The organism is Fusicatenibacter faecihominis, from assembly GCF_020686945.1.
GTDB lineage: Bacteria > Bacillota > Clostridia > Lachnospirales > Lachnospiraceae > Limivivens > Limivivens faecihominis.
The window spans coordinates 57,672-110,304 of the sequence record NZ_JAJEPR010000009.1 but is presented as its reverse complement, the minus strand read 5'-3'; the positions used below and the strand labels follow the sequence as shown (position 1 = coordinate 110,304).

Below are 52,633 nucleotides of genomic sequence, written 5' to 3'. Positions count from 1 at the left end.
CTGAAAAGATATTTGATGACCCAGCCGCCGATAACGGAATTTCTCCGCCGCCCCCTCGAGCTCCCCCATCGGGCCCGCTTTAGAAAATATGGGGCTTACGTCATACAAGGACTGCGTGAAATGACGGGTGGTTTGTGCATCATGGTGAAGAATGATGTGTTATTTCGTGTAGTGGGACTATGATGTAAGTTTTGTAATTGTTCAGGAGCCATTGTTCTGCGAGGTGTTTTGTCATGAATATGCCCCAAAGTAGCGATTTACGCAGTAAATCAGCGGATTTCGAATATTTGGAGGATTGTGGAAGCTGCGTAGCAATCCGGGTATCAAATGAGTGTCAAAAGATCTTTTGACACTCATATCATTTTATATAAATCTATTATCTGCTCTCCCACATAGTTCCAATTTGGCGTAAGCCCTATAGTTCAATATGATTGCACACTCACCCGTATTTTATCCGATAGCAATCTGACATAGCCCATATGTTTCACTATGAGTCCACAACGAGCCGTCATTTCACTCACTAGCAGTTTGACGTAAGCCCCCTATTTTCTGCGTGCCCTGGAAAGGGGGTTGCAAGGGGGAAAACCAGGACTGGCGCAACTCTGATGGTTTTCCCCCTTGCGTATCTTTCCTACGCTTTCCAAAGCGAAAATTGTATTGTCAACCAATATCACAAAACAGGTTGACAAACCTTCCCCCAAAGCTTATACTAAACCTCGAAATCGGGGCTTTCCTCATCCTATTTTGCCCCAAGAAAAGAGAGGTTCATATCATGCAAAAGATTTCTACCAAAACCATCGTCATGACCGGTATGATGACAGCTGTCCTCGCCGTCTTATCCCAGATTCAGATTCCGATGCCCTCAGGTGTCCCCGTTACCATGCAGACTTTTGGCGTGGCCCTTTGCGCCTGTGTGCTGGGTTGGAAGATGGGAACGGCTTCTGTGGCGGTTTACCTTCTTTTGGGTAGCTTTGGCGTGCCTGTATTTGCGGGTCTTTCCGGCGGCTTGGGAACTATCACTGGTGCTACCGGCGGTTTCCTGATCGGTTTCCTTCCTATGGCTTTGCTGACCGGCCTTTTTACTCCTTCTAAAAATAAAGCCGGCACCATTCTCTGTTCCGCAGCCGGTCTTGCCATCTGTCACCTTCTGGGTGCCCTTCAGTTCATGCTTCTGATGAAGATGGGCTTTGTGGAGTCCCTGATGCTGGTATCCGTTCCCTACCTTCTGAAAGATGTGATCTCCGTTGTGGCAGCCTTCGTTGTAGGTGCGGCAGTCAGGAAAGCTCTGAACGCAGCCAATATCCTGACCTATGCATAAAGAACAGCAACGTCTCCGGGTTCATCATCTGCTCTGCATTCCACTGTTTCGCGGCGCGGGCTACAGCGACGGCTTTTCAAAAAATATGGCGGAGAAAATTGCCTGGCTGAAAGCTCATCCGGAGGAAGAAGTGGAACTGGTCTGCGGACCTGACATGATCTGCAGCCATTGTCCAAACTGCAATCCCGATGAGACCTGCGGAAGCGACGGAAACCATGTGGCCATCAAGGACCGCAACCTTCTCCCGGTGCTGGATTTAAAGGAAGGAACTCTTTATCCGGTTCGCAGCCTTTTCAAGAGAGCGGAAGAGAAGATGAGCGAAGAAAGCTTTGACGCCTCCTGCGGGAGATGCGAGTGGTACCGCCAGGGCTACTGCGATTTTCCGGAATATGACCGGAGCCTGAAAGAAATTAACCGGATTTTTTTCCTATAAAGAATCAGACCCTGCCAATCAAATGCGGCGGGGTCTTTTTTTGGCTTAAAAAGAGCTTTTTACCCCAAGAATCTGCCATGTACAATGAAAAAAACAAAAAATCGCCCAATTTTTGTATACAAGGAAATGGACTTTTTTAAAAAAATATGGTATAGTGAATCCATATGATGTGAATAATCTCGGCACAGTTCAGAACACAAAGTGCAAGGTGCGGAAAAAATGCACAGAACCGTCAGTGATTTCACTCAATATGTATCAAAGAGCCGTCTGGCTCTTAAAAAATAAGGAGGAATTGTACAAAATGGCAAGAAAGATGAAAACCATGGATGGTAACCATGCAGCAGCTCATGCTTCTTATGCATATTCTGATGTAGCGGCTATCTATCCGATCACCCCTTCTTCTGTTATGGCGGAAGCTACAGATGAATGGGCTACCCAGGGAAGAAAAAACATTTTCGGACAGGAAGTTCAGGTAACTGAGATGCAGTCCGAGGCTGGTGCAGCTGGTGCTGTACACGGATCTCTGGCAGCAGGCGCCCTGACCACTACCTACACCGCTTCTCAGGGTCTTCTTCTGATGATCCCGAACCTGTATAAGATCGCAGGTGAGCAGCTGCCGGGCGTGTTCAACGTATCTGCACGAGCTCTTGCAAGCCATGCACTTTCCATCTTCGGAGATCATTCCGATGTTTATGCCTGTCGTCAGACCGGATGCGCAATGCTTTGCGAATCCAGCGTACAGGAGGTTATGGACCTGACTCCGGTTGCTCACTGTGCAGCAATCAAAGGCCGTATCCCCTTCATCAACTTCTTCGATGGATTCCGTACATCTCACGAGATCCAGAAGATCGAGACCTGGGATTACGAGGATCTGAAGGACATGGTAGATATGGATGCTGTTGATGCATTCCGTAAACATGCTCTGAACCCGAACCATCCCTGCCAGAGAGGTTCCGCTCAGAACCCGGATATCTTCTTCCAGGCAAGGGAGGCCTGCAACTCCTACTACGATGCAATGCCCGCAATCGTACAGGAATACATGGACAAAGTAAATGCAAAGATCGGAACAGATTACAAACTGTTCAACTACTATGGTGCTGAGGATGCCGAGCATGTGATCATCGCTATGGGCTCCGTATGTGATACCATCGAGGAGACCATTGACTACCTGAGAGCTGCCGGTAAGAAAGTTGGCGTTGTCAAAGTTCGTCTGTACAGACCGTTCTGTGCAGAGGCTCTGGTAGCAGCTATCCCCGAGACTGTAAAACAGATTTCTGTTCTTGACAGAACCAAAGAGCCGGGTGCTATGGGCGAGCCGCTGTACCTGGATGTAGTTGCAGCTCTGAAGGGAACAAAATTCAACGACACTCCGATCTTCACCGGACGTTATGGCCTTGGTTCCAAGGATACCACTCCGGCTCAGATCGTAGCTGTATACGAGAACACAGAGAAAGCAAAATTCACCATCGGTATCGTAGATGATGTGACCGGACTTTCTCTGGAACTTGGCGCTCCGCTGGTAACCACTCCGGAAGGAACCATCAACTGTAAATTCTGGGGTCTTGGTGCTGACGGTACCGTTGGTGCAAACAAGAACTCCATCAAGATCATCGGTGATAACACAGACATGTACGCTCAGGCTTACTTCGATTACGATTCCAAGAAGTCCGGCGGTGTTACCATGTCTCACCTGCGTTTCGGTAAGAAACCGATCAAATCCACCTATCTGATCCACAAGGCAAACTTCGTAGCCTGCCACAATCCGTCCTATGTTCGTAAATACAACATGGTACAGGAGCTGGTAGACGGAGGTACTTTCCTTCTGAACTGCCCGTGGGATATGGAAGGACTTGAGAAACATCTTCCGGGCCAGGTAAAAGCATTCATCGCTAACCATGGCATCAAATTCTACATCATCGACGGCGTTAAGATCGGTATCGAGACCGGCATGGGTCCGACCCGTATCAACACCATTCTCCAGTCTGCATTCTTCAAACTGGCAGACATCATTCCGGAGGATCAGGCTATCGACCTTATGAAGGCTGCAGCAAAAGCAACCTACGGACGTAAGGGTGATGATGTCGTTCAGAAGAACTGGGCAGCTATCGAAGCCGGTGCAAAACAGGTTGTTGAGGTTCAGGTTCCGGAGAGCTGGAAGAACGCAGCTGACGAAGGCCTTGAGATGACTCACGCTGAGAACGGCAGAAAAGATGCTGTTGATTTCGTAAATACCATTCAGAGCAAAGTATCTGCTCAGGAGGGTAACAGCCTTCCGGTTTCTGCATTCAAGGATTATGTTGACGGTTCCACGCCGAGCGGTACTTCCGCATACGAGAAACGTGGTATCGCAGTAAACGTTCCTGTTTGGAATTCCGAGAACTGTATCCAGTGTAACCGTTGTTCCTATGTCTGCCCGCATGCTGCAATCCGTCCGGTAGCTCTTACCGCTGAGGAAGCAGAGAAGGCTCCGGAAGGCATGAAAGTAATGCCGATGACCGGTATGGCAGATTACAAATTTGCTATGGTAGTTTCCGCTTACGACTGTACCGGCTGTGGTTCCTGTGCAAATGTCTGCCCGGGCAAGAAGGGTGCGAAGGCACTGGCTATGGAAAACATGGAAGCAAGCGCAGGCGAGCAGAAATACTTCGACTATGCTGTAGAGCTTCCGGCAAAAGCAGATGTCGTAGCAAAATACAAAGAGAATACCGTAAAAGGATCTCAGTTCAAACAGCCGCTGCTTGAGTTCTCCGGAGCTTGTGCAGGTTGTGGTGAGACCCCGTACGCAAAACTGATCACTCAGCTGTTCGGTGACAGAATGTATATCGCAAACGCAACCGGATGTTCTTCTATCTGGGGCAACTCTTCACCGTCTACTCCGTACACCGTAAACGAAAAAGGACAGGGTCCTGCATGGAGCAACTCTCTGTTCGAGGATAACGCAGAGTTCGGTTATGGTATGCTGCTTGCTCAGAAAGCAATCAGAGATGGCCTGAAGACCAAAGTTGAGTCTGTAATGGCTAACGAGAAAGCTTCTGAGGACGTTAAGGCTGCCTGCCAGGAATGGCTGGATACCTTCAGCGTTGGCGCAACCAACGGTGCTGCTACCGATAAACTGGTAGAGGTTCTCTCTGGCGTTGACTGTGATGTTTGCAAAGACATCGTTAAGAATAAAGACTTCCTGGCTAAGAAATCCCAGTGGATCTTCGGTGGTGACGGATGGGCTTACGATATCGGATTTGGTGGTGTTGACCATGTTCTTGCTTCTGGCAAAGACATCAACGTCATGGTATTCGATACTGAGGTTTACTCCAACACCGGTGGACAGGCAAGTAAAGCTACCAGAACCGGAGCAATCGCTCAGTTCGCAGCTGGTGGTAAAGAGACCAAGAAGAAAGATATGGCTTCCATCGCTATGTCCTATGGTTATGTATATGTAGCACAGATCTCCATGGGTGCTGATATGGCTCAGACTGTAAAAGCAATCGCAGAGGCAGAGGCTTATCCGGGACCGTCCCTGATCATCGCTTACGCTCCGTGTATCAACCATGGTATCAAGAAGGGTATGGCAAAAGCTCAGACCGAGGAAGAGCTGGCAGTTAAGTGCGGTTACTGGCACAACTTCCGCTTCAACCCGGCAGCAGACAAGAAGTTCGCTCTGGATTCCAAGGCTCCGACAGAGAGCTACCAGGATTTCCTGGACGGCGAGGTTCGTTACAACTCTCTGAAACGTGCTAACCCGGAGAAAGCAGCAAGACTGTTCGCTAAATCTGAGGCAGAGGCAAACGAGAGATACGAGTATCTGCAGAGACTCGTTACCATGTACAGCAACGAGGAGAAATAATCTCTTAAAATTCCAATAACAGAAAGAGCGGTACCGGCTTCGCGGTCGTGTACCGCTCTTTTTTTTACCACCATAATGGAAGGGATATCGTAATGAAAAAAACAAAAAAATTAAAGCAGAACTGGCTCCGTTTGAAACCGGAGATCAAGGAGGTCTGGATCTTAAGCCTTCCGGCGATTCTGACCCAGATCACCACCATCGTGATGCAGTATATTGATTCCGCCATGGTGGGAGCTTTGGGAGCAAATGCTTCCGCAACGATCGGCCTGGTTGCCTCCAGCACCTGGCTTTTTAATGGAGTGACTTATGCAGTCTCATCAGGTTTTTCTGTCCAGGTGGCTCACCGGATCGGAGCAGGAGAGGAGGCGGAGGCCAGAAATGTAGTCCGCCACGGCCTAGTGACAGCCTTGATCGTCTCGGGACTTTTAAGTCTTTTGGGAGTATCCATCAGCGGTCAGCTTCCCGCGTGGCTTGGTGGAGAACCGGGCATACGAAAAGACGCCACGCTGTACTTTTTCGTGTTTGCCCTGATGCTTCCTTTTTCCCAGCTCAATTCCCTGTCGTCCTCCTTTTTGCAGTGCAGCGGCGATATGGTGACTCCCAGTATCTTGAATGCGGTGATGTGTCTTCTGGATGTGGTTTTCAACGCGATTCTGATTCCACGCTTTGGCGTTCTGGGAGCCGGTATGGGAACGGCCCTGGCCTGCGCGGTGATCAGTCTCACCATGACCTGGCGCTGCTGCATCCACAATCCCCAGCTTCGGCTGCTCCATGCGGAGAAAGGCCATTTTGACGGGGAAATTCTGAAAAAAGCCTTCCGGATCGGTACACCGGTGGCAGTTCAGGAAGTGGCGATGAACAGCGCTATGGTTATGGCTACCCGGATTATCGCGCCCTTGGGAGCCACAGCCATCGCGGCCAATTCCTTTGCTGTGACGGCGGAGAGCTTCTGCTATATGCCGGGCTATGGCATCGGCTCTGCGGCCACGACCCTGGTGGGAAAAAGCGTGGGTGCTGGGAAACCGAAAATGGCGAAACGGTACGGAAATATCTGTACGGCCATGGGAGCGCTTTTCATGGGCTTTACGGGCCTGGTGATGATGTTTATCTGTCCGGTGGTCTTCCGGATCCTGACTCCGGATGCGACAGTGCGAGAACTGGCCACCCGGGTTCTTCGGATCGAGCTTCTGGCGGAACCTCTTTTTGGCGTTTCCATCGTGGCGGCCGGAGCCTTACGGGGGGCGGGGGATACGTTTATCCCAAGCCTTATGAATCTCGGAAGCATCTGGATCGTGCGCCTGGGCCTTGCTGTGGTGCTGGTACGTTTCTTGGGGCTTCCGGGCATGTGGATCGCCATGGCCGTGGAACTCTGCGTCAGAGGTCTTCTGATGCTTTACCGTCAGCGCACCAGCAGTTACTACGCCCATTCCCCAAAGCGTACAAAAACAAAGTAAAGCAACAAAAAACAACTTGTAATACGCCTCCTTCCTGTAGTATAATGAAAGCTACAAGAGGGAGGCGATTTTAATGCTGGCCATTGAGCGGAAAAACGAAATTCTATCGATTCTGCAAAAGGAACAAAGAGTGCTGGTGGCAGAGCTGAGCACCCGCTACCAGGTGACGGAGGAAACCATCCGCAGGGACCTGGAGAAGCTGGAAAAAGAGGGCTTTGTGAAAAAGACCTACGGCGGCGCAGTCCTGAATAAAAACAGCACAATCGACATGCCTCTGAAAATCCGTGAAAAGACAAACCGGAAGGAAAAACAGAAGATTGCTCAGACCGTCGCTTCTCTGATTGAGGACGGGGAGAGCATTATGCTGGACAGTTCTTCCACATCTTTGATGATTGCCCAGGAGCTGAAAAAGAAGAAAAAGCTGACGGTGATAACCAATTCTGTGGAGGTTCTTATTGAGCTTTCCGGCTGTGAAGGTATCAAGGTCATATCCACCGGCGGAACCTTAAGGGATTCTTCCCTGTCGCTGGTGGGCAAGATGGCGCAGGATGTGCTGGAGAAATACTATGTGGATAAAGCCATTCTTTCCTGCAAGGGAATCGATCTCGCAAAAGGGGTTACGGATTCCCATGAGATGGAAGCAGATGTGAAGAACTGCATGCACAACTGTGCCCGGACCACAATCCTGGCGGCGGATACCAGTAAACTGGAGCACGTCTTTTTTGTGAAGGTGATGGATTTATCAGAGGGGGATATTCTGGTCCTGGATAAAACCCCGAAAAAGGAATGGGTGGACTGCCTGGAAAAAAGAGGCATCCGTCTGATCACAGGAGCCGAATAAATACAAAAAATGGAGAGGTAAACAAAATGGGAGAGACAATTTACAATCTGGCCTTTGACTTTGGAGCGTCAAGCGGTCGTATGATCCTGAGCAAATATGCAGATGGAAAAATTGAACTGGAGGAGCTGCACCGTTTTTCCAATGATCCGGTGCGTATCGGCAAGAACTTTTACTGGGATACCTTCCGCCTGTATCACGAACTGAAACAGGGACTGAAAAAAGCGGCAGCCAGAAAGCTTCCGATCAAGAGTCTGGCTATCGATACCTGGGGAGTGGATTACGCGCTGCTGGACAAAGACGGAAACATCATCGGAAACCCCATCAACTACCGTGACGACCGCACAATCGGCGTTATCGACGAGGTGGGCAAGATCGTTCCGTTAAAAGAGATCTATGCTTCCACCGGTATCCAGTTCATGAACTTCAACACAATTTTCCAGCTCTATGCGGATAAGAAAATGCGTCCGGACATCTATGAGAAAGCAGACCGTCTGCTCTTTATGCCAGAGCTCTTCGGATATCTTCTGACCGGAAAGAAATACAACGAGTACACGATGGCCAGCACTGGCGAGCTTCTGAATGCAAAGACCCGCGACTGGGATTTCGACCTCATCAAGAGAGCAGGTCTTCGCACCGATATCTTCGGTGAGCTGGTACAGCCCGCAACGATCATCGGCGACCTTCTTCCGGAGGTGACAGAGGAGACCGGTCTTTCCGGTGTGAAAGTCATCGCTGTTGGAAGCCATGATACCGCTTCCGCTGTGGCAGGCACACCGCTGTTCGACAAGGATGCCGTATTCTTAAGCTGCGGGACCTGGTCCCTTATGGGAATGGAGCTGGACGAGCCGATTCTGACCGACGAGTCCTTCAAATACAACTACACCAACGAGGGCGGCGTAGAGGGCAAGATCCGCTACCTGAAAAACATCAACGGTCTCTGGATCATGCAGAACCTCCGGAAAAACTGGTGTGAATTCGAGGGAGAGGTTTCCTTCCCGGATATCATCAGGGCTTCCAGAGAGGCAGCAAGAAAAGACTTTGTCATCGATCCGAATGACCCGAGATTTACCGCTCCCTACAATATGATGAAGGAAGTCATCGGTTACTGCGAGGAGCACGGTCAGGGCACACCGGAGGGCCTGGGAGAGATCGCCATGGCGATTTACAACGGCCTGACCCAGGAGTACGGCAAAGTCGTAAGAGAGCTGGAGCACCTCACCGGTAAGAACGTTCCCTGCATCAACATGGTAGGCGGCGGCATCCAGGATAAACTCCTCTGCGAGCTTACCGCGAAGAACACCGGAAAGAAAGTCGTAGCAGGTCCCATCGAGGGTTCTGTTCTCGGAAATATCACGATGCAGCTCAAAGCTCTGGGCGCGATCAAAGACAGAGAGGAAGGAAGAAAGATCATCAGCAATTCCTTCCCCCAGGAGATCCATATGCCGGAAGCATAACGGATTCTTCACAAAGGAGACGGATCTATGAATATCTATACCAAAAACGGAGACGGCGGCATGACCAGCCTGGTCCATGGCCCCAGTATTCCAAAATCGGACGACCGGATCGAACTTTTGGGGACCCTAGATGAGCTCATCAGCCATCTGGGCCTTGTGAAGGCAGACTTGAGTCCCGGCCGGGAAAAGACCCTGCTGGAGGCTATTCAGAAAGACCTCCTGGCTGTCGTTGCCCTGACCGAGGATCCTCACAACCGGAAAAACCGTCTGGAAGAGGGAGCTGTGGAGAAACTGGAGGCGGAGATCGATGCCATACGGGAAACGCTTCCGGCCGGAAAAGAAGAAGCCCTTCCGGGGGGAAATCGTCTTTCTGCCAGAGTGTCTGTAGCCAGATCCGTTGCCAGAAGGGCAGAGAGACGTCTTTCCACGGTCAGCATCAAGTTTGGCTCCGATGCCATGGCGAAAAAATACATGAACCGGCTGGGAGATTACCTCTATGTTCTGGCCCGGTCCATGGAGGCGGAGGAGACAGAGCTTCCGGAAGAAAAACCGGTTTTGAAGCCTCAGAAGGAGACCGAGATGACAGAGAAAAACAACGCTTTGATCGAAGAGATCTTAAGAAGGGTCAACGACAACCGGAAGATCAATCTGGAGACAGCGAAGAAGCTGACTGAGAAGATCGAGGAGGAGGCCAGACGCCGCGGCAAACAGGCGGTGATCGCCGTCTGCGGGCCCGAGGGAAATCCGATCTCCGTTCACGTCATGGACGGCGCTTTCCTCGTAAGCTTTGACGTGGCAATGAAGAAGGCCTACACTTCTGTGGCCGTGAAAATGTCCACGAAAGAGCTGAGCGTCCTGGCCCAGCCCGGCGGCACCTTCTACGGGGTGGACAAGATGGACGGCGGAAAGATCGTCATTTTCGGCGGCGGCATTCCGCTGAAGGTCGATGGCCGGATCATCGGAGGCCTGGGAATCAGCGGCGGCACCGGTGAGGAAGACCATTCTCTGGCAGAGTACGGACTGTCCGTCCTTCCGGAAATCTTATAAAAATACGAGAACCTTCGGGGGATTTTTACAAAATTTCCGCCCGGAGGTTTTTCTTTGCACTTTTCTGGAAAGTCTGATATACTGACAACGATAGTGCGGGCATTTTTGCCCGGTGAAAGAAAAATAAGAGCATACAGCGGAGGTAACAGTATGATCAATTATCCAGACACTTATGAGCTGGTGTTACAGGAGGAGCTGCCGGATATTCATTCTGCCGGTTATCTTTTCCACCATAAAAAATCCGGCGCCCGGGTGGCTGTGGTGCTGAACGACGATGAAAATAAAGTATTCCATATCGCTTTTCGCACCACTCCCGTGAACAGCAAGGGAACGCCTCATATCATGGAGCACAGCGTTCTCTGCGGCAGCCGGAAATATCCGTCCAAGGATCCCTTTGTGGAACTGGTCAAAGGGTCCCTGAACACGTTTCTGAACGCCATGACCTATTCTGACAAGACCATGTATCCCGTTGCCAGTTGCAATGAACAGGATTTCAAAAACCTGATGGACGTTTATCTGGATGCGGTTTTTTACCCGAATATCTATAAGAGAGAAGAAATTTTCAGGCAGGAGGGCTGGCACTATGAGCTGAAAAGCCCGGAAGACCAGCTGATCTACAATGGCGTGGTCTATAATGAGATGAAGGGAGCCTTCTCCTCACCGGAGGACATTCTGGACCGGAAGATTCTCAATTCCCTGTTCCCGGATTCCACCTACGGCGTGGAGTCCGGCGGAGATCCGGCCTGCATCCCGGACCTTAGCTACGAGGAGTTTCTGGATTTCCATCGGACTTATTATCATCCGGCTAACAGCTATATCTACATTTACGGAAATGTGGATATGCAGGAACGACTGGAATATCTGGACCGGGAGTATCTTTCTGCCTTTGATGCCATCGAGGTGCCTTCAAAGATTGTTCTTCCGGAAAAATTCGAGGAGATGCATACGGAGATCGGAAAATATTCCATTTCCACAGCAGATTCCGAAGAGGATAACACTTACCTTTCCTTCAACGCAGCCATCGGCAGCAGTCTGGATGTGGAGAAGGCCAACGCCTATGCGGTCATTGAGTACGTTCTCCTTTCTGCCCCGGGGGCTCCCCTGAAACAGGCGCTTCTCGACGCAGGCCTCGGAAAGGATATCAGCGGTTCCTATGACAGCGGCACGATGCAGCCGGTATTCAGCATCACGGCAAAATATGCCAATGCGGAGGATAAAGACCGTTTCGTCCGGGTGATCCGGGAAGAGCTGGAGCGCATCGTGGCAGAGGGCCTGGATCAGAAATCTCTGATGGCTGGTATCAATTCCTCCGAGTTCCGTTTCCGTGAGGCCGATTTCGGTTCTTTCCCGAAAGGACTGATGTACGGCATCGATATGATGGATACCTGGCTTTATGATGACAACTGTCCCTTCGGCTATCTCAAACAGCTGGCCGTTTTCGATTTCCTGAAAAAACAGGTGGGCACTGGTTACTATGAGGATCTGATCCGTGATGGCCTCCTGAACAATCCGCATACCTCCCTGGTAGTCATCGAGCCGGAGAAAGGACTCAACGACCGGATGGAGGAGGAGCTGGCGAAGAAGCTTGCCGCCTACAAGGAGAGCCTTACCGAGGAGGAAAGACAGGCTCTGGTGGAGAAGACCGAGAGCCTTCACCGTTTCCAGGAGACCCCGTCCACGAAAGAAGAGCTGGAGGCTATCCCGATGCTGAAACGGGAGGATATCGGAAAAGAAGCCTACACCGTCAGTAACCTCGAGGAGCAGGCGGAGGGAACGACCTTCGTCCGCCACGATTATGTGACCAACGGCGTCTGCTATCTGGACCTTCTCTTTGATATGAAATACGTTCCCGCCGAGTATATTCCCTATGCAGGCCTTTTGAAGTCGGTGCTGGGCTTTATCGATACGGAAAACTATAAATATGGAGAGCTTTTCAGTGAGATCAACATCGAGACCGGCGGTATCTATGCCAACGCCCAGGTGATCCAGGATCATAGGGAGGCCGGCTCCTACCGGACCATGTTCGGCATCCGGGCCAAAGCCCTTGCTGAAAAAATGCCCTTCGCCTTCTCCATGATCGAGGAAATCCTGCTCCGGAGCCGTCTCGACGACACCCGCCGTCTCTATGAGATCATCAGCGAGCAGAAATCTACTCTGCAGGAGCGCTTGAGCGCAGCAGGCCATCAGACCGCTGTGGGCCGGGCCCTTGCTTATACTTCCGAGCCTTACGGCTACAGTGATGCGTTAAGCGGTATCGGTTATTATAAGCTCATCGAGGATCTGGAGGCACATTTTGAGGAGCGTAAAGGTGAGCTTGTGGAGAAACTGAAACACCTCATGGGTCTTCTGTTCCGTCAGGATACCCTTCTTGTGAGCGTGACCTGCGAGGAAGAAAATTATACTTCCGTGAAAAAGCTTTCCCTGAATCTGAAGGAGAAGCTGGAAACCAGAGCGGCAGAGCTTCCGCCCCTTCATATGGCACTGGGCCAGAAAAATGAGGGCTTCCTCACTGCAGGCCAGGTGCAGTTTGTGGCGCGGACCGGAAACTACCGGAAAGCGGGCCTTCCCTACACAGGAGCTCTGCGTATCCTGAAAGTGGCTTTAAGCTATGATTATCTCTGGATCAACATTCGTGTCAAAGGCGGCGCCTACGGCTGCATGAGCGGCTTCGGCGTCATGGGAGATTCCTATTTTGCCTCCTACCGCGACCCGAATCTTGGAGCCACCAACGAGATCTACGAGGGTGTCACCGATTATGTGAAGAACTTCCATGTGGACGAGCGGGACATGACAAAATATGTCATCGGAACCATCAGCGAGCTAGATACGCCGCTGACACCGAGAAGCAAAGGCCTCCGTTCCATGACGGCCTGGCTGGCCCACATCACCCGGGAAGAGGTACAGAGAGAAAGAGACGAGATCCTTTCCGCTACAGAAGAGGACATTCAGAAGCTGGCTCCCTATATGGAAGCGATCCTGAAGACAGGAAGCATCTGCGCCCTGGGCGGAGAAGAGCGGATGAAGAAAGAAAAAGAGCTGTTCGGGGAGCTCAAGCCCCTGATCGGCGGTGAGGAATGCTGATGGAAAAACAAGTAAAATCCGGTTTTGTGACTCTGATCGGACGGCCGAACGTGGGAAAATCCACGCTGATGAACCATCTCATCGGCCAGAAGATCGCCATAACTTCCAATAAACCCCAGACCACCAGAAACAGGATCCAGACCGTTTACACCGGAGAAAAGGGCCAGATCGTGTTCCTGGACACGCCGGGCATTCACAAGGCGAAAAACAAGCTGGGCGAATACATGGTTCAGGTGGCAGAACGCACCTTAAACGAGGTGGACGTGGTGCTCTGGCTCGTGGAGCCGACCCATTTCATCGGGGCCGGTGAAAAGCATATCGCCGAGCGCATGAGAAAAAGCAAAACGCCGGTGATTCTGGTTATTAACAAGATTGACACCGTGAAAAAAGAGGACGTTCCGGGCTTCATCGACGAGTACCGGAAGATCTGCGATTTCGCTGATATCGTGCCGGTTTCCGCTCTTCGTTCCCGGAATCTTGACACGCTTCTGGACTGCATTTTCAAATATCTGCCCTATGGTCCCTGCTTCTACGACGAGGACACGATCACGGACCAGCCCCAGCGCCAGATCGTCGCTGAGATGATCCGGGAAAAGGCTCTCCGCTGCCTGGATGAGGAGATTCCTCACGGCATCGCGGTGGCCATCGACCAGATGAAAGAGCGGGAGGGAACCAACGGCTCTGTTATGGATATTGACGCCACGATTATCTGCGAGCGGGATTCCCACAAGGGCATCATCATCGGAAAAGGCGGCCAGATGCTGAAAAAGATCGGCAGCCAGGCCCGGTACGATATCGAGAACATGCTGGAGATGAAGGTCAACCTGAAGCTCTGGGTGAAGGTGAAAAAGGACTGGCGGGACAGCGATTTCCTCATGAAAAACTTTGGATATAACAAGAAGGATCTGCAATGAATGATCTTTTAAAGCTCACCGGCATCGTGCTTCTGGCAGCTCCGGCGGGCGAGTATGATAAACGGGTGGTGATCCTGACAAAGGAATGTGGAAAGATCACCGCCTTTGCCAAGGGTGTTCGGAGGCAGAACAGCCCCCTTCTGGCGGCGGCCAGCCCTTTTGCCTTCGGAGAGTTTTCCTGCTACGAGGGCCGGGGAACCTACCGGCTGGTGCAGGCGGAGATCCAGCAGTATTTCCGGGAGATCACCGAGGATTACGAGTCCGCCATGTACGGTTTCTATTTTCTGGAGCTGGCGGATTATTACAGCCGGGAGGGCGAAGGGGAGCCGGAGCTTTTGAAGCTTCTCTATGCGGCGCTCCGGGCCATGATCCGGAAGCAGCAGCCGAAAAAACTGGTGCGTTACGTCTATGAGCTCCGGGTTCTGGTCTTAAACGGCGAGTATCCGGAGGCTTTTCACTGTGCCTGCTGCGGTACTACGGAGCATCTGAACCGCTTTTCTTTAGGGAGAAACGGCTTTCTCTGTGAGACCTGTGCGCCCGGGGAGGGCAGGAGAGTGGAGACTTCCACCGTCTACGCGATGCAGTACATCATCAGCGCCCCCTTGAACCGGCTTTTTGCCTTTACAGTGTCGGAGGAGGTGCTGGAGGAAATCCAGTGGATCATGGATCGGTTCCGGAAGAAGTGGGTGGACCACACCTTTCATTCCCTGGAGATGCTGATTTAGCTCACGGACCCGCTTTACAAGCGGGAAATTCCGTGGTAAAATAAAACGCTATATGAGTCCGAAGAGGTGAAAAAAGCATTTCCGGACAAAGCAGATGTAGGAGGTTCCCATGAGAAAAGGAAAAGTTCTGGGACTGGCAGTTCTCATAATGGGGCTGCTCTCCGGCTGTGAAAAATTTGAACCGGAGGAGACAGCCATTTCGGTGGATAATAAGGGTCAGGTGGTTTCCTATGTAAAAGAATCCTTTGACAAGGACTATTACAGCTCAGAGGAACTGGAAGCCAGCATCGACCAGGCTATTCTGGATTACAATACGGCCGGCGGCACGGAAAACGTCAAGAAGAAGAAATTCGAGGTGAAGGATCAGAACGCGGAGCTTACGATGAGCTATGCGACGGGAAACGATTATTCCAAATTCAACAACGTGACGCTCTTTACCGGCGACGTGCTGGAGGCTTATCAGGCCGGCTATGATTTTGCCGGGAAATTCCAGAGTGTGGAAAAAGGACAGGTGACGGCCACGGATGTGACCGGAAACGACATCCTGAACAGCTATAACTATGGCATCGTGATTCTGACGGAGCCCATCCTTGTGACGGTTCCTGGAAATATCGTTTATGCCAGCGATAATGTGGAGATCACAGGAAAGAAAACTGCAAGAGTTCTTTCAGAAACGGAGGCTGCCGGCGAGACAGAAGAGCCGGAGACCACGGCCGACGGCGCGATCTCTCTTTCCCCAGTCAACAGCGGCCAGGAGAAAGAAACTGAAGGAAGTACAGCCGCACTGGCTTACATTTTATATGAATAAAGGAGACTGATAAAACATGGAAAAAACAATGGACAAAATCGTGGCACTTGCAAAATCCAGAGGTTTTGTTTATCCGGGTTCCGAGATCTACGGCGGACTTGCAAATACCTGGGATTATGGAAACCTGGGCGTGGAGTTGAAAAATAACGTAAAACGCGCATGGTGGAAAAAATTTATCATGGAAAATCCCTACAATGTAGGTGTGGACTGCGCGATTCTTATGAATCCCCAGACCTGGGTTGCTTCCGGTCATCTGGGCGGTTTCTCAGATCCTCTGATGGACTGTAAGGAATGCCATGAGCGTTTCCGTGCAGACAAGCTTATCGAGGACTTCTGTGCAGACAACGATATCCAGCTGGAGAATTCCGTGGATGCCTGGAGCCAGGAAGAGATGAAGGGCTTCATCGACGAGCACAAGATTCCCTGCCCCTCCTGCGGCAAACACAATTTCACAGACATCCGTCAGTTCAACCTGATGTTCAAGACCTTCCAGGGTGTCACCGAGGATGCGAAGAACACCGTATATCTCCGTCCGGAAACCGCACAGGGTATCTTCGTAAACTTCAAGAACGTACAGAGAACTTCCAGAAAGAAAGTTCCCTTCGGAATCGGCCAGATCGGTAAATCCTTCCGTAACGAGATCACTCCGGGTAACTTCACTTTCCGTACCAGAGAGTTCGAGCAGATGGAGCTGGAGTTCTTCTGCAAACCGGGAACAGACCTTGACTGGTTCCAGTACTGGCGTCAGTTCTGCATTGACTGGCTGAAGAATCTGGGTATCAAAGACGATGAGATGCGTGCCCGCGACCATTCTCCCGAGGAGCTCTGCTTCTACAGCAAAGGTACCACCGATATCGAGTTCCTGTTCCCGTTTGGTTGGGGAGAACTCTGGGGCATCGCTGACCGTACCGATTACGACCTGACCCAGCATCAGAACGTATCCGGCCAGGATATGAGCTATTTCGACGATGAGTCCAAGGAAAAATACATTCCTTATGTTATTGAGCCCTCTCTGGGAGCTGACCGCGTGGTTCTGGCTTTCCTCTGCAGCGCTTACGACGAGGAAGAGCTGGAGGGCGGCGATGTGAGAACCGTGCTTCATTTCCATCCGGCTCTGGCTCCTGTGAAGATCGGTGTGCTTCCCCTTTCCAAGAAGCTCAACGAGGGCGCAGAAAAAGTATTTGAGACCCTGAGCAAAAAATGGAACTGCGAATATGACGACCGCGGAAACATCGGAAAACGTTACCGTCGTCAGGATGAGATCGGAACTCCGTTCTGCGTGACCTACGATTTCGATTCCGAGACTGACGGAGCAGTCACCGTCCGTGACCGTGATACCATGGAGCAGGAGAGAGTGAAGATCGAGGATCTCGTTTCCTATTTCGAGAAGAAAATGGAATTTTAACTTGACTCTTCTCTGATTTATGTATAAAATAATAGTGTGCGGTCGGCTGCAATCTGGGCAGCGACCTTGAACGGGGTTAGCCCGTGCGACAAATACAGTTTAGGAGGAAATGGTAAAATGGCAAACAAATGGGTGTATATGTTTAGCGAAGGCGACATGACCATGCGTAACCTGCTTGGCGGTAAAGGTGCCAACCTTGCAGAAATGACAAGCATCGGACTTCCGGTACCGCAGGGATTTACAATTACAACAGAAGCTTGTACTCAGTACTATGAGGATGGACGTAAAATTAACGACGAGATCATGGCTCAGGCTATGGAAGGCGTTAAGAAAATGGAAGAGATCAACGGAAAGAAATTCGGCGATCTTAAGAACCCGCTGCTGGTTTCCGTTCGTTCCGGTGCAAGAGCTTCCATGCCGGGTATGATGGACACCATCTTAAACCTTGGTTTAAATGATGAAGTAGTTGACGCAATGATCAAAGGAAATCCGGATCCGGCCTTCGAGCGTTTCGTATACGACTCCTACAGACGTTTCATTCAGATGTTCTCCGATGTAGTTATGGAAGTTGGTAAAAAATACTTCGAGCAGCTCATCGACAAGATGAAAGAAGAAAGAGGCGTTAAATTCGATATCGACCTGACTGCTGCAGACCTGAAAGAGTTAGCAGAGCAGTTCAAGGCTGAGTACAAGAATCAGCTGGGCAAAGACTTCCCGTCTGATCCTGTTGAACAGTTAAAACTGGCTATCGAAGCAGTATTCCGTTCCTGGGACAACCCGCGTGCAAACGTATACCGTCGTGACAACGATATCCCGTATTCCTGGGGTACCGCAGTTAACGTAATGCCGATGGTATTCGGTAACTTAAACAACGAGTCCGGTACCGGTGTTGCATTTACCCGTGACCCGGCTACAGGTGAGAACAAACTGATGGGTGAGTTCCTGATCAATGCACAGGGCGAGGATGTAGTTGCTGGTGTTCGTACTCCGATGCCCATCGCTCAGATGGAGAAAGAGTTCCCGGAAGCTTATGCAGAGTTCCTGAAAGTTTGCGAGACTCTGGAGAACCATTATCATGATATGCAGGATATGGAGTTCACCGTTGAGAACAAGAAGTTATACATGCTTCAGTGCCGTAACGGTAAGAGAACAGCTCCGGCTGCTCTGAAGATCGCTTGCGATCTGGTAGACGAGGGACATAAGACTCCGGAAGAGGCAGTTGCTATGATCGATCCTCGTAACCTGGATACTCTGCTTCATCCGCAGTTCGATGCTGCTGCATTAAAAGCTGCTACCCCGATCGGAAAAGGACTTGGTGCTTCTCCGGGTGCTGCTTGCGGTAAGATCGTATTTACAGCAGAGGATGCTGAAGAGTGGAACGCAAGAGGAGAGAAAGTCGTATTAGTACGTCTTGAGACTTCTCCGGAAGATATCACTGGTATGAAAGCTTCCCAGGGTATCTTAACTGTTCGTGGTGGTATGACCTCTCACGCAGCTGTAGTTGCTCGTGGTATGGGTACCTGCTGCGTATCCGGATGCGGCGATATCGCTATGGACGAAGAGAATAAGAAATTTACCTTAGCTGGCAAAGAGTTCCATGAGGGAGACTACATCTCCATCGATGGTACAACCGGTAACATCTATGACGGAGCAATCAAGACTGTAGATGCTACAATCGCTGGTGAGTTTGGCCGTGTTATGGCTTGGGCTGATGAGTTCAGAACTCTGAAAGTTCGTACAAATGCAGATACTCCTGCAGATGCTAAGAAAGCTCGTGAGCTGGGCGCAGAAGGTATCGGTCTTTGCCGTACCGAGCATATGTTCTTCGAGGAAGACAGAATCGCTGCTTTCCGTGAGATGATCTGCTCTGACACTGTTGAAGAGAGAGAAGCAGCTCTGGAGAAGATCCTGCCGTATCAGCAGGGCGACTTCGAGGCTCTGTACGAGGCTCTGGAGGGCAACCCTGTTACCATCCGTTTCCTGGATCCGCCTCTTCATGAGTTCGTTCCGACTGAGGAAGCTGATATCGAGAAACTGGCAAAATCTCAGGGTAAATCTGTTGAGACCATCAAGAACATCATCGCTTCCTTACATGAGTTCAACCCGATGATGGGTCATCGTGGATGCCGTCTTGCAGTTACCTATCCGGAAATTGCTAAGATGCAGACCAAGGCTGTTATCCGTGCAGCTATCAATGTTCAGAAGAAACACTCTGACTGGACTGTAAAACCGGAGATCATGATCCCGCTGGTTTGCGAAGTAAAAGAGCTGAAATATGTTAAGAAAGTTGTTGTTGAGACAGCAGACGCTGAGATTGCAGCAGCAGGCATCAATCTCGAGTACGAGGTAGGTACCATGATCGAGATCCCGCGTGCAGCTCTGACCGCTGACGAGATCGCTAAAGAGGCTGACTTCTTCTGCTTCGGTACCAACGACCTGACTCAGATGACCTTCGGCTTCTCCCGTGATGATGCTGGTAAGTTCTTAAATGCTTACTATGACACCAAGATCTTCGAGAACGATCCATTCGCAAAACTGGATCAGACTGGTGTAGGCAAACTGATGGAGATGGCTATCAAACTTGGAAAACCGGTTAATCCGAAGCTCCATGTTGGTATCTGTGGTGAGCACGGTGGAGATCCCTCCTCTGTTGAGTTCTGCCACAAGATTGGCCTGGATTATGTATCCTGCTCTCCGTTCCGTGTACCGATCGCTCGTCTGGCAGCAGCTCAGGCAGCTATCGCTGAGAAGAAGGCTAAATAATTAAAGATTTAAACACGACAGCTCCCGATAGAAATATCGGGGGCTGTTTTTGTATCAGTTGATTCTTTCATAAAAATATGTTAAAATCCAATAAAAAGAATATAAACTGAAAAGGAAGGAGGATTTATTCTATGAATCATAGCAGGAAATTGCTGAAAAGGGCAATTGCAATTACAACTGCCGCTTCATTTGTTACAGTGGGGGGAAATACTGCATTGGCAGCAGGCTCCTATCGGGAGGCCGAGACAGCGGCGTATGATAATTTTGTAGCGGGAACAGCTTCTCTGTGGAATGATTATCTGGAAAATTATCAGAAAGCGCTGACGGGTTCCAAGGCAGTGATCGACCTGAAGCTGGAAGATACGGGAAAGCTTCTGCTTGGAAGTGCGGCAGGAGGAATGGATTTGTCCTGGCTTAACAATGTGAGTCTGGACACAAGCGTATCCATTCAGAAAGGTCTGGAGGCAGTGAAAATGGCGGTGCTTCTGAATGACTCCAGGCTTTGTGATCTGAATGCGTATGTGGATCTGGAGAATCTGATGGAGTATATGCAGGTTCCGGATATTTCAGGCGGGTATCTTCAGATTTCCATGCAGAATTTAGATAATGGTTTGTCCGCAAATTCTCTGAAAGAGTCAATGAATCTTCTTTCTGATCTAAGTATCCTTCTTCCGGATAAAGATACCGTGAGCTCTCTCCTGGGACGCTATGGCCATCTGATAATCGATAACATGGAGGATGGGCTCTCTGCACAGGAAAACGTTTCAGAAGAGGGTGTCAGTGAAGACTGTACCATGTATGAGGGCCAGATCAAAGCTGCAAATGCGATGGAGATGGTCAGACAGATTGCTGAAACTGCCAGGGATGATAAAGAAATTAAGAGTCTGTTTGACAGCGCCGCAGAAGCCGGCATCAGCAAAGAAGAGCAGTACAAAGAGTTCCAGGATGCTCTGGATGAGCTGCTTTCAGAAGTTGAGACCGCAGATGAATCCGCTGACAACTCAACAGCAATTTACTCGAAAATATGGGTAAATGGAGAGGACAAGGTAGTAGGTCGTGAATTTGGAACGGTGGAGGGAACAGAGGAAAACCCGATTTTTGTCTGGAAAGCGCCTTCCGCCGGCAGTTCTTCAGGACTTCTTATAGGACTGGCGTCTGACGGTTCCACCGTGGCCCTGACAGGATCAGGAACAACGGAGAATGGCCTTCTGACAGGAGACTATACACTGACGGTAGACGGAACCGACTCTCTGGCAGTTCATGTGGAGAAGCTGGAAACAAAACCGGAAAAAGCCGGTTACTATAATGGTAAATTTACACTTACGATACCGACGAATGGATCTGAAGATGAGGAAGCCAATATGCTTTCAAGCTTTGCAGCAGAGATCAATCTCACTTCTGATTCGACAGCTGGGACAAGCAGAATGGATCTGAGCCTTACAATTTCCGGAATTTCTCTGGCAACCTTATCCATCCGCGGCGGCTATACAGCGGAAGTGGAAGTTCCGGATCTTGATACCGTGACGCCGGTTTATTCTGTTGAGGATGAGGATGATCTGACGGAGTATCTGAAGACGGTCAACTGGGATAGCTTGGCCGCCAATGCAGTTGCGGCAGGCGTACCGGAAGACCTTGTCTCTCAGTTTAAACTGACGCTTGAAAGTGCGGTGGAGAATATGCTCAATCCGCAGCCAGCCGATACGGAGACTGCTGAAACGATGGAAGAAGTAGCATAGAAAATAGCATAGAAAAAGGGAAGGCTTTTTGTGGAGCTCTTCCCTTTTTTGCTAAAAAATGATTTTACTTACCAGTATAAGCCCTGGCTGAAAAAGATTCAATAGCAAATTAAAAGGAGCTGTCCGCCAGTATTTCTGGTGCGACAGCTCTTTTCAGATGCTGCGATGGAGAACTTCTATAAGCTCTAATTGACTGCAAAGCTTAAAAATCCCAAATGCAGTCAATGAACCCACTGAAATCACATGACTGCAACTCCCAAAAACTTCAAAATAAGTCAATCAACCCTCAAAATCACATGCCCTCAACCTCTAAAATTTCTAAATGAGTTACCCCCATATCCAGCGCCATCCATTCCCGCCATATAGTCTTACCCCACCAGTCTGACGTAAGCCTCATATTTTTTGACCTTAAGCAGAAAGAGTTGTTCTAAGGGAAAGGCGGTCAGCCTGTCCCCTCGAATAAAAAGGCCTTCAAATAAAAAGTCAAAAAAGAATGACAAAGTCCCTCTTTCATGTTAGGATGAAATACACTAGGAGCATTGAGGAGGCAAAAGAGATGAAAAAATGGTTAGCGGTATTTACATGTGGACTGCTGCTTTCTGCCGGCGTATGTATGAGTCAGGCGGAGGGAGCAGGGGAAGATACTCTGTATGAGAAAGGAAAAGAGATAGCGGAACTTGTGATAGATGCGGTACGTTCCGAAGATTATGTAAATCTCTATTCTGCCAGCGAGGATGTGAGCAATCTGTTGAAAGAAGTGGGAACGGCAGAGTGGGCGGAGCCGGAGGCTGTGTATGAGGTTACGGTGTCAGATGCATTTTATAAAACTTTGGATGAAGCTGGAGCTCTGAACAATCTCTCAGAAGAACTGGCAAAAATAGTAAAAAGTAAACTTTTCACTTCCATGGTCTATCAGATCAGCGGATACAGCAGCTCTGTAGAGCTGGCAGCTGCAAGTGTCTGCAGCGCAGGAAAAACTTTTTTGGCTCCGGAGATTACAGAAAATAATATCTGTATTTATACCTACGATGACGGCAAGCCCATAGCAGTCACTTTTATTCTCGGCGACGACGGAACCGTGAGCGCCAATGGAATTATTATCCTGAACGACGATTTCCAGCACGATTCCGTGGAAGAGATTGAAGAAGCTTTTGCTGACTTCCAGGCAGAAGTGACGCAGATTAAATAAAAAGGAGTATATTATGACACAGGAACCACAGCAGCCCCACAAGAGACGGGTGCGCTATAAAGGAAAATATCCGAAGAAATTTGAGGAAAAATATAAGGAACTTCAGCCGGAAAAATATCAGGACACGATTCAGCATGTGATCCAAAAGGGCAATACGCCGGCGGGCATGCACATTTCCATTATGGTAAAGGAGATCATCGATTTCCTTGAGATTAAACCGGGAGAGATTGGTTTTGACGCTACATTAGGCTACGGCGGCCATACGAAAGCCATGCTGGAATGCTTAAAAGGAGAGGGCCATATCTATGCCACAGACGTGGACCACGAGGAAGCCGCCAAGACGAAAAAACGGCTGGAAGAGCTGGGTTTCGGCGAGGATATTCTGACAATCAAGCTCCAGAACTTCTGCACGATTGATGAGATTGCCAGAGAGGTGGGAGGCTTTGATTTTCTGCTGGCAGATTTGGGCGTATCTTCCATGCAGATCGACAACCCGAAACGGGGTTTTTCCTTCAAGGTGGACGGCCCTCTGGACCTTCGCCTGGATCAGGAGAGCGGCATCAGCGCGGCGGAGCGGCTTCGCACCATTTCCCGGGATGAACTGGCCGGTATGCTCTATGAGAACTCTGACGAGCCCTACTGCGAGGAGCTGGCCAAAGCCATCACCGACGAGATCCGGAAAGGCAATCCCATGGACACAACCACAGCCCTTCGGGAGGTCATCGAGAAGACGCTGGATTTCCTTCCGGAAAAAGAGAAAAAAGACACGATCAAAAAGACTTGCCAGCGGACCTTTCAGGCGCTCCGCATCGATGTGAACCGGGAGTTCGAGGTTCTCTATGAGTTTATGGAGAAGCTTCCGGATGCTCTTCGTCCCGGCGGAAGAGCAGCGATTCTTACCTTCCATTCCGGTGAGGACAAGCTGGTGAAAAAGGCGCTGAAGGAGGGCTATAAGGCCGGAATTTACGCGGATTATGCCAAAGACGTGATTCGTCCCTCAGCCCAGGAGTGCGTTCAAAACGGCCGGGCCCGCTCTACGAAAATGCGCTGGGCCATCAAAGCATAAGACGGGAATAAAAAAACGATGAGAAGACAGAAGAGAAAGATGACAGAATTTCTGGTACTGGCTGTTGTTTTGTCCCTGACCGCCTGCAGCGGAAAAACCACGGAGGCTGAGATGGAGACCCAGTCGGAGAGCACGACAGAAGCGGAATTTGCCGGTATCATCGATGTGAAAACGGACTGGAAGGCAACTTTTGAAGCCGTACTGATGAAAGAGCGCGGGGTAAAACCGGATCATTACGAAGAGCTTGGCAGCGGAATCTATCAGGTTTATGTGGAGAAGGATGGAAAAGTCATTCCCTACGCCATCGTCGATTCCACTACCGGCGAGTACCACGGATAAAAATGAGAAAATTTTTCAACAATCCTCTGCCTCAGGCGGAGGATTCGTGCTATAATAACAGTAAACCGCGTCTTTATGCGGAAAAAAGAAAGGATGAAGGATCATGGTAATTGGCAGATATTATCGGCTTTCAAAGACGATTACAGAGGAACAGGCAGAGCAGATTGTAAAGGAGCTCGCTGCAAGAGAAGACGTAAAGGCAGTGGCATTCACGGATGACCGGAAAATGCTGCGTATGGAAAGCATTGACGGAGAGTACAAGGATATCATGTACTATGCGGTAAACGTTCTGAGCCGTGAGGCAGGCGGCTGTGAGATCTCCTTCGATCACTTCGATACTGAGGCGCTGGAGAAAGCGCTCAAGGAGAAATAAAAATCGTTTTGGAGCATTTTGTTCCGTTTTGGGGTGGAAAAAGCAAAAACGGCGTGCTATGATACTCTCAAGGGAACTTTTCCGGGAGCTGTACGAGACGGAGGAGAGCATCGCGGGAATCGGGATGCGGGTGGGCTATTCCAACCCCGGCAAATTTTCAGCAGCTTTTCAGTCGGGTGATGAACCATACCCCATCGGACTACCGGAAAATGATCACATTTTATCAATAAATTGTCTTGACAAAAAAACAATATTCCGGTATGATTTTGGTTAGAAGAAACTAACGTATGCGGCGGGAGTGAACTCCGGCCGCGATTTTTAAATATATAGGTTAGAACAAGCTAACTAATAGTCAGGAGGAATCTATGAGCGTAGTAATTATCGGTGGAAATGAAAGAATGGTTTGTCAGTATTCAGATATCTGTAAATGTTATGGCTGCAAGGCCAAGGTATTCCCGAAGGAGCACGGATCTGTGAGAAAAAAGATCGGCTGTCCGGATCTTCTGATCCTGTTTACCAATACCGTTTCCCATAAAATGGTAATTACTGCCGCTCAGGAGGCAAAGAGGAACAACGTGCCCATCGCCAGAATTCATACCAGCAGTGCAGCGGCTCTGAAGACTGTTCTCGATGAGTATTGCGTGGCAAATGCCTGATAGATGAAAAAAAATATCAAAAACGAAAAATAACTTGAAATTTGGTCGAATCCTGATATATAATAACTCCTAAATTTCAAAGACACTAAAACAATCACATATCAGGAGGTACATAAAAATGGCAAAATTCAGTGATATCAATTGGAAAAATCCGGGACTCTTTGCAGCAGGCGTTCTTTTCGGAACAGCAGGAATCAAGGCACTGTCCAGTAAGGATGCGAAGAAGCTTTACACCAACTGCACCGCAGCAGTTCTCCGGGCGAAAGAGTGTGTGATGAAGACCGTCACCACCGTTCAGGAAAACGCAACTGATATTTACGAGGGCGCAAAGGAAATCAACGAGGAGCGCGCAGCTGCTGAGGAAGCCTTCGAGGATGCAGCAGAGGACGAGACCACCACTGATTTCAAAGAAGAGACCGAGACCACAGAAGAGTAAAAAAGAAGACACCTGCAGAGCTTTCTGCAGGTGTTTTTAAAGGAGTGAGCCAGTTGAAATTTCGGATTAAGCACGAAATAAAGGGACGTATGAGAGTTCATATGGCCCAGAAAAGAATGAGTTACGAGCAGGCCGATACCCTGCTTTATTATCTGCAGACGATTCCGGGTGTGGAGTCAGCCAATGTCTATGACCGCACAGCAGATGCGGCCATCCGCTACAGCTGCCCCAGAGAGGTTGTGATCCAGGCTCTGCGGAGCTTCCATTATGATGAAGTGGAAACTCCGGAGGGTGTGATTGAGAACTCCGGAAGAGAACTGAACAGCCGTTACCAGGAAAAACTCATCAACAAAATTCTCTTTCATTATGGAAGAAAGTTTCTCCTTCCGGCACCCATCAGAGCCTGCTATACGACGGTTATGTCCGCAAAGTACATCTGGAAAGGCGTCAAGACTCTCTGGCGAAGGAAGATCGAAGTCCCGGTCCTGGACGCGACGGCCATCGGCGTTTCCGTTTTCCGCGGCGATATAAACACCGCAGCTTCCATCATGTTTCTTTTAGGAATTGGAGAACTTCTGGAAGAGTGGACACATAAGAAATCCGTCGGAGATCTGGCGCGTACGATGTCCTTAAATGTAGGTTCCGTATGGCTGAAACAGGCGGACGGTCAGGAAGTTCAGATCTCCGCCAACGATGTGAAGCTGGACGATCAGCTTGTGATTCATATGGGAACCGTGATCCCCTTCGACGGAACCGTAGTAGCCGGCGAGGCTATGGTCAACCAGGCTTCCCTGACCGGTGAATCCGTGGCTGTACGGAGAGCCGAGGGCAGTTCCGTTTATGCAGGAACCGTTGTGGAAGAGGGCGAGCTGACGATCCAAGTGAAATCTGTGGGCGGCAGCAGCCGTTATGACAAGATCGTTACGATGATCGAGGAGTCCGAGAAACTGAAATCCGGTGTGGAGAGCAAGGCCGAGCATCTGGCTGACCGTCTGGTTCCCTATTCTTTGGGCGGAACGGCTCTGACCTATCTGCTGACGAGAAATGCCACCAAGGCCCTGTCCATTCTGATGGTAGACTTCTCCTGCGCCCTGAAGCTTGCAATGCCGATCTCCGTGCTGTCTGCAATCCGTCAGGCCAGCACCCACAAGATTACAGTCAAGGGCGGCAAATACATGGAGGCGGTTTCTGAGGCTTCCACCATTGTTTTTGATAAGACAGGTACCCTGACCAAGGCAAGACCTACCGTTGCAAAGGTTGTTTCCTTCTGCGAGAAGAGCGAGGATGAGCTTCTTCGTATCGCTGCCTGCCTGGAGGAGCATTTCCCGCACTCTATGGCAAAAGCAGTGGTCAACGCAGCAAAGGAAAAGAATCTTTCCCACGAGGAAATGCATTCCAAAGTGGAATATATCGTGGCCCACGGCATTTCCACCACCATTGCAACGAAGAAAGTCATCATCGGAAGCCATCATTTTGTCTTTGAAGATGAAAAATGCGTCATCCCTGAGGGCATGGAGCAGAGGTTTGCAGAGCTTCCTGAGGAGTATTCCCACCTGTATCTCGCTATCGAGGGCAGGCTGGCAGCCGTGATCTGTATCGAAGATCCGCTGCGTCCGGAGGCTCGCGACGTCATTAAGAACCTAAAAAAAGTAGGTTTCCAGAAGATCGTCATGATGACCGGAGACAGCGACCGTACGGCGAAAGCCATCGCGGCAAAGGTTGGCGTTGACGAGTATTATTCCGAAGTGCTGCCGGAAGACAAGGCAAGCTTTGTGGAGAAAGAGAAATCCAAAGGCCGGAAGGTGATCATGATTGGCGACGGCATCAACGATTCTCCGGCTCTTTCCGCGGCTGATGTGGGAATTGCCATCGGAGATGGCGCAGAGATCGCCCGTGAGATTGCCGATATCACGATCGGAGCAGATAATCTAGAGGAGGTTGTGATTCTCCGGAAGATCAGCGACGGCCTGATGAAACGGATTCACGGAAACTATCGCTTCATCGTAGGCTTCAACGCAGGCCTCATCGCCCTGGGCGTGGCCGGCGTGATCATGCCGACGACTTCCGCCCTGCTTCACAATACTTCCACTCTGGCCATCGGCCTGAAAAGCATGGGAAATCTGAATATTTAAAAACAGTAAGAAAAAAATCCCGGAAAGACCAGGTAAGAAAAGGTTTTTCCGGGATTTCTTTGTTTACAGGGCCTTGATGGCGATTTCCAGCCCTTTTGCAATCATGGAGAGCTCCATGGCTGGCGTGCCTTCTTTCTTTCCTTCGAGTTGTTCCGGGATAAATGGAACATGGATAAAGCCGGAACGCATACCGGGAAACTCATGGGTGGCCAGATAAAGACCGGCGTACATGACGGTGTTGCAGACATAGGAACCGGCGGAGTAGGAAAGGCTGGTGGAAATCCCGGCTTCGTTCATGGCTTCCATCATTTTTTTCACGGGAAGCGTCGTGAAATAGGCTGTCTCTCCGTCTTTTTCCACGGGAATATCCTCCGGGGAATAACCGTCATTGTCGGGGATCCGGGCGTCCATAAGATTGATGGCCACGCGTTCCAGCGTGATGTTGGGACGGCCTCCTGCCTGCCCTACGGAGATAAGAACGTCGGGATTCAGGGCGCGGACCTTTTCTGCGAGCAGGGCGGGAGTGCCTTCAAAGGTGACGGGAAGTTCCAGCTTTGTGATACGGTGCTCTCCGATGGTTTCCGGGAGCAGACGGACCGCCTCATAGGACGGATTGATGGTCTCGCCGCCAAAAGGCGCAAAACCGGTGGTCAGAATTTTCATGAGAAAAACACCTCCTTCTGTTATCGTAGCGGGAATTACAGCGGCTGTCAATCAAATACTCCGTTGCAAGCAACGAGTATTTGATCCTCGCGGCAGTCGCCAAATATCCATGCAAGCATGGCTACTTGGCTCGTTGCTCGCGGGAATAAAAGAATTGCTTTTATTGGAAAGGTGCGATATATTAGAAATACTGACGCAAAAAAACGAATGACAGCAAGAAAGGAAGAAAAAAGTGAAAAAGTATATTGGGGACAAACGGTTTTACCGGATGGTTCTCGCAGTGGTGGTTCCGATCATGATACAGAACGGAATCACAAACTTTGTGAGCCTTCTGGACAACATTATGGTAGGTCAGGTGGGAACAGAGCAGATGTCCGGCGTGGCCATTGCCAACCAGCTGATTTTCGTATTCAACCTCTGCATCTTCGGGGCGGTATCCGGAGCGGGTATTTTCGGGGCCCAGTTTTATGGAAGCGGAGACCACGAGGGCGTTCGTGATACGCTGCGCTTCAAACTCGTAATTTCGGTACTCTTATTTTTGTGTGCGGCGCTGATTTTTACCGGAGCGGGAGAGCAGCTGATCCGCCTTTATCTCAGCGGGGAGAGCGAGAGCGTGGATCCGGAAAAAACGCTGGCTTACGGTATGGCTTACCTTCGTATCATGATTCCGGGACTTTTGCCCTTTGCCCTGGTGCAGTCTTATGCGGGAACCTTAAGAGAGACCGGAGAGACCATGCTTCCGATGAAGGCGGGCATTGTCTCTGTCCTGGTAAACCTCATGCTGAATTATCTTCTGATCTTCGGTAAATTCGGCTGCCCGAAGCTGGGAGCTGAGGGAGCTGCTGTGGCGACGGTGACGGCCCGTTTTGTGGAGGTCGCCATCGTCATCAGCTGGACGCACCGCCATACGAAGGAGAATCTCTTCGCCCATGGTCTCTACAGAAATTTCCATATTCCGGTCCATCTGGCCGGTCAGATTCTGCGAAAGGGTACACCGCTGATGCTGAACGAGACCCTCTGGTCTCTGGGAATGGCGGCTCTGATGCAGTGCTATTCCGTGAGAGGACTTTCCGTGGTGGCTGCCATGAACATTTCCTCCACGATCTCCAACCTGTTCAGTATCGTTTTCATGGCCATGGGAAATGCGGTGGCTATCATCGTGGGCCAGCTTCTCGGCGCAGGCAAGATGGAAGAGGCGAAGGATACCGACGTGAAGCTGATCTTTTTCTCCGTGGTCAGCTGTGCGGTGGTCGGCGTGGGAATGGCTGTTTTCGCACCTTTCTTCCCGAGACTTTATAACACAGAGCCTGCGATCCGTGAGATGGCGAGAGACTTTATCTGGGTGGCGGCGATCCTCATGCCGATGAACGCCTTCGTGAACGCTTCCTATTTTACTCTGCGTTCCGGCGGAAAGACCGTCATTACCTTCTTCTTTGACTGCGGTTACGTCTGGGTGGTGAGCATTCCGCTGGCTTACTGCCTGAGCCGTTTTACAGACCTTCCGATCCAGCCACTTTACTTTATCTGCCAGGGTGCGGATATTCTGAAATGTGTTGTTGGCTACATTCTGGTGAAGAAAGGGGTCTGGATTGAGAAACTCGTGGACCATTCCATGGCGTAATTCAGAAAAAAATAAAGAAAAATTAAAATAAGATCCCGGCAAACATGGTATACTGTAGAAAAAAGACCGGGAGGTGCTTTATGAAGAAAAGACGATTGTTTTTGGCTGCGGCAGCGCTCTCCGTCTTTCTCGTGGGCGGCTGTCAGAGCCGCGGGGAAGAGGAAAAGCCCATCGAGGCCATGTACATTGAAAAAGGCGATGATTTTCAGATTTTTGTGGATACCTCCACAGATGTACTTTTTGATGCCTACATTCCGGAAGGAACTGAGGAGCTTACTACCGGCGATCTGGTGAAGATCTACGGAGACGGTATCATGCTGGAAAGTTATCCCGGCCAGTATCCCGGTGTGACCCGGATTGTTGTCACCAAACAGGGAACGGAAGAGGATGCGGAAAAGTATGAGAGCCTGGTGGACGAGGTCTATCAGGAGCCGGATCCTTCGGAACCACCCTATCTGAATCTGGAGTACCGTACGAAAGAGGCAGTGGTGAGTGCAGTGGCGGACAGGGGCGGATATACCTGGAGTTATACCGATGAAAACGGTGAAGACCAGGAGGTTTCCGTGGATGCCGCGTTTGTTCTGGAGTGGGATACCCTCAACGACATACGTTTGAATGAGAAAACGGACGTGCTTCTCTATTTTTCGAGGGAGGCGAAGGACGTTTCGGTGATCCGCTATGAGCCGTCGCTGAAAAAACAGAGCACGGAAGAGACAGAAGAAAATGATGAGCCGGAGAGTGAACTCATCAAGGTCTCAGAGGAAGAGGATGAAAATGGCAAAAAGCAGTTCATTCTGAAGGATCTTCTGGATAAGGGCATTTATCTTGTGACGGCAGAGTTTGACCAGGGGACCGTGGAATACGGCTTTGAAGTGAAAAAGAGCGCAAAATCCTCATAAAAAGAAACAGCAGAGAGTCTTGCTGATGGACTCCCTGCTGTTTTTTTAGTGAATCGTGATCGTGTACTGAGCGTGGAAAGTTTTGTGGGCCTCCAGACGGTTGATATCCGGTTTCTCGGAGAGATCGCCGGTGAAGCCGTAATTGTCTGCACGGCCGAGCCAGGGCTCCAGACAGACGAAGGGAGCGCCTTTCGCAGCCCAGATACCGAAGCTTGTAAAGCCCGGGCAGCTTAAGGAAACGTAAGGCGTTCCGTCGGGATAACCGATGCCGGCCCAGTCGATCTGGTGGTCGAAGACCAGGGCGTCGTTGTCAAACATGTGATCCGTCAACTGAGCGCTTCCGTTTTCCAGCGGAAGGACTCTGGACTGGTCGGCCAGGATTGTGCCGTATTTCTGATCGATGAGGAAGTAGACCGGATCTTTTTCCGTGTGGAAAAGAAGTTTGTAGTCCGAGTATTTCGTGCCGGGAAGAGCAGGTACCTTGAAGGCCGGATGCCCACCGATGGTGAAATACATCACATCGTCGCCGGTATTTTCCACATCCCACTCCACCTGGATTTCATTTCCTTTCAGGGTCTGGGTCACGGTGAGTACGAAGTCAAAAGGATAGCCTTTCTTTGTCTCCGGGGTGGAAGTGATCCGGTGGGTCACGGAAGTCTCCGTCTCAGAAAACAGGGTGAAATCCGTATCTCTCGCGAAGCCGTGAGCCTGAGAAGGATAGGTCACGCCCTTATAGCGGTAGTTGGCCTCATAGTGGCGGCCGACGTTGGGGAAAAGGATGGGAGCATGCCGTTTCCAGAATTTGGGGTCCGCCTCCCAGAGTACGTCCCTGTTGTTTTTCTTGTCAAAAATGCGGGATAATTCCGCGCCGTGGTCATCGATGGTGATGGCCAGACGGTCGTTTTCAAGCGTATGTACAGCCATGATTGTAAACCTCCTTAGAAAATTCGCTGTGTTCATTATAGACGTTTGGGAGAAAATGTGCAACCGGGAATAAAGTGTGGTATACTAAATTGTGGGAACAGCGGTTCCCAATTTTAGAAAGTTTGGTGAAACAATGAGATTTTTATATGAAGAAACAGCGGCTGGTATCCGGATTCTGCGTTCCTTCGGGGGGGATCCCTCTGTGGTACTGCCGGAAATGGTGGAAGGAAAGCCGGTGACAGAGCTTGGTCCCTATGCCTTTTCGGATCATATCGACCAAAAAGACCTTGAAAAAGTGATAGAGACCGGCCGTTTCTGCCGGGAAGACGGCGAGACCGCAGACGGCACCGATGAAAACCTCTCTGTCTCCGGAGAAAAAGTAAGCGAAGTCTTTCTTCCTGAGACTCTGAAAAAAATCGGGCGCTACGCCTTTTACAACTGCCGGAAACTGAAAAAAATCGCTCTGGGTGGAACCTGCATGGATGTGGGGGCCGGAGCCTTCACCGGCTGTCATCAGGTGGAGGAAATCTGGATCACAGTCCAGTCGGACGGGACCTCAGCTCTCAGAGAAATTCTGACGGAGCTTCCGGAGACAATCCGGGTGGACTGGAAAAAAGAGGGCCTGAAAGGCGTTTTCTGGTTCCCGGAATTTTTCGAGGAGGGTGTGGAGAACACTCCGGCCCGGATTCTGGAAAATCACATCCACGGGAGCGGCCTTCGTTACCGGAACTGTTTTGCCCGGAACAGCCTTAACATCCGGGAATATGATGAACTTTTCCCTTATGCAAAAGCCTGGGAGGAGGAAGGCGTGGTCCTGGAGATGGCGCTGGGACGGCTTCTTTTTCCTGTGGAACTGGGCGAAAAGGCGGAAGAACATTATCTTTCCCACATCCGGGAGCATCTTGTGGAGGCGGCCCGGATTCTGACGAAGGAGAAGGATTACCGGAGCCTGGGAGCTCTTCTTGAGAGAGTGAAACCGGATCGGGAAGCACTGGAACAGCTTCTTTCCATGGCGCAGGAGCAGAAAGACATGGAGGCGGTGAGCCTCTTTATGGACCGGCTTCATCAGAATACGAAGATCAAAAGGAAGGTGTTTGAGCTTTGAATCCCATTCATGAACTGCAGAAAAAAGAAGAAGAGAAGCTCGATATCGCCAGCGATATTCTGGCAAATGCCCGGAATGAGCTCTATTTCGCCCTGCGTTACCTGGATACGGCCCTTTCTGCCCTGCATTTTCAGGCAGATCCCGGCTGTGAGACCCTTGGTACCGACGGTGGCTTTCTTTATTTCAATCCGGACTGGCTTCTGAACGCTTTCCTGAACGGAAAAGTGCGGGTCAACCGGCTCTATCTCCATGAGGTGCTTCACTGTCTCTTTTGCCACCTCTGGCAGGGAGAGAAAAGAGACGCTTTTCGCTGGGATCTGGCCTGCGATATGGCGGTGGAGTCCATTTTGGATGAGCTGTATCTTCCGGCGGTTTACCGTAGACCCGGCGCTTTCCGGAAAGAATGCTACCGGAAAATGAAGGAGGAGCTGAAGGTCCTGACGGCGGAGGGCATTTACCATCAGCTGGAAAAAATCCAGGAGGAAGAGACTCTGGCCCGGATGGCCGGGGAGTTTCGGCTGGACGATCACAGCCGCTGGCTGCGGGATGGTAAGGGGAACACCGCCAGAAACCGTCAGAAGGAGTGGCAGGATCTCCGGGAAAAAATGCAGACGGAGATGGAGACTCTGGCTAAGGAGGCAGCAGGGGATTCCAAGAGCCTTCTCGAGCGAATCCAGGTGGAAAACCGGGAGCGCTACGATTACAAAGAGTTTTTGCGGAAGTTTTCGGTTCTGAAAGAGGAGATGCAGGTGGACCCGGATTCTTTCGATTATATTTTCTATACCTACGGGCTGGAACATTACGGAAACATGCCCCTGATTGAGCCACTGGAGACGAAAGAAATCCGGAAAATTGAGGATTTTGTCATCGTCATCGACACCTCCATGTCCTGCAAGGGGGAGCTGATCCGTCATTTCCTGGAGGAGACCTATTCGGTACTCTCGGAGTCGGAGAGCTTTTTCCGGAAGATCAATGTTCACATCATCCAGTGCGATGAGAAGATCCGGGAGGATCAGGTGATCCATGACAGCCGGGAGATGGAGCGATATTTGAAGAATTTTACGGTCCATGGCTTTGGCGGAACGGATTTCCGCCCTGCTTTTACTTATGTGTCCCAGCTTCTGGAGGCAGGGGCCTTTACGAAGCTTCGGGGGCTGATCTATTTCACCGACGGCTACGGTATCTTCCCGGTGAAAATGCCGCCCTATGATACGGTCTTTGTTTTCATGCGGGAAGACTACCGGGACGTGGACGTACCGCCCTGGGCGATGAAACTAGTACAGTGAAAATTAAGTATCTGCTATATTGACGCAGGATGATTTCTTCATATGCAAGGCGGAGGAATGAGGCGTAGCGGTGGCTACGTCGATTGACGACAACGCAGCAGATGAAAAATCAGACAAATCAATATGGCGGTTACTTAATATTCACTGTACTAATACTGTAAAGAAGGAGAACTTATGAACATCAAACGAGCAAAACAGGAAATTATAGATGCCGTGGAGGCATACTTATCCAAAGATGAATATGGAGACTGGCTGATCCCCAGGGTGCGCCAGCGCCCGATCCTGCTTCTGGGCGCCCCGGGCATCGGAAAAACTCAGATCATGGAGCAGGCGGCCCGGGAGTGCGGTGTAGCCCTCGTGGCCTACAGCATCACCCACCATACGAGACAGAGCGCCATCGGCCTTCCTTTTATCTCAAAGAAACAGTATGGCGGGCAGGAATATTCCGTGACGGAGTACACGATGAGCGAGATCGTGGCCAGCGTCTACGATAAGATGGAGGAGACCGGTCTTTCAGAGGGAATTCTTTTCATTGATGAGATCAACTGCGTGTCCGAGACTCTGGCCCCGGCGATGCTCCAGTTTCTGCAGTGCAAGACCTTCGGAAATCATGCGATTCCTGAGGGCTGGGTCATCGTGGCAGCAGGAAATCCGCCGGAGTACAACAAATCGGTCCGGGATTTCGATGTGGTGACGCTGGACCGTGTGAAAAAAATCCCCGTGGAGCCGGATCTTGACGTCTGGAAGGAATACGCCTACAAAGAGGGTATCCACCCGGCCATCCTGTCTTACCTAAACCTTCGGAATAGCTATTTTTACAAGATGGAGACCACGGTGGAGGGCCGGAAATTCGCCACGCCGCGAGGCTGGGAGGATCTTTCCAGGATCATCCAGGTCTATGAGCAGCTTAAAAAGACTGTGGATGCGGACCTGGTACTCCAGTATATCCAGCACCCGAAGATTGCCCGGGATTTTGCCTCCTATTACGATCTCTACCAGAAATACCAGGCTGATTATCAGGTGGAAGCCATCCTTCGCGGAGAAAGTTTTGACCGGATGCTGGCGAAAGTGGCCCATGCTTCCTTTGACGAGCGTATGAGCGTGGTTCATCTGCTTCTTTCCGGTGTCCGGAAAGCGATCCGCCGCGCCATGGAGCAGGAGGCCGTGACGGAAAAGGTCTTTGAGGTTCTGAAAGATTTGAAAATGAATCTGGATGAGACCGAGGAGACAGCGGCGGCGCTGGAGCGATTTACGTCCCTTCTGGAAACCGAGCGGGAAAAGAAAAAGAAGCAGGAGCTTCTGGATCACCGGGAGGATGTGATTTATAAGGAGAGTATCCGGATTCTGGGCAGCTATCAGGCAGAACTTCGACTCAAGGGTGCTCTGAAAGGAGAGGAAGGCTTCGACACTTTAAAAGCCCTTTTCGCCAGAGAAAAAGAAGCCTACGAAGCTTTCTTTACAGAAGCCGGGGAAACGCTGGAGCACGCCTTTGATTTCTTTGAGGCGGCCTTCCTGAACAGCCAGGAGCTGGTGGTCTTCCTCTCCGAACTCAATACGGACTGGAACAGCATCGAATTTCTTAAAGAATACGACTGCGAACGCTATTACCGCTACAACAAAGAACTCCTTTTCGAGGACCGCAGCGCCCGGATCAAAAAGAGAATTGAAGCTCTCTGATGGCTTTTGGGACTTTTGCTTGACCGCTGTGAAGAAAAAAGGTATAATAGAATTACGAAATGCGGCCAAAGTTTTATGAAATTTTACCGTATTATTAATATTAGAGAGGATGTAACTATTCAGGAGCCACTATCCCGCGAGGTTCTGAACAGTTACGAAAGGACAGAATAACCATGGAGACGAATGAAAAGAAGGCATTTCTGGAAGAGCTTCAGAAAACACCGGAGATTTATGTGATCATGAGTGTATGCACCAAGATGCCGTATGTATATTGCGAGCCGGAGAGCTATGACGATCAGGTATTCCTTTTCCACAAGGAGGAGGATGCGAAGAAGCTGGTTGAGGACTACAGACAGCACGAGAATCCGATCGTTGCAGTGAAGCTGGAGAACAAACAGTTCCTGGGCTTCTATTCCAGCCTGTTTATGATGGGTGTCAATGGCCTGAACATTGACTTCGGTACGGATGAGGCACAGTCCATTCAGCTGACGGATCTGGTGAGAAGACCGGATTATTCCAAACTGCCGGAGGGCAAGGTAAAGGTAGAGAATCCCGAGCTTGAACTCACCACGATCTACTATATGCAGGAGATCCGCCGCAAACCGGGTATCGGCCAGCAGCCGAGATTCCGTGAGCTGGAGGATGAGATGCTGACTCACTTCCGCGAGGGAACCTTCATCGTGCCGGTACAGACTGCAGATAAGGAAAACGGCGAGACAGAGAGCAAAGTACCGTTCATGAAGATGAAAAACGGCGATATCTATCAGCCGATCTTTACCGATATGCCGGAATTTTTCAAATTCTGCCGTGACGGCAAGTTCCGTGCAGCAGTGATCCCCTACGAAAAGCTCAATGCTGTGATTCTGAAACAGGCAAAAGGAATTATCATGAATCCCTTTGGTGTCCGTCTGATCCTGAACAAAGGACAGTTCTAACCGGATGACAGGGAGGGGATTGGTTTGAAGCTGGATATGCATTGCCATACCCATGAAGGGTCTGTGGACAGTAAGATCGGGGTGGAGGAGTACATCCGCATCCTGAAGGAAAAAGGCTACGACGGTATGCTCATCACCGATCATGATACCTATAACGGTTACCGCTATTGGAAGGAACATCTGAAAGGGAAAAAATACAAAGATTTTGTGGTTTTGAAAGGAATCGAGTATGACACCAATAATGCCGGCCATATGCTGGTAGTGATGCCTGAAAATGTGAAGCTTCGCATTCTGGAAATGCGGGGGATGCCGCTGCCGATGCTGCTCTTTATCGTGCATGCCTTCGGCGGAATTGTGGGTCCGGCCCATCCGTTCGGTGAAAAATATCTGAGCTTCACCAATACCCGGTATTTTCGTAAAAACCGGAACATTGTAGAAAAATTTGACTTTATTGAGACCTTTAATTCCTGCGAGAATGCGGAGCGGAATATTCAGGCCAGACAGCTGGCGAATATTTACAACAAGCCCGGTTTCGGCGGCAGCGATTCCCACAAGACGGACTGTATTGGCACAGCCTATACCCGCCTGCCTGAGAATGTCACCAAGGAGTCGGAACTTATCGCGCTGGTTAAAGCAAAAGCCCCAATCACCTACGGAGGCAGTATTTACAATAAGACCACGAAGGATAAGATCGGAAAGGTAAATGATGTTCTGATTTATTCCTTCTGGGTCTACAATAAAGTTTTGGGACTCTCCCAGGTCCTGAGACGGCGGGGCCAGTCCCGTTATCTCAATCTGAGCAAAGCGAACAAAGAATATTTCTTCAAATCCGGCGGACCGGAGCTGAAGAAGGATATAAAAAAAGCTGAAGTCTGACTTCAGCTTTTTTTGATGAATTCGGTTTTGCATTTCGGACAGGTGATAGCGATCTTTCCCTTTCCTCTGGGAATACGAATCTTCTGTCCGCAGCTGGGACAGGTGTAGATATGGAATTTCACCCGGTCCTGAGTCATCTGTTTTTCTTTGTTAAAGAAGCGGACCGCCTGATTTTTGTATTTCAGGAAAATCTCGTTTTCTTTTCTGCGCTGGGCATAGTTTTTGGAAAACATGCGAAAGTACAGAACAAGGACGAGGATAAAAGTGATACCGTTTAAGAAACGGCTCCGGACGAAAAGTCCGATGATGAGAAGGGCGATCGTGAGATAGAGGGAATATTTCCCCAGTTCATCTACGCCGTAACGACCTGCCATAAAACGCTGAAACTTATCCTTCATAGAACTGCCTCCATTTTTTTACTGATGTTTTTGGCAAAAGAAGCGGCTTTTCGGAAATCCTCAGCAGAGGGATGAAAAAGCGCTTCATCGAAATTTTTGATGAGCCGGCTGGCCAGCTGGTCATGCTCGGTGCCGAGCATAGCTTCGTATTTTTCACGCACCCGGATGGGCATTTTTCCCTGGCAGAAAAAGCTGCCGAAGTATTCATTGTCGTCCGGGAGAAAGGCGCGGACCTTGTTTTCCAGCTCCGCGTAGTATTCCGGGGAATTTCCCATGCCGCAGGTGCCGAAAAAGGCCACCTTTTTTCCGTGGAGCTCCGATAAAAAATCCAGGACCTCGACGCTGGCAGTGCCACGATTGGCCCAGAAGCCGATGAAATAACAGTCGGCGGAGAGGGGGTTTCTGGCCCGGTCCAGTTCCTGAATGTCTTTCGGTGAAGAAGGAAGGGCCTGAAAAATTTCTTTTGCCACAGCGGCGGTGTTTCCGGTGCCGCTCACATAAATTACCTCTGTATTCATGAAATCACTTCCTGTATGATATTTTTTCGACTCTCCTATTCTATCACAATTCTTATTAAAATGACATGATGATAATATCAAATATTTATGAACAAAGTATAAAACCAGTTCAGACAGAAGCTGCGAAGCAGCGAGAGTGCATGAAATGCACGGGGTGCTGAGTCCCGGTGGGACTCGTTTTGCACCGACCGAAGCGAAGCGTAGACCTGAGGTCTATTGTTCTGAACGTCCGATAAATCTCTCCGGCCAGTCAAAAATATTTCCATTCAAAACGGCCGTCAGCATCCTTTCCTTCACCCCGGGATTCTTCCGGTTCAGCTCCCGGATGAGCTCCTTCACTTCCTGCCGCTTCGTATGCCCGTCTGCCGGACAGAGATTTTTCACCACGGGAAGCTCATATTTATTTTTGAAACCGATGATCTCCGCCTCCCAGACGAACATCAGCGGCCGGATTACGGTGAGATCGATCCCATCGAGATAAGTCACCGGCGGAAAAGAGTAGAAACGTCCCTCGTACATGAGGGAGAGCATCATAGTCTCCACGATATCGTCGGAATGGTGGGCGTAAGCCACTTTATTGCAGCCGAGTTCCTTTGCCGCCTGGTTGAGAGCGCCGCGCCTGATTTTCGCACAGAGAGAGCAGGGATGGCTCTCCTGACCGGCCGCGGTGATGATTTCGCCAATCTTTGTGGGAACGATGGTATAGGGAACTGCAAGGCGTTCACAGAGCTCCTTTACCGGAGAAAGGTCAAACCCCGGATAGCCCAGATCCACGGAGATGGCATAAATCTCAAAAGGATGCGGATAAAATTTTCTTAAACCGGCCAGCGCATAGAGAAGCGTCAGACTGTCCTTTCCGCCGGAGACGCCCACGGCGATCCGGTCTCCGTCCTGGATCATCTGATATTCCTCCACCGCCTTCCTGGTCAGATTCAAAAGACGCTGTAATTTCATGATGTAGACTCCTTTCGCACATAACATCCATTATTGGATAAAATAGGGAAAAAGTCAATTGATTTTTCGACAGGTTCTGGTGTATACTATACAGGATAAAACACAAGGAGGAACTACCATGGATGTAATCAGCGTAGGAGAAATGTTGATCGACTTTACACCGGGAAAGGAAGCCAATTCTTATGTGCGTAATCCCGGAGGTGCCCCGGCCAATGCAGTGATCGCTATTGCCAGAAACGGTCTTTCTACCGGATTTGTCGGCAAACTGGGTGATGATGATTTCGGACGTTTTCTGAAAGAGACTCTGGAGAAAGAAGGCGTGAAGGTTCTTTGCCCGGAGCTGACGAAGGAAGCAATTACCACGCTGGCTTTCGTTACCTTATATGAGAACGGAGAGAGATCCTTCACATTCGCCAGAAAACCCGGAGCAGATATGCTTCTTACGAAGAATGATATCGATGAAAATGAGATCCGCCAGGCCAAGATGGTTCATGCAGGATCTGTAAATATGACCAAAGAGCCGGCCAGAGGCGCAAACCTTTATGCCATGAAGCTTGCCCACGATAATGGCAAACTGGTGAGCTTCGATGTGAACTACCGAGATACCCTCTGGGAGAACGAGGCAGCCTGCAAGGAAGTGGCAGACCAGGTTTACGACTATGTGGACTTTCTGAAGATCTCCGAGGAGGAACTCTATTTCGTAGGCGGAGAGGAGAACATCCCCGCGTTTATGAAAGAGCACGGCATCTCTGTTGTCATCGAGACTCTGGGAGCTGACGGTGCAAAATACTTCTTCGACGGTCACACCGGACATCAGCCGGGTCACAAGGTACATGCAGTGGACGCTACCGGAGCAGGAGACGCTTTCTGGGGCGGTTTCCTTTCCAGGATCCTCATGAGCGGCGTCACCACGAAGACTGATCTTACCGAGGACATCGTAAAAGAGGCTCTCCGGTACGGAAATGCTTCCGGAGCTGTCTGCGTACAGCGCATGGGCGGCATCCCGGCCCTTCCCACGAGAGAAGAGATTGAGGAATATCTGAATAAATAAGAGCAATAAAAAAGAGCGCCTCGGCGCTCTTTTTTATTGGAAATTAAAAACCTGCATTTTTCAGAATCTCTTCCGCTTTGGAAGTATCGTCACAGACGCAGAGTACAACGTAGTTTCCGGACGTCTTGATGATGGCGTTTTCCAGCTTTGTGGTCTCGCCTGCATTGTAGGAAGAGTAGAGATCTTTCTGGTTGCTCACGCGCTGTTTGAGAAGATCGCTCACCTCAGATGCATAATCAGCATCACTGCATTTGATGACAGCGGCCTCGCAGGCAGAAGCGCCGGTGCTCATGTAAGCGCTGGAAGCCTCGATTTTGGTGGTATCCACGAAATAGGTGGAAGCCATGATATCGGTGCTGACCTCTGAGAGCGTATCGCTGGTGACGGTTTCCTCTGCCAGCTGTTTGGCGAGAGTGGAAGGATCGGTGGTTACTTCACCGGAACTCTTTTTGCTGCCACAGGCGGCAAGAAGAAGCAGGGATAGAAGGGTAACGAGGATCAGTTTCAGTTTTTTCATGGGTAAATCTCCTTTGTTAATTGCTTGCTGCAGTTTCTGTCTCGGAAGAAGTCTCTGATTCTGTTTCCGAAGAGGTCTCGGAACTGCTCTCAGAGAAGGCCTCCGAAGAAGACGTTTCCGAAACATAATGGGTTTTCAGATAATCCAGCATTTTTTTGCAGTATTCTTCGTACATATGGACACCGTCGCTGGATGCTCCGCTGATGAGAGAGTGATTTCCATCGGAGAGCACCTCGTTTACATCAAGGAAATAGTAGCCGCCCTCGTCGCAGATGTTAAGGATGATGTTGTTCATCTTGTCCACGTTGGCGTTGTTGATGTAATCTCCGGTGGTGACTTTGGCTTCTTCCACATAGGGAACACCGATGGCATAAATGATCGCATCCGGGAAGAGACGACGGGTCTCGCTCATCATCACGCGGTAACTCTTGGTGAAATCCTCCCAGACATTTCCGAGCTCATTGGTGCCCAGCATGAAGTAGATCTTTTTACAGTTCTCCGGATACATGGCCTGAAAGACCGTGATATTTCCGTCTGGCGAAGCGATGCTCTGCTTGGTAAAAATTTCGCTGACGTTCATTCCCACGCTGGTGAGAAAATCTCCGGTGGTGATGCCTGACTGGTTGCGGAAGCCTTCCAGACGGGAATCGCCTATGAAAGTGGCGTCTGCAAAATAAGTATCGTCGATGGCAGTGGGCTGTTCCTGAACCACCTGTTTGTTCGTATGGTCGATACCGGTTTCCGCATAACCGGAAGTGCCTGCCGTTCCCTCAGAGGAGGCTTCGCTCTCCGCTGTCTTTCCGGAAGTCGTGGGAGAGTCCAGCGTCAGACCGGCTACGGTATCGCTGGCGGCGTTTTTGACGGTAGTCTTTTTCGTTTCTGCTTTCTGCTCAGTTTCCGGGGTCTCGGTTTTCATGTCCGCGAAAAGTTCATCCAGCTGCTGGGTGATCTGAGCCTTGATCCCGTGGCGGGTGAAAATATTGATGACCATACGGCCTTCAAAGATCACCAGGATCGCAACGATCAGGATCAATACATGCAAAAAACGACCGGTAGGATTCCGTCGTTTTTTCTTCTTTTGTTCAGCCATAAAATTGTTTGCTCCCTTATAAAAACAATAATGGGATAAAAATGTTGTTTTTTCCCTTTTCCTATTATATAATAAACCCCGTAATTGTAAATAGTTTTTTGAAAACGTAACAAATTCTTAAAGAAACTTAAGGAGAAATCGCATGGTATTCAGCAGCCTTTTATTCCTGTTCCGTTTCCTGCCCCTGGTGTTCCTTTTGTATTATCTGACACCGCGGAGGGGACGAAATGTGGTGCTTTTCCTCTTCAGTTTATTTTTTTATGCCTGGGGAGAACCAAAATATGTATTTTTGATGCTGTTTTCCATCACCATGGACTACACCGTCGGCCGGCTTATTGACAAGGCCAAGAGAGAAGGGAAGCCTGAGAAAGCGAAGGGCAGCCTTTTATTTTCTGTCTTCATGAACCTTGGAATCCTTGGATTTTTTAAATACGCGGATTTCATCATCGGCAGCATCAACGCGGTCAGCGGCCTGAATCTGCCTCTTTTGAACATTCCTCTGCCGATCGGCATTTCCTTTTTCACCTTCCAGACCATGTCCTACACGATCGACGTGTACCGTGGAAATACGGAGGTGCAGAAGAACTGGATCAGCTACGGAACCTATGTCTCCATGTTCCCGCAGCTCATCGCGGGCCCTATCGTGCAGTATAAGACGATCGCCCGGCAGATGAAGGAACGCCGGGAAAATCTCGATGATTTCACGGAAGGTATCCACCGCTTTGTTGTGGGCGTGGGCAAAAAAGTCCTGCTGGCAAACAATATCGGCCTTCTCTGGGATGCGGCAGCGGCCCTTCCCGTGGCAGAGCTTCCCGTGGCGACGGCCTGGCTCGGTGCGCTGGCCTACACCTTCCAGATATACTTTGATTTCTCCGGCTATTCCGATATGGCTATCGGTCTTGGAAAAATGTTTGGCTTCCATTTCCTGGAGAACTTCAATTATCCCTATATTTCCAGAAGCATCACGGAGTTCTGGAGAAGGTGGCATATTTCCTTGAGTTCCTGGTTCCGCGAATATGTTTACATTCCTCTGGGCGGCAACCGGAAGGGGCTCCTGAAACAGGTCCGGAACATTTTCGTGGTCTGGATGCTTACGGGTATCTGGCACGGCGCTCACTGGAACTATGTGCTCTGGGGCGTTTACTACGGCGTCCTTCTGATCCTGGAAAAATTTGTGCTGAAGCGCTTTCTCGACAAGCTTCCCAGTTGGATTCAGAACCTCTACACAATGTTTTTTGTGGTTATCAGCTGGGTGATCTTCAAATGTGAGGACTTAAGCTATTGCCTGTCTTACCTGAAAGCCATGTTCGGCGGCTTTTCGGCAGGACTTTTCAACACGGAAAGCCTTTATCTTCTGAAAAATTACGGTATTCTGCTGGTGATTCTGATTCTGGGCTCCACCAGGCTGCCGAAGTTTTTTGGAGAAAAAATGGAAAAACGCTTTGGAGAAAACGGAGAAGTGATGACAGGAGCGAGGATGATTTTTTACCTCGGAATTCTGCTTCTGTCCGTGGCCTACCTTGTGGATGCCACCTACAATCCCTTCCTGTATTTCCGTTTCTGATAGGAGAATATTATGAAAAGAAAGAAAAGGCTCCGGAGAAAAGAATATCTGGCGCTGGAAAGAAAAAAGAAAGACAGGCAGAATAAGGTCCTCACCGGTCTCTTTCTCGCTCTGGTCTTCGGCGGAACGGCAGCGACCTTCCTGGTCCCGAAACGGGAATTTTCCGACCGGGAAAACCGGGCGCTGCAGCAGTTTCCGAAAGCTTCTGTGGATTCCGTGCTGAACGGCGAGTTTGAGTCGGATTACGAGACTTACCTTAGCGATCAGTTCCCGGGAAGAGACGGCTGGATCCGTGTCAAGACAGAGGCGGAGCTGGCTATGGGAAAAGACGAGATCAAAAATATCTATTTTGCCAAAGACGATTATCTCATTGAGAGTCATGAGGGAAGTTTCACCACGGATACGGCAGAAAAAAATATCGGGTATCTGGCAGCTTTCCTGAAAAGCCAGGAAAACCGCTTTGAGACCGGGCGGATCACAGCCATGATTGTGCCCAATGCCGTGGAAATTCTGAAGGATAAGCTTCCAAAATATGCCCCCGACAGCGGCGAGAGCGCTTATCTCAGTAAAATCCAGGCGGCGGTCCCGGCTTCCATGTGGTTTGATGCATCCTCCGTCCTGGCGGAGCACAAAGATGAATATATTTATTACCGGACCGATCATCACTGGACGACGCTGGGCGCCTGGTATGCTTATCAGGCCTGGGCGGAGGCAAAAGGCTTTTCTCCGGCACCGTTAAGTGACTATACCGTGGAAACTCTGACCACGGATTTCAAAGGAACCATTGAGTCGAAAGTGGGAGTGGATGTGGTCCCCGACACAATTCAGAGTTTTATGAAAAAAGATCTGCCCGCTTACACGCTGGATTACAACAACGGGCAGAAGAGCAGCGACGACCTTTACGACAGGAGCTATCTGGAGGGAAAAGACAAATACAGTGTTTTCTTCGGAGGAAACCAGCCGGTCATCCGGGCCTCCATAAAGAACAATAGCGCCAGGAAGCTTCTGGTCATCAAGGATTCCTACGCCCACTGCTTCCTTCCCTTTACTTTTGAGGATTTCTCGGAGGTGGATTTCATTGATATCCGTTATTTCAATGAGAGCCTGAAAAATTATCTCGAAACCTCCGATTACACAGATCTTTTATTCCTCTATAACGCTTCGGGCTTTGCGGAAGATGTAAGCCTTGCGAAACTGTTAAGCTGAAAAATACGATAAGAGACAGGTAAGTGCCAAAAAGCGCTTGCCTGTTTTCTTTATATGCAAAAGTAGACAATATCACGGAAAAAGCGACAGAAACCGCAACGAAATCCGGCAACACCGCGTAAACGATTAAGCAGAAAAAAGGAGAATTAAAGGTAAAAACAAGGAAAACAAAAGAAAAAAGAAATTAAAAATAATAAAATTAAGCAAAAATAAATCAAGTAAAACGTGAATATTAAGAAAAGAAATGAGTTACAGACTGTGCATTGTGCACAATATGAACAAAAAAACTTGTGAAAAAAGGCAAACTTTAATATTTATGTTGAAAAATTCGAAAAGATGAGTTATAGTAAAAGCACGAAAACGATTAAGAACTTCGACAGAGTGGATGGACAGAAAAAGAGACAGCAGGACGGACAGAAGAAACACAATTCACGATTGAGAAGAAAATGCGCTGAGGCGTTAACAAAAAAGGAGGATTTACTATGAGAACAAGAACTAAGAGAATCGTTGCTTTACTGGCAGGTACCGCAATGCTGGGTTCCAGCTTTGCATCCTTCGCAGCGACCGATGTGGCAGCCAATGATCTGGCTTACAAAGGAGAGCTTGAGATCATGCATTATTCCACCTCCGAAGAGTCCGAAGGAAACGGCGGATCTGATGGATTCCGTACCGTACTTCAGGCATGGGATGAGGCTCATCCGGACATCACCCTGACCCAGAACGTTCTGGCAAACGCTGAGTACAAAACTCAGATCGCCACTCTGGCAGCAGCTGGTGACCTTCCCGATGTGTTCCTTCTCCAGGGCATGAACACCAAGGACTGGGCAAAACAGGGACTGCTTCTTGATCTGACCGATTACATCAAAGCATCTCCTTATTATGATGAGTATATCCAGAACTACTTCACACCGTTCACAGACGGCGATTCCCTTTATGGCTATCCGGTACTGACTGGTGGTACCTGTACCGTAGTGATCTACGATAAAGCAATGTGGAAAGAAGCAGGATACGATGAGTTCCCGTCCACTTGGGAAGATGTAGAGAAAGCTTCCGAGTACTTCAATGACCAGGGTATCACCACCGTAGCATTTGGTAACGGCGGAAAATGGCAGGCAAACAGTGATTTCCTTTCCACTCTGGGTAACAGATACACCGGACCGGACTGGTTCTTAAGCCTGATCAACAAAGAAGGCGCAGCTTTCACAGATGACAAATTTGTAGCAGCGCTGACCGAGATGCAGCATCTGTTCCAGGATACTCAGATCTTCAATGAGGACTTCAACGCAGTCACCAATGAGGATGCTCGTGAGTATTACATCTCCGGTGAGGCAGCAGCATTCATCGGCGGTAACTGGGATGAGTCTTATATCTGGGCAACCCTGAAAGAGAACGATACTGATAAATGGAACAACATGGGCTTTGCAGTTCTTCCGCAGCCGGCAGATGCAACCGAGGCTCCGACCTCTCAGAATATCGGTCTTGGATATGCAGTAGCCATCAACGCAAAACTTGCTGATGATCCGGACAAACTGGCAGCAGCCATCGATCTGGCACAGGAAGTTACCGGACCGGCTTTCGCAAGCTATGTAGCTGAGAACTATGCTCTGGGCGGACTGACCAACGTCGGCGATGTTGACCTTTCCAAATTCGATCAGATCACTCAGGACTTCTACAACTACTCCTATGTTGATACTGAGAAGTGCGAGATCTACGATTCTTACATCACCAACGCTGTATGGGATGTTCTGAACACTGACCTTCAGTCCATGATGAACGGCGAGAAGACTCCGGAAGAAGTAGCTCAGGCAGCTCAGGAAGCATACGAGGCTAACTATTAATCAAGAATGGTTGATAAAAAACTTATAATCCGATAAGGAAATTGTGAAAAACCGTTCTGCCCGCGGCGGTGGGCAGAACGGTTTTTACATAGGTAACTGATTACAGCAGGAAGGAGAGGATGTTAAATGTTAAATGCGATCAAGCCTAGCAAAAAGACCGTTATTTTATACCTGCTGGTTCCCGTGGTATTGTTTATCTTTACTGTATTCGTGCCGCTGGTTACTGCACTGGTATACAGTTTCTTCGAGTGGAAGGGAGGTCCCAAGAAGACCTTCATTGGAATTGCCAACTATAAACAGCTTTTTCAGGATGGTGTATTCTGGCAGGCTTTTGGCCATAATATTTATCTTGTCATCGCCTGTATCATCGGTCAGATCGGTATTGCCTTTGTTCTGGTTTTGATGATCAACTCCAAACTGGTGAAATGCAAAGGCGTTCACCGTACCTTCGGATTTTTCCCGAGTACCATTTCAGCCGTTTGTATCGGTTTGATCTGGAACATGATTTATCACAACAAATACGGTATTCTCAACTGGTTCTTAAAAGCCATCGGAAGACCGGATCTCTGCCAGGTATGGCTGAATAATTCCAAACTGGTTATGCTCCTTGTTACCATTCCTCTGATCTGGCAGTACATTGGATATTATATGGTAATTCTCCAGTCAGCTATCGCATCCATCGGTACGGATGTCCTGGAGAGTGCGGAGATCGACGGCGCCAACGGCGTACAGAAAGCACTCTATATTACACTGCCACTTATCAAAAATACGGTTCTTGTCTGCATTACCCTCTGTATTGCAGGTAACATGAAAGCTTTTGATAATATCTTCGTTATGACAAAAGGCGGTCCTGGAACCTCCTCCATGGTTATGGCCATGTATGGATACCAGATTTCCTTTAACCAGAGCAACATGGGATACGGAAGCTGTATTTCCGTAGGAATTTTCGTTCTGTCCCTGCTGGTTATCGGCGGTTCTCAGGCACTGATCAAATATATCACCAGAGAGAAGGAGGCGTGATCGTTATGAAAAAGGACAGCGGTACTCATAAAGTAAGACGCGGGGTTCTTGGAACTGTCATGAACCTGATCCTCTGGATCTTTTCCCTTTCCTGTATCTTCCCCATTGTGTGGATGATCTATTCTTCCCTGAAAGAGAAGAGAGCCTTCAATGCGGATATCATCGGATTTCCCAAGAGTCCGACCCTCATCAACTATACCAGAATTTTAAGCAACTCCGATTATCATCTGGGTGCTTCTATGTGGAACAGTGTCCGTACAACGGTACTTTCCATCGTTCTGATCGTTGCGTTCAGCTTTATTGTGGGCTACATTCTTTCCCGTATCCACTTTAAACTGAATCGTCTGATCTATGTAATGTTCCTGATGGGTATGCTGATTCCGATCCATTCCCTTCTGGTTCCGATCTATGTTGTATTTAAAAAATGCGGTCTTTCCAACCAGTGGTTCACCTTGCTGTTCCCCTATGTGTCCTTCGGACTCCCGATGGGAATTTTCCTGGTAGAAGGCTATGTGAAGACCGTTCCGGTTTCTCTGGAAGAGGCAGCAGCCATCGACGGAAGCAGCTTCAGCTATACGCTGTGGCACATCATTTTCCCGATCTGCAAACCGATCCTCGTGACCGTAGCAATCATTCAGGTATTCAGCTGCTGGAATGAGTTCTCCTTCGCACTGGTTCTGATCAAGGACGTAGGCCTGCAGACCGTTCCTCTGGCTCTGACCCAGTTCAAAGGCCAGTTCGCATCTGATTATCCGAAACAGATGGCAGCCATGCTCATCACCATGGCCCCCATTGTCATCCTTTACTTCGTATTCAGCAAACAGATCATCAAAGGCATGGTTGCCGGTGCAGTCAAAGGCTGATAACAGAATAAAAAAATAAGTTCCTCCAAATTATGATACCTCTCTCAGGAAAAAGATAAGAACTGTTTTCCTGAGAGAGGTATTTTTAATAGAGAGTAAACTATAAAAAATCCCCCGCCGGAATGGTTAGCTCCGGCGGGGGATTCGATTGAGAGGATGTTGGCTTACATGATGATCTCGACCTGGTAGTGTTTCTTATCGGGATCGTAGGGGATCACATGGCCTTCGATGGGCTTTCCGTCCACGAGGAAAGCTTTGATACCTTTCTGGGCGTGGTCCTCGTTGGTAACTTTGATATCGTAGGTGGCGCCTCTGTACTGGCGGGTGGCGGTGAAGCCTTCTATGTCAGAGGGGAGGCAGGGATCTACGGACAGGCCGTTCAGCGTGGGGTAGATGCCCAGGATATGCTGGGAAACATTTACGAAGGTCCAGGCGGCGGTACCGGTGAGCCAGCTGTTTTTGGCTTCGCCGAAGTTCCTGGCATCCTTTCCGGCTACCATCTGGGAGTAAACGTAGGGCTCTGTCCGGTGAATCTCACTGATGTTTTCGATGTAGGCCGGGCAGGTCTTTTTGTATACTTCAAAGGCCCGGTCGCCGTGGCCGATGACGGTCTCGCCGATGGAGATCCAGGGGTTGTTGTGGCAGAAGATACCGGCATTCTCTTTGTATCCGGGCGGATAGGAGGAGATTTCGCCAAGGTTGAGGTGATAGGTGGCGTAAGGCGGCTGCTGAAGGGCAACGCCGTATTTGGTATCGAGGCGCTCTTTTACGGAAGCCATGGCCTTCTCGGCATAGCCTTCTTTTACGCCGACGCCGGCCAGTACGCAGAAGCCCTGGGGTTCGATGAAGATCTGGCCTTCCTCACATTCTTTGGAACCGATCTTTTCACCAAAAGCGTCATAGGCACGAAGGAACCATTCGCCGTCCCAGCCTGCGGTGAGGATAGTCTGCTCCATGGTTTCGGAAGCCTTGTAGGCCCGGCCTTTCTCTGCTGTGTTGCCCAGAAGCTCGCAGAGATCGCCGTATTCTTTCGCATATTTGACAAACATGCCTGCGATGAAGACGGATTCTGCCTTGTGGCTTTCATAGTTGGCACAGGTCTGGAAGGATTCTCCCGGTGTGTCGGAGAAGCAGTTCAGGTTCAGGCAGTCGTTCCAGTCGGCGCGGCCGATGAGAGGCAGGCCGTGAGGTCCGAGATGCTCCAGCGTATAATCGAAGGAACGTCTCAGATGTTCCATCAGAGGAGCTGCCAGTTCTTCTTTATTATCGAAGGGAACATTTTCGGAGAGGAGAGAGGTGTCTCCGGTCTCTCTTACATAGGCGGAAGCTGCAGCGATGAGCCATAAGGGATCGTCGTTGAAGCCGCTTCCGATATCGAGATTTCCTTTTTTGGTAAGAGGCTGATACTGGTGGTAAGCGCTGCCGTCCGGAAACTGGGTGGCTGCGATATCCAGGATTCTTTCTCTGGCTTTGTCAGGGATCAGATGGAGGAAACCTAAGAGGTCCTGACAGGAATCACGGAAGCCCATGCCGCGGCCGATTCCGGATTCATAGTAGGAAGCGGAACGGGACATGTTGAACGTAACCATGCACTGGTACTGGTTCCAGATATTGACCATGCGGTTGAGTTTCTCGTCCGGACTATGTACGGTGAAACGGGCGAGAAGCTCGGTCCAGTATTTTTTCAGCTCCTCAAAAGCGGCGTTCACTTTTGCTGTGGTGTCGTAGCGGTCGATCATGGCAAGGGCCGGAGCTTTTCTTACAACGCCCAGAGACTCCCATTTGTCATCCTTGGGATTTTCCACATAGCCGAGAAGGAAGATGTAAGTCTTGCTCTCGCCGGGTTTCAGGGTGACTTTCAGGTGATGGGAACCGATGGGATACCAGCCGCTGGCTACGGAATTTTTGGATTCGCCGGCCAGGACAACATCCGGTTTGTCAGCGCCGTTGTAGATGCCTAAGAAGGAATCGCGGTCCGTATCAAAACCGTCCACCGGAGCATTGACGTGATAGATTGCATAGTGATTACGGCGCTCTCTGTACTCGGTCTTATGGTAAATGGTGGAGCCGTGGATTTCCACCTCGCCGATACTTAAGTTTCTTTGGTAGTTGGTCATATCGTCCATGGCGTTCCAGAGACAGAATTCCACATAGGAGAAAAGAGAAATCTGTTTTTCCTGGTCGGAATCATTGGTCAGCGTCACACGGCTGATCTCACAGCTGTCCTTTACGGGAACAAAGACCAGATCCTCTGCTTTCAGACCATTTTTCTCAGAGGAAAAATGGGTATAGCCCAGGCCGTGGCGGCACTCATAGGAGTCCAGCTCGGTTTTCGTGGGCTGCCAACCGGGGTTCCAGACGGTATCGCCGTCCTTGATATAGAAATAGTGGCCGTTGCTGTCCAGCGGCACGGAATTGTAGCGGTAACGGGTCAGGCGGAGCAGCTTGGCGTCTTTATAAAAGCTGTATCCTCCGGAAGTATTGGAAACCAAAGAAAAGAAGCCATCCATTCCCAGATAATTGATCCAGGGAAGGGGCGTTTTCGGGGTCTGGATGACATATTCTTTATTTGTATCGTCAAAATGTCCAAATTGCATGTTTTTAATCTCCTTTCTGTTTCCGAAAACGATTAAGGTATCTTATTTTCAAGTATAGTGGATTTAGGGAAAATATGCAAGCAGACAAAGAAAAAAACGGAAAAATTCACAAAAATAGACAATGGATTTTGTGTATAAATCAGAACTTGCACAAAAATGGAAAACGCGATAAGATATATACGAAAACGTTTAAGAAAGAAGGCGGGTGATGAAATGGCATCTTTAAAGGATATAGCCAGAGAACTTGGGGTATCGACCGCAACGGTAAGCAAAGCTTTGAATGATCTTCCGGACATCAGTGAGGAGACGAAACAGCTGGTGAAGGAGAAGGCAAAGGAGATGGGATATTTTCCGAATCTGGCAGCCAGAGCGCTGAAGACACACCGGAGCTATAACATCGGCGTCCTCTGTGTGGATGATAAAAACAGTGCCCTGACCCATCCTTTTTTTTCGAGAGTACTGGAGAGCCTGAAATCCGAAGCGGAGGCTCTGGGATATGATATCACTTTCATCGGCCAGAGACTGGGAAAGGAAAACATGTCTTATGTGGAGCATTGCCGTTACCGTGGTGTGGACGGTGTGGTGGTGGCCTGCGTGGATTTCAGCAAACCGGAGGTGATCGAGCTTATCAGCAGCGGTCTGCCGGTGGTGACGATCGACCACATTTTCAGCAATGCGGCTTCTGTGGTATCGGATAATGCAGAAGGGATCACGGAGCTGATGGAGTATATTATTTCCATGGGACATCGGAAAATTGCCTATATTCATGGAAGAGATTCCGCCGTTACGAAAGAGCGTATGGTCAATTTTTACCGGAGTATGGAGCGGCACGGCATTCCGGTGGAGGAGGATTGCGTTGTGCAGGGCGAGTATACAGATCCTGTAGCGGCTGCCAAGGCCACAAAGAAGCTTCTCCGGCTGAAAAATCCGCCGACCTGTATCATTTACACCGATGATTACGCCTGCATCGGCGGTATGGGAGCCATCGAGGAGGCGGGACTTTCGATTCCGGATGATATT

At 49.7% G+C, this 52,633-nt stretch carries 44 protein-coding genes (1 of these 44 running past the window's edge); 36 read left to right on the top strand and 8 right to left on the bottom strand.

The features are described from left to right. The 22 genes from LKD71_RS07540 to LKD71_RS07435 all read left to right on the top strand — a co-directional run. The coding region (locus LKD71_RS07540; protein WP_227614954.1) for a hypothetical protein at positions 1 to 183 on the top strand (183 nt) is incomplete at its 5' end. 589 nt (positions 184 to 772) lie between these two features. After that, positions 773 to 1,318, top strand: coding sequence for a biotin transporter BioY (locus LKD71_RS07535; RefSeq protein WP_227614953.1), 546 nt, complete (start codon positions 773 to 775; stop codon positions 1,316 to 1,318). Further along, complete coding sequence (locus LKD71_RS07530; protein WP_178045442.1) at positions 1,311 to 1,751, top strand: DUF1284 domain-containing protein; 441 nt, start codon at positions 1,311 to 1,313, stop codon at positions 1,749 to 1,751. Before LKD71_RS07535 ends, LKD71_RS07530 begins: the two co-directional genes overlap by 8 nt. A 301-nt stretch (positions 1,752 to 2,052) precedes the next feature. After that, a complete protein-coding gene (nifJ, locus tag LKD71_RS07525; protein WP_227614952.1) occupies positions 2,053 to 5,592 on the top strand; it encodes a pyruvate:ferredoxin (flavodoxin) oxidoreductase in 3,540 nt (1,179 codons plus the stop codon). A gap of 92 nt (positions 5,593 to 5,684) precedes the next feature. Then, positions 5,685 to 7,046 (top strand): MATE family efflux transporter, encoded by a 1,362-nt coding sequence (locus LKD71_RS07520; protein WP_227614951.1) that lies wholly within the window; start codon positions 5,685 to 5,687, stop codon positions 7,044 to 7,046. Positions 7,047 to 7,119: 73 nt separating this feature from the next. Beyond that, on the top strand, positions 7,120 to 7,887 hold the full coding sequence (locus LKD71_RS07515; protein ID WP_178045585.1) for a DeoR/GlpR family DNA-binding transcription regulator: 768 nt from the start codon (positions 7,120 to 7,122) through the stop codon (positions 7,885 to 7,887). A gap of 26 nt (positions 7,888 to 7,913) precedes the next feature. Then, a complete protein-coding gene (locus LKD71_RS07510; protein WP_178045586.1) occupies positions 7,914 to 9,341 on the top strand; it encodes a rhamnulokinase in 1,428 nt (475 codons plus the stop codon). 27 nt (positions 9,342 to 9,368) lie between these two features. Further along, complete coding sequence (locus tag LKD71_RS07505; RefSeq protein WP_227614950.1) at positions 9,369 to 10,388, top strand: cob(I)yrinic acid a,c-diamide adenosyltransferase; 1,020 nt, start codon at positions 9,369 to 9,371, stop codon at positions 10,386 to 10,388. Between the two features lie 150 nt (positions 10,389 to 10,538). Next, on the top strand, positions 10,539 to 13,469 hold the full coding sequence (locus LKD71_RS07500) for an insulinase family protein (protein WP_227614949.1): 2,931 nt from the start codon (positions 10,539 to 10,541) through the stop codon (positions 13,467 to 13,469). After that, on the top strand, positions 13,469 to 14,383 hold the full coding sequence (gene era, locus LKD71_RS07495) for a GTPase Era (protein WP_227614948.1): 915 nt from the start codon (positions 13,469 to 13,471) through the stop codon (positions 14,381 to 14,383). Before LKD71_RS07500 ends, era begins: the two co-directional genes overlap by 1 nt. Further along, complete coding sequence (recO, locus tag LKD71_RS07490) at positions 14,380 to 15,108, top strand: DNA repair protein RecO (protein WP_227614947.1); 729 nt, start codon at positions 14,380 to 14,382, stop codon at positions 15,106 to 15,108. The genes era and recO overlap by 4 nt, the downstream gene beginning before the upstream one ends. 109 nt (positions 15,109 to 15,217) lie before the next feature. Continuing rightward, positions 15,218 to 15,916 carry a hypothetical protein gene (locus LKD71_RS07485; RefSeq protein ID WP_227614946.1) on the top strand — a complete coding sequence of 233 codons (699 nt, stop codon included), beginning with the start codon at positions 15,218 to 15,220 and terminating at the stop codon, positions 15,914 to 15,916. Positions 15,917 to 15,932: 16 nt separating this feature from the next. Then, positions 15,933 to 17,321, top strand: a complete 1,389-nt coding sequence (locus LKD71_RS07480; protein ID WP_227614945.1) for a glycine--tRNA ligase — start codon at positions 15,933 to 15,935, stop codon at positions 17,319 to 17,321. Positions 17,322 to 17,438: 117 nt separating this feature from the next. After that, on the top strand, positions 17,439 to 20,084 hold the full coding sequence (gene ppdK, locus LKD71_RS07475) for a pyruvate, phosphate dikinase (RefSeq protein WP_178045924.1): 2,646 nt from the start codon (positions 17,439 to 17,441) through the stop codon (positions 20,082 to 20,084). Between the two features lie 131 nt (positions 20,085 to 20,215). Next, positions 20,216 to 21,820 (top strand): hypothetical protein, encoded by a 1,605-nt coding sequence (locus LKD71_RS07470; RefSeq protein ID WP_227614944.1) that lies wholly within the window; start codon positions 20,216 to 20,218, stop codon positions 21,818 to 21,820. A gap of 556 nt (positions 21,821 to 22,376) precedes the next feature. Then, positions 22,377 to 23,009 carry a hypothetical protein gene (locus LKD71_RS07465; RefSeq protein ID WP_227614943.1) on the top strand — a complete coding sequence of 211 codons (633 nt, stop codon included), beginning with the start codon at positions 22,377 to 22,379 and terminating at the stop codon, positions 23,007 to 23,009. Between the two features lie 13 nt (positions 23,010 to 23,022). Then, positions 23,023 to 24,075: a 16S rRNA (cytosine(1402)-N(4))-methyltransferase RsmH gene (gene rsmH, locus LKD71_RS07460; RefSeq protein ID WP_178045928.1), complete on the top strand. Its 1,053-nt coding sequence runs from the start codon at positions 23,023 to 23,025 to the stop codon at positions 24,073 to 24,075. 18 nt (positions 24,076 to 24,093) lie between these two features. Further along, a complete protein-coding gene (locus LKD71_RS07455; protein ID WP_227614942.1) occupies positions 24,094 to 24,414 on the top strand; it encodes a hypothetical protein in 321 nt (106 codons plus the stop codon). A gap of 103 nt (positions 24,415 to 24,517) precedes the next feature. After that, positions 24,518 to 24,787, top strand: a complete 270-nt coding sequence (locus tag LKD71_RS07450) for a hypothetical protein (RefSeq protein ID WP_178045930.1) — start codon at positions 24,518 to 24,520, stop codon at positions 24,785 to 24,787. A gap of 365 nt (positions 24,788 to 25,152) precedes the next feature. Continuing rightward, a complete protein-coding gene (locus LKD71_RS07445; protein WP_178045932.1) occupies positions 25,153 to 25,443 on the top strand; it encodes a DUF2325 domain-containing protein in 291 nt (96 codons plus the stop codon). A 118-nt stretch (positions 25,444 to 25,561) separates the two neighbouring features. Further along, positions 25,562 to 25,879 (top strand): DUF6110 family protein, encoded by a 318-nt coding sequence (locus tag LKD71_RS07440; RefSeq protein WP_178045933.1) that lies wholly within the window; start codon positions 25,562 to 25,564, stop codon positions 25,877 to 25,879. Between the two features lie 101 nt (positions 25,880 to 25,980). After that, positions 25,981 to 28,011, top strand: coding sequence for a heavy metal translocating P-type ATPase (locus tag LKD71_RS07435; RefSeq protein ID WP_227614941.1), 2,031 nt, complete (start codon positions 25,981 to 25,983; stop codon positions 28,009 to 28,011). Positions 28,012 to 28,074: 63 nt separating this feature from the next. Here LKD71_RS07435 and pcp read toward each other — a convergent pair whose 3' ends face one another. Beyond that, positions 28,075 to 28,674: a pyroglutamyl-peptidase I gene (gene pcp, locus LKD71_RS07430; protein WP_227614940.1), complete on the bottom strand. Its 600-nt coding sequence runs from the start codon at positions 28,672 to 28,674 to the stop codon at positions 28,075 to 28,077. 232 nt (positions 28,675 to 28,906) lie between these two features. On the opposite strand from pcp, the gene LKD71_RS07425 reads away from it, so the two are divergent. Both LKD71_RS07425 and LKD71_RS07420 read left to right on the top strand, forming a co-directional pair. After that, positions 28,907 to 30,295 carry an MATE family efflux transporter gene (locus LKD71_RS07425; RefSeq protein ID WP_227614939.1) on the top strand — a complete coding sequence of 463 codons (1,389 nt, stop codon included), beginning with the start codon at positions 28,907 to 28,909 and terminating at the stop codon, positions 30,293 to 30,295. A gap of 80 nt (positions 30,296 to 30,375) precedes the next feature. Next, a complete protein-coding gene (locus tag LKD71_RS07420; RefSeq protein WP_227614938.1) occupies positions 30,376 to 31,194 on the top strand; it encodes a hypothetical protein in 819 nt (272 codons plus the stop codon). Positions 31,195 to 31,239: 45 nt separating this feature from the next. Here LKD71_RS07420 and LKD71_RS07415 read toward each other — a convergent pair whose 3' ends face one another. After that, on the bottom strand, positions 31,240 to 32,118 hold the full coding sequence (locus LKD71_RS07415) for an aldose 1-epimerase family protein (protein ID WP_227614937.1): 879 nt from the start codon (positions 32,116 to 32,118) through the stop codon (positions 31,240 to 31,242). A gap of 133 nt (positions 32,119 to 32,251) precedes the next feature. On the opposite strand from LKD71_RS07415, the gene LKD71_RS07410 reads away from it, so the two are divergent. From LKD71_RS07410 to LKD71_RS07390, 5 genes are all read left to right on the top strand, one after another. Continuing rightward, positions 32,252 to 33,223, top strand: a complete 972-nt coding sequence (locus LKD71_RS07410; protein WP_227614936.1) for a leucine-rich repeat protein — start codon at positions 32,252 to 32,254, stop codon at positions 33,221 to 33,223. Beyond that, complete coding sequence (locus LKD71_RS07405) at positions 33,220 to 34,509, top strand: vWA domain-containing protein (RefSeq protein WP_227614935.1); 1,290 nt, start codon at positions 33,220 to 33,222, stop codon at positions 34,507 to 34,509. The genes LKD71_RS07410 and LKD71_RS07405 overlap by 4 nt, the downstream gene beginning before the upstream one ends. 174 nt (positions 34,510 to 34,683) lie before the next feature. Next, positions 34,684 to 36,186 carry an ATP-binding protein gene (locus tag LKD71_RS07400; RefSeq protein WP_227614934.1) on the top strand — a complete coding sequence of 501 codons (1,503 nt, stop codon included), beginning with the start codon at positions 34,684 to 34,686 and terminating at the stop codon, positions 36,184 to 36,186. Between the two features lie 173 nt (positions 36,187 to 36,359). Beyond that, positions 36,360 to 37,121, top strand: a complete 762-nt coding sequence (locus LKD71_RS07395; RefSeq protein ID WP_178045354.1) for an SseB family protein — start codon at positions 36,360 to 36,362, stop codon at positions 37,119 to 37,121. Between the two features lie 24 nt (positions 37,122 to 37,145). Further along, entirely contained in the window at positions 37,146 to 37,997 is an 852-nt protein-coding gene (locus LKD71_RS07390) for a PHP domain-containing protein (RefSeq protein ID WP_178045353.1), read from the top strand. Between the two features lie 2 nt (positions 37,998 to 37,999). On the opposite strand, the gene LKD71_RS07385 is transcribed toward LKD71_RS07390, so the two are convergent. The 3 genes from LKD71_RS07385 to LKD71_RS07375 all read right to left on the bottom strand — a co-directional run bounded on the left by LKD71_RS07385 (position 38,000) and on the right by LKD71_RS07375 (position 39,867). Further along, positions 38,000 to 38,395: a hypothetical protein gene (locus tag LKD71_RS07385; protein WP_227614933.1), complete on the bottom strand. Its 396-nt coding sequence runs from the start codon at positions 38,393 to 38,395 to the stop codon at positions 38,000 to 38,002. Beyond that, on the bottom strand, positions 38,392 to 38,913 hold the full coding sequence (gene bilS, locus LKD71_RS07380; protein WP_227614932.1) for a flavodoxin family protein BilS: 522 nt from the start codon (positions 38,911 to 38,913) through the stop codon (positions 38,392 to 38,394). Before bilS ends, LKD71_RS07385 begins: the two co-directional genes overlap by 4 nt. A gap of 213 nt (positions 38,914 to 39,126) precedes the next feature. Then, positions 39,127 to 39,867, bottom strand: coding sequence for a tRNA lysidine(34) synthetase (locus LKD71_RS07375; RefSeq protein ID WP_227614931.1), 741 nt, complete (start codon positions 39,865 to 39,867; stop codon positions 39,127 to 39,129). A 118-nt stretch (positions 39,868 to 39,985) separates the two neighbouring features. Here LKD71_RS07375 and LKD71_RS07370 point away from each other — a divergent pair, with 118 nt between their 5' ends. Further along, positions 39,986 to 40,918: a PfkB family carbohydrate kinase gene (locus LKD71_RS07370; protein ID WP_227614930.1), complete on the top strand. Its 933-nt coding sequence runs from the start codon at positions 39,986 to 39,988 to the stop codon at positions 40,916 to 40,918. A 43-nt stretch (positions 40,919 to 40,961) separates the two neighbouring features. Here LKD71_RS07370 and LKD71_RS07365 read toward each other — a convergent pair whose 3' ends face one another. Together LKD71_RS07365 and LKD71_RS07360 are read right to left on the bottom strand one after the other, a co-directional pair. Then, positions 40,962 to 41,435: a DUF4358 domain-containing protein gene (locus LKD71_RS07365; protein WP_178045091.1), complete on the bottom strand. Its 474-nt coding sequence runs from the start codon at positions 41,433 to 41,435 to the stop codon at positions 40,962 to 40,964. 16 nt (positions 41,436 to 41,451) lie between these two features. Then, positions 41,452 to 42,525, bottom strand: a complete 1,074-nt coding sequence (locus tag LKD71_RS07360; RefSeq protein WP_178045090.1) for a GDSL-type esterase/lipase family protein — start codon at positions 42,523 to 42,525, stop codon at positions 41,452 to 41,454. A gap of 142 nt (positions 42,526 to 42,667) precedes the next feature. Here LKD71_RS07360 and LKD71_RS07355 point away from each other — a divergent pair, with 142 nt between their 5' ends. The 5 genes from LKD71_RS07355 to LKD71_RS07335 all read left to right on the top strand — a co-directional run bounded on the left by LKD71_RS07355 (position 42,668) and on the right by LKD71_RS07335 (position 49,016). Continuing rightward, a complete protein-coding gene (locus tag LKD71_RS07355) occupies positions 42,668 to 44,089 on the top strand; it encodes an MBOAT family O-acyltransferase (RefSeq protein WP_227614929.1) in 1,422 nt (473 codons plus the stop codon). A 12-nt stretch (positions 44,090 to 44,101) separates the two neighbouring features. Then, positions 44,102 to 45,295, top strand: a complete 1,194-nt coding sequence (locus tag LKD71_RS07350; protein ID WP_227614928.1) for a DHHW family protein — start codon at positions 44,102 to 44,104, stop codon at positions 45,293 to 45,295. A 482-nt stretch (positions 45,296 to 45,777) separates the two neighbouring features. Further along, positions 45,778 to 47,133: an ABC transporter substrate-binding protein gene (locus LKD71_RS07345; protein WP_178045087.1), complete on the top strand. Its 1,356-nt coding sequence runs from the start codon at positions 45,778 to 45,780 to the stop codon at positions 47,131 to 47,133. Between the two features lie 126 nt (positions 47,134 to 47,259). Then, positions 47,260 to 48,153, top strand: a complete 894-nt coding sequence (locus LKD71_RS07340; RefSeq protein ID WP_227614927.1) for a carbohydrate ABC transporter permease — start codon at positions 47,260 to 47,262, stop codon at positions 48,151 to 48,153. Positions 48,154 to 48,158: 5 nt separating this feature from the next. After that, positions 48,159 to 49,016, top strand: coding sequence for a carbohydrate ABC transporter permease (locus LKD71_RS07335; RefSeq protein ID WP_227614926.1), 858 nt, complete (start codon positions 48,159 to 48,161; stop codon positions 49,014 to 49,016). A 164-nt stretch (positions 49,017 to 49,180) separates the two neighbouring features. On the opposite strand, the gene LKD71_RS07330 is transcribed toward LKD71_RS07335, so the two are convergent. After that, complete coding sequence (locus LKD71_RS07330) at positions 49,181 to 51,613, bottom strand: GH36-type glycosyl hydrolase domain-containing protein (RefSeq protein ID WP_227614925.1); 2,433 nt, start codon at positions 51,611 to 51,613, stop codon at positions 49,181 to 49,183. Positions 51,614 to 51,826: 213 nt separating this feature from the next. On the opposite strand from LKD71_RS07330, the gene LKD71_RS07325 reads away from it, so the two are divergent. Beyond that, a protein-coding gene (locus LKD71_RS07325; protein WP_178045083.1) for a LacI family DNA-binding transcriptional regulator crosses the window boundary here: on the top strand, positions 51,827 to 52,633 show its 5' portion. Its footprint extends 213 nt past the window's final position; the window shows 807 of its 1,020 coding nt (coding positions 1-807); the start codon lies at positions 51,827 to 51,829; the stop codon falls past the right edge of the window.

What these genes read in the sequence shown, in the direction of transcription:
- LKD71_RS07535 (WP_227614953.1), top strand. Translation starts at nt 773, where the DNA reads ATGCAAAAGATTTCTACCAAAACCATCGTCATGACCGGTATGATGACA.
- LKD71_RS07335 (WP_227614926.1), top strand. Translation starts at nt 48,159, where the DNA reads ATGAAAAAGGACAGCGGTACTCATAAAGTAAGACGCGGGGTTCTTGGA.
- LKD71_RS07510 (WP_178045586.1), top strand. Translation starts at nt 7,914, where the DNA reads ATGGGAGAGACAATTTACAATCTGGCCTTTGACTTTGGAGCGTCAAGC.
- pcp (WP_227614940.1), bottom strand. Translation starts at nt 28,674, where the DNA reads ATGAAAATTCTGACCACCGGTTTTGCGCCTTTTGGCGGCGAGACCATC.
- LKD71_RS07455 (WP_227614942.1), top strand. Translation starts at nt 24,094, where the DNA reads ATGAGAAGACAGAAGAGAAAGATGACAGAATTTCTGGTACTGGCTGTT.
- LKD71_RS07445 (WP_178045932.1), top strand. Translation starts at nt 25,153, where the DNA reads ATGAGCGTAGTAATTATCGGTGGAAATGAAAGAATGGTTTGTCAGTAT.
- LKD71_RS07440 (WP_178045933.1), top strand. Translation starts at nt 25,562, where the DNA reads ATGGCAAAATTCAGTGATATCAATTGGAAAAATCCGGGACTCTTTGCA.
- LKD71_RS07435 (WP_227614941.1), top strand. Translation starts at nt 25,981, where the DNA reads ATGGCCCAGAAAAGAATGAGTTACGAGCAGGCCGATACCCTGCTTTAT.
- LKD71_RS07465 (WP_227614943.1), top strand. Translation starts at nt 22,377, where the DNA reads ATGAAAAAATGGTTAGCGGTATTTACATGTGGACTGCTGCTTTCTGCC.
- recO (WP_227614947.1), top strand. Translation starts at nt 14,380, where the DNA reads ATGAATGATCTTTTAAAGCTCACCGGCATCGTGCTTCTGGCAGCTCCG.
- era (WP_227614948.1), top strand. Translation starts at nt 13,469, where the DNA reads ATGGAAAAACAAGTAAAATCCGGTTTTGTGACTCTGATCGGACGGCCG.
- LKD71_RS07330 (WP_227614925.1), bottom strand. Translation starts at nt 51,613, where the DNA reads ATGCAATTTGGACATTTTGACGATACAAATAAAGAATATGTCATCCAG.
- LKD71_RS07385 (WP_227614933.1), bottom strand. Translation starts at nt 38,395, where the DNA reads ATGAAGGATAAGTTTCAGCGTTTTATGGCAGGTCGTTACGGCGTAGAT.
- LKD71_RS07515 (WP_178045585.1), top strand. Translation starts at nt 7,120, where the DNA reads ATGCTGGCCATTGAGCGGAAAAACGAAATTCTATCGATTCTGCAAAAG.
- ppdK (WP_178045924.1), top strand. Translation starts at nt 17,439, where the DNA reads ATGGCAAACAAATGGGTGTATATGTTTAGCGAAGGCGACATGACCATG.
- rsmH (WP_178045928.1), top strand. Translation starts at nt 23,023, where the DNA reads ATGACACAGGAACCACAGCAGCCCCACAAGAGACGGGTGCGCTATAAA.
- LKD71_RS07500 (WP_227614949.1), top strand. Translation starts at nt 10,539, where the DNA reads ATGATCAATTATCCAGACACTTATGAGCTGGTGTTACAGGAGGAGCTG.
- LKD71_RS07520 (WP_227614951.1), top strand. Translation starts at nt 5,685, where the DNA reads ATGAAAAAAACAAAAAAATTAAAGCAGAACTGGCTCCGTTTGAAACCG.
- LKD71_RS07365 (WP_178045091.1), bottom strand. Translation starts at nt 41,435, where the DNA reads ATGAAAAAACTGAAACTGATCCTCGTTACCCTTCTATCCCTGCTTCTT.
- LKD71_RS07470 (WP_227614944.1), top strand. Translation starts at nt 20,216, where the DNA reads ATGAATCATAGCAGGAAATTGCTGAAAAGGGCAATTGCAATTACAACT.
- LKD71_RS07375 (WP_227614931.1), bottom strand. Translation starts at nt 39,867, where the DNA reads ATGAAATTACAGCGTCTTTTGAATCTGACCAGGAAGGCGGTGGAGGAA.
- nifJ (WP_227614952.1), top strand. Translation starts at nt 2,053, where the DNA reads ATGGCAAGAAAGATGAAAACCATGGATGGTAACCATGCAGCAGCTCAT.
- LKD71_RS07420 (WP_227614938.1), top strand. Translation starts at nt 30,376, where the DNA reads ATGAAGAAAAGACGATTGTTTTTGGCTGCGGCAGCGCTCTCCGTCTTT.
- LKD71_RS07415 (WP_227614937.1), bottom strand. Translation starts at nt 32,118, where the DNA reads ATGGCTGTACATACGCTTGAAAACGACCGTCTGGCCATCACCATCGAT.
- LKD71_RS07400 (WP_227614934.1), top strand. Translation starts at nt 34,684, where the DNA reads ATGAACATCAAACGAGCAAAACAGGAAATTATAGATGCCGTGGAGGCA.
- LKD71_RS07530 (WP_178045442.1), top strand. Translation starts at nt 1,311, where the DNA reads ATGCATAAAGAACAGCAACGTCTCCGGGTTCATCATCTGCTCTGCATT.
- LKD71_RS07340 (WP_227614927.1), top strand. Translation starts at nt 47,260, where the DNA reads ATGTTAAATGCGATCAAGCCTAGCAAAAAGACCGTTATTTTATACCTG.
- LKD71_RS07355 (WP_227614929.1), top strand. Translation starts at nt 42,668, where the DNA reads ATGGTATTCAGCAGCCTTTTATTCCTGTTCCGTTTCCTGCCCCTGGTG.
- LKD71_RS07485 (WP_227614946.1), top strand. Translation starts at nt 15,218, where the DNA reads ATGAGAAAAGGAAAAGTTCTGGGACTGGCAGTTCTCATAATGGGGCTG.
- LKD71_RS07350 (WP_227614928.1), top strand. Translation starts at nt 44,102, where the DNA reads ATGAAAAGAAAGAAAAGGCTCCGGAGAAAAGAATATCTGGCGCTGGAA.
- bilS (WP_227614932.1), bottom strand. Translation starts at nt 38,913, where the DNA reads ATGAATACAGAGGTAATTTATGTGAGCGGCACCGGAAACACCGCCGCT.
- LKD71_RS07410 (WP_227614936.1), top strand. Translation starts at nt 32,252, where the DNA reads ATGAGATTTTTATATGAAGAAACAGCGGCTGGTATCCGGATTCTGCGT.
- LKD71_RS07370 (WP_227614930.1), top strand. Translation starts at nt 39,986, where the DNA reads ATGGATGTAATCAGCGTAGGAGAAATGTTGATCGACTTTACACCGGGA.
- LKD71_RS07480 (WP_227614945.1), top strand. Translation starts at nt 15,933, where the DNA reads ATGGAAAAAACAATGGACAAAATCGTGGCACTTGCAAAATCCAGAGGT.
- LKD71_RS07505 (WP_227614950.1), top strand. Translation starts at nt 9,369, where the DNA reads ATGAATATCTATACCAAAAACGGAGACGGCGGCATGACCAGCCTGGTC.
- LKD71_RS07360 (WP_178045090.1), bottom strand. Translation starts at nt 42,525, where the DNA reads ATGGCTGAACAAAAGAAGAAAAAACGACGGAATCCTACCGGTCGTTTT.
- LKD71_RS07345 (WP_178045087.1), top strand. Translation starts at nt 45,778, where the DNA reads ATGAGAACAAGAACTAAGAGAATCGTTGCTTTACTGGCAGGTACCGCA.
- LKD71_RS07395 (WP_178045354.1), top strand. Translation starts at nt 36,360, where the DNA reads ATGGAGACGAATGAAAAGAAGGCATTTCTGGAAGAGCTTCAGAAAACA.
- LKD71_RS07450 (WP_178045930.1), top strand. Translation starts at nt 24,518, where the DNA reads ATGGTAATTGGCAGATATTATCGGCTTTCAAAGACGATTACAGAGGAA.